Genomic DNA, 57,047 nt, shown 5'->3' on the forward strand with positions numbered 1-57,047 from the left:
AAGTAACCAGATACTGAGCTAATTCAGTATCTTAGTTGCTAAAAGTAGTTTTACAACAATATGTAAAAGCTAATATGCTGGCGTAGCTCAGTTGGTAGAGCAACTGACTTGTAATCAGTAGGTCCCGGGTTCGATTCCTGGTGCCAGCACCATCTAAGTAGAAGTGGTCGTTAACAAAATGTTGACTTTCCTTTGATCTTAAAAGACAATAGCGTTCTTTTTGGAGGGGTTCCCGAGCGGTCAAAGGGATCAGACTGTAAATCTGACGGCTCTGCCTTCGAAGGTTCGAATCCTTCCCCCTCCACCAGTTAAAAGAAAAGATAGAAAGCGGGTGTAGTTCAATGGTAGAACTTCAGCCTTCCAAGCTGATAGCGTGGGTTCGATTCCCATCACCCGCTCCAATAATGTAGTACAAATATTTGCTTGTTCATCGTGTTAGCAAGCTGATATGTTAAGCCCACATAGCTCAGGCGGTAGAGCACTTCCTTGGTAAGGAAGAGGTCGTTGGTTCGAGTCCAGTTGTGGGCACCATGTAAATATCAATTAGCAAACGGGGAGAATTTCCGATGGCGAAGGAAAAGTTTGAACGTAAAAAGCCACACGTTAATGTGGGCACAATTGGTCACGTAGATCATGGTAAAACGACACTAACAGCTGCGATTACAACAATCATGGCGAAGAAGTATGGTGGCACGGCTAAAGCGTATGATCAGATTGACGCTGCACCAGAAGAGCGTGAGCGTGGTATTACTATTTCTACAGCGCACGTTGAATATGAGTCTGCAAACAGACACTACGCGCACGTAGACTGCCCAGGACATGCTGACTATGTTAAGAACATGATCACTGGTGCTGCACAAATGGACGGCGCGATATTAGTAGTATCCGCAGCTGATGGTCCTATGCCACAAACTAGAGAACATATTCTTTTATCACGACAAGTAGGTGTTCCTTATATTGTTGTGTACATGAACAAAGCAGATATGGTTGATGATGCTGAGTTATTAGAATTAGTTGAAATGGAAGTTCGTGACCTGCTAAGCAGTTATGAATTCCCTGGTGATGACATTCCAATTGTTGTTGGTTCTGCTCTGAAAGCGCTGGAAGGCGACACAAGCGAAATCGGTGTTCCATCAATTGAGAAACTGGTTGAGACATTAGACTCTTATATTCCAGAACCAGTACGTAACATTGATAAGTCATTCTTATTACCAATCGAAGACGTATTCTCTATTTCTGGACGTGGAACAGTAGTTACAGGTCGTGTGGAAAGTGGAATCATCAAAGTAGGTGAAGAAGTTGAGATTGTAGGAATACATGACACTCAAAAAACGATTTGCACAGGCGTTGAGATGTTCCGTAAACTGCTTGATGAAGGTCGTGCTGGAGATAACGTTGGTGTGTTATTACGAGGTACTAAACGTGATGAAGTTGAGCGCGGTCAAGTACTTGCTAAGCCAGGCACAATCAAGCCACACACTAAATTTGAAGCAGAAGTGTATGTGTTGTCAAAAGAAGAAGGTGGTCGTCACACTCCATTCTTTAATGGCTATCGTCCACAATTCTACTTCAGAACTACAGACGTAACAGGTACTTGTGACCTACCATCTGGCACAGAAATGGTAATGCCGGGAGATAACGTACAGTTAACTATCAATCTGCATGCACCAATCGCGATGACTGAAGGTTTACGTTTCGCAATTCGGGAAGGTGGCCGTACTGTAGGCGCCGGTGTTGTTGCTAAGATAATCGAGTAAGAGTAAAAGGGTAACTGTGTTGGCATAAAATATAAGTTTTATGCCAATTAATTTAGGCCAGTAGCTCAATTGGCAGAGTGGCGGTCTCCAAAACCGCAGGTTGGGGGTTCGATTCCCTCCTGGCCTGCCAACTACCAAGTAAATATGAATAGTTCAAACGAAAATCAAAGTAAAATAAAAGATATCTTGTCTTGGCTAGCGGTAATATTAATTACTGCAGGGGCCTTTTTTTGTACCTATTATTACACTTTTTCAGGTCCGATTCAGGCTATGATTTGGCTTGGTTGGTTAGTATTAACTTTATTCCTTGGCTACCTAACTACTAAGGGTAAGCAAGTATTTGAATTTGCCCAAGAGGCTAAAGTTGAGTTGTTGAAAGTTGTTTGGCCGACGCGTCAAGAAACGATTCAGACAACAACTATAGTAATGGTAATGGTTACGCTGACTGGATTCATACTCTGGGGAGTTGATTCCATGATGATGTGGGCAATTGCTAAAATAACACATTTAGGGTGAATACGGTGGACGAACTCAAATCTAAACAGTGGTACGTTGTTCATGCCTATTCAGGATATGAGAATTTTGTAATGCGTGAAATAACTTCGCGTGCACTACACCATAATCTACAAGATAAAATTGGTGAAGTAGTCGTACCGTCTGAAGAAGTTGTAGAAATGCGCTCAGGTCAAAAGCGCAAGAGTACTCGAAAGTTTTTCCCAGGTTATGTACTGGTCAATATGGTAATGGATGATCAAACCTGGCATATGGTAAGGGCAATACCCAGAGTGTTAGGCTTTATTGGCGGAACCAGTCAAACGCCTACACCAATTACAGATAAAGAAGCTCGTGCCATTATGCAGCGGGTTGAAGATGGTGTTACCAAACCAAGGCCAAAAGTTCTTTTCGAACCAGGCGAAGTCGTTAGAGTTAAAGAAGGACCATTTGTTGACTTTAATGGCGTGGTTGAAGAAGTTAATTATGAGAAGAATAGATTAAGAGTGGCTGTTCTTATTTTCGGGCGATCAACACCCGTAGAACTTGAATTTAGTCAAGTAGAAAAGACATAGATTAAATTAATCTGTTTGTTGGTCAAAATTACTTGATTAACAATAAAAATAGATAAATAAAGATTTATAAAACCGGGGAGCTAGTACTTTTGATGATGGCTAATCCAGTGTCTCAATAAGCTAGCGCTTGACCCATAAGGAGTAAACATGGCAAAAAAAGTAGAAGCATATATTAAGTTACAAATTCCAGCAGGAAAAGCAAATCCAAGTCCACCAGTTGGTCCAGCATTGGGACAACGCGGTGTAAACATTATGGAGTTTTGTAAAGCATTTAACGCAGCAACACAACAAATGGAACAAGGATTACCTACTCCTGTTGTGATAACTGTATATAGTGACCGTAGTTTCACCTTTGTTACCAAAACCCCACCAGCTTCAGTATTACTGAAAAAAGCTGCTGGCATTCAAAGTGGCAGTGGTACACCTAATACGAAGAAAGTAGCTAAGCTGAACGTCAAACAACTCGAAGAGATTGCAAAGATTAAGGAACCAGACTTAACTGCAGCAGATCTCGCGGCGGCTGTTAGAAGTATTGCAGGTACGGCGCGCAGCATGGGTATTGAAGTTGAAGGTTTAGAATAAGGGGTTACCATGGCAAAGTTAACTAAAAAGCAAAAAAAGATTGTAGAAGCGATTAAAGCAAATCATTTATATAACGTTCACGATGCAGTTGCACTGTTAAAACAATTTGCGTCAACTAAGTTTCGTGAGAGTTTGGATATTAGTGTGAACCTTGGTGTCGATCCACGCAAATCAGACCAAGTAGTGCGCTCTTCAACTAATCTACCTAAAGGTACTGGTAAAGTAGTTCGTGTAGCTGTTTTTGCGCAAGGCGACAATGCGACTAAAGCAAAGAATGCTGGTGCTGATATAGTAGGATTTGAAGATTTAGCCGAGCAAATTAAAAGTGGCTCTATGGATTTCGATGTTGTTATAGCCACTCCTGATGCAATGCGTATTGTGGGTCAGTTGGGTCAAATTTTAGGACCAAGAGGTTTGATGCCTAATCCTAAAGTCGGTACTGTAACTACTAACGTTGAAGCTGCAGTTAATGATGCTAAATCAGGACAGGTTCGATATAGAACAGATAAAAACGGTATTATTCATTGCTCAGTTGGTAAAGCTGATTTCTCGGCCGAAGACGTACTGGAAAACATAACAGCCTTAATCGTTGACCTGAAAAAAGCGAAGCCTGCTTCATCTAAAGGTCAGTATTTGAAGAAAATATCATTATCAACAACTATGGGACCTGGTCTACCTATTGATATTTCATCAATACCTGTGTAAGATACCAACCCATTTCAAGAATTCACGGCATAGATTTGGTTCCATGCCGTCGAAGACCGCAGGTGCTAACGCTTAATTTCCTGCGCAGACGGTGAACCGGCTCCGAACATAATCAGAGGCGGCCACCATAACTGTCAAGTCCTTGTGATTTGTACAAATTAGGAGGTCAGTAACGTGACATTAAATTTAGCTGCAAAAAAAGCCGTTGTTGAAGAAGTGACTGCAGTCGCGTCTAAGGCTATTTCAGCAGTGGTTGCTGATTATCGCGGTTTAACTGTTAATCAAATGACGCAGTTACGTAGTCAAGCAAGAAAATCTGGTGTTTATCTTCGCGTTGTAAGAAATACTTTAACAAGAAGGGCTTTTAAAAATACTGAATTTGAATGCTTAAGTGACTTACTAGTAGGTCCACTATTTATTGCTTTATCACTAGAGGCACCAAGTGATGCGGCAAGACTACTTAAAGAATTCACCAAAACATTTGATAAACTTGAGATTAAAGCCTTATCAGTAGGTGGTAAAGTTTACAGCGCTAATCAAATTGATGCTGTTGCAAGCTTACCAACACGTGATGAAGCAATTGCCAAGTTAATGTATGTGATGAAAGCGCCAGTTGAGAAATTTGTCCGTACTCTTGCAGAGCCACACGCTAAACTAGTGAGAACTCTGGCAGCAGTAAAAGATAAGAAAGCAGGATAATCCGCTTAATCATTAATTTATTTTATAATTAGGAGCTAGTAATGGCTGTGTCAAAAAATGATATTTTAGAAACAATCTCCAATATGTCTGTTATGGAAGTTGTTGAATTAATCGAAGCAATGGAAGAAAAATTTAACGTATCTGCTGCCGCTGCTGCTGTAGCTGTTGCTGCACCAAGTGCTGCTGCTGCCGCTGCTGAAGAGCAAACAGAATTCAACGTTATAATGACAAGCTTCGGCGCTAACAAAGTTGGCGTTATTAAAGTAATTCGTGGCATAACTGGTCTTGGCTTAAAAGAAGCTAAAGACTTAGTAGAAGGTGCTCCTTCAACTGTTAAAGAAGGTGTATCTAAAGACGAAGCTGCTAGCATCAAGAAAGAGCTTGAAGAAGCTGGTGCTACAGTAGAAGTTAAATAATTAAGATATAAAAGTCTATTTGACCCAGTCATGTTTACATGGCTGGGTTTACGTGTTTGAAGTCATCAATAATTTACAGAGGAAACACCATGGCCGTTGCAGAAGCTAAACCTCAATATTCACATGCTGAGAAAAAACGATTTCGCAAAAGCTTTGGTAAGCAGACCGATAAAATGGCAATACCAAATCTGCTTGAAATCCAACTTAAATCCTATAGGGATTTTCTCCAGGCTGATAGTAAGTTAAGTGAACATCTTAACACCGGATTACATGCAGCATTCTCATCTGTGTTTCCAATTGAAAGTTTTTCTGGCAATGCAAGGCTCGAATATGTTGGTTATAAATTAGGTGAACCAGCATTTGATGTACGTGAGTGCAAACTGCGTGGTTTAACTTATTCGGCGCCATTACGGGTTAAAATAAGACTTGTTGTTCTTGATAAGGACGCGAGCGATGAACCCAAGCCAGTTAAAGATATTAGAGAACAAGATGTATTCATGGGTGAAATACCCTTAATGACCGATGTTGGTACATTTGTTGTAAATGGCACTGAGAGAGTAGTTGTGTCACAGCTACACCGTTCTCCAGGCGTTATATTTGAGCACGATAAAGGTAAAACTCACTCATCAGGAAAGCTGCTCTATTCTGCTCGTATTATCCCTTACCGTGGTTCATGGTTAGACTTCGAATTTGATCCTAAAGATTGCGTCTATGTTCGTATTGATAGAAGACGTAAATTACCAGTAAGTATCTTACTAAGAGCTTTAGGTTATGAAGCCGAAGATATTCTGAGTGAATTTTTCGAAACAACCAGTTGCCATCTTAAAAATGGTGAATATCATATTGATTTAATCCCACAAAGATTACGTGGTGAAATTGCCTCTTTTGATATTCTTGTTCCCGAAACAGGCGAACTAATAGTTGAACAAGGTCGAAGAATAACTGCCAGACATATTAAGCAAATGGAAAAATGCCAAATGCAAGATCTGGTTGTGCCACGAGACTATTTAATTGGCAAAACATTAGCTAAAAACGTCATCGATACTTTAACCGGTGAGTTTGTTGCTAAAGCTAACGACGAGATTACTGAAGAGCTATTAGATGTAATGGCTAGTAACGGAATTCTTCAAATAGATATGATCTACACAAACGATTTAGATCATGGTTCGTACATCTCTGATACATTGAAAATAGATCCTACTTCAAGCCAATTAGAGGCATTGGTCGAAATTTATCGAATGATGCGTCCAGGAGAGCCACCAACTAAAGAAGCAGCTGAAGCATTATTCAAAAATCTATTTTTTGTTGATGACCGATATGATTTATCTGCTGTTGGTCGGATGAAATTCAACCGCCGTGTGGGTAGAAAAAATGATGATGGTCCAGGTACTTTAACTAAAGAAGATATCATGGCTGTTATTAAGACTTTAATTGATATCAGAAACGGTATCGGTATGGTTGATGACATTGACCATTTAGGTAACCGTAGAGTTCGAAGCGTCGGCGAGATGGCCGAAAACCAATTTAGAGTTGGTTTAGTCCGTGTAGAGCGTGCTGTTAAAGAGCGACTCAGCCTTGTTGAATCAGAAAACCTGATGCCTCAGGATTTAATCAATGCTAAGCCTGTATCCGCAGCTGTTAAAGAGTTCTTTGGTTCCAGCCAGCTGTCTCAATTTATGGATCAAGTTAACCCATTATCAGGGGTAACCCATAAACGCAGAGTTTCAGCTTTAGGCCCAGGTGGTTTAACTCGTGAACGAGCAGGGTTTGAAGTCCGTGACGTTCATACAACTCACTACGGTCGAGTTTGTCCTATTGAAACTCCTGAAGGTCCAAACATTGGATTAATTAATTCTCTCTCTGTTTATGCCAGAACAAACGACTATGGATTTATTGAAACACCATGTCGGAAGGTTATTGATGGGCGTGTTACTGATGAAATTGAATATTTATCTGCTATTGAAGAAGTAGATCAATATATCGCTCAATCAAGCGTTGCGCTTGATGAACAAGGCAATATTTTGGCTGATCTGGTTCCCTGCAGACATCAAAATGAATTTTCATTAACAACACCAGATAAAATAAATTATATGGACGTGTCACCCAAGCAGATCGTCTCTGTTGCTGCTTCATTAATTCCTTTCCTTGAGCATGATGATGCGAACAGAGCTTTGATGGGATCCAACATGCAGCGTCAGGCCGTTCCTACTTTACGTTCAGAGAAGCCATTAGTTGGTACAGGAATGGAGCGAATTGTTGCTTCGGATTCAGGTGTTTCTGTTGTAGCAAAACGTGGTGGAATAATTGATTTGGTTGATGCTTCGCGTATTGTTGTTCGAGTGAATGATGACGAAACAACAGCAGGTGAAACAGGGGTAGATATTTATAACCTGACAAAATATTTCCGCTCAAATCAGGATACTTGTATTAACCAACGTCCGATTGTTTCTACTGGTGATTACATACAAAGAGGCGATGTGCTCGCCGATGGTCCTTGTACAGATATGGGCGAGTTAGCGTTAGGACAAAATTTACTAGTCGCATTTATGCCTTGGAATGGTTATAACTTCGAGGACTCGATTCTTATATCAGAACGAATAGTTCAAGAGGACCGATTTACTACCATTCATATCGAAGAATTAACCTGTATCGCACGTGATACCAAACTAGGGACTGAAGAAATTACTGCAGATATTCCTAATGTTGGTGAGTCTGCATTATCTAATCTGGATGAGTCAGGTGTGGTGTATATTGGTGCAGAAGTTAATACTGGCGATATATTAGTTGGTAAAGTAACACCTAAGGGCGAAACACAACTGACACCAGAAGAAAAGTTGTTAAGAGCAATATTTGGTGAAAAAGCCTCCGATGTTAAAGACTCTTCGCTGCGTGTTCCATCAGGTATGAACGGCACAGTTATTGATGTACAGGTATTTACACGAGATGGTCTTGATAAAGATGCTCGTGCGAAAAGTATCGAAGAAGAACATTTAACTCGAGTACGTAAAGACTTAATCGATGAGCGACGTATCCGCGAAGAAGATATCTATCATCGTGTATCTAATTTACTTTTAGATAAAGTAGCTAACGGCGGACCTAATAGCCTAAAACCAGGCTCCAAAATCACCGAAGAGTACTTACAAAAAGTTAATAGAGAAAAATGGTTTGATATTCGATTGGATAATGATGAGATTAGCCAACAGCTAGAACAATTATCAAAACAGCTGGAACTTCTATCAAAAGAAATGGAAAAACGTTTTAATGATAGCCGTAAGAAGATTATTCAAGGTGATGATCTTGCTCCTGGCGTGTTAAAAATTGTTAAAGTGTACTTGGCGGTTAAACGACGAATTCAGCCTGGTGATAAAATGGCTGGTCGGCACGGTAACAAAGGGGTTATTTCAATTGTTGTTCCCATTGAAGATATGCCCCATATGGAAGATGGAACTGCAGTTGACATAGTTCTTAACCCACTAGGCGTACCATCACGTATGAATATTGGACAGGTTTTGGAGACTCACCTGGGCTTAGCTGCGAAAGGATTGGGAATTAAACTCTCCCAAATGCTGGATAGTAAAAAATCAGCAGAAGATATTAAGTCATTCCTGCATAAAATTTATAACCATGATGACGTTCAACGAGTTAATCTTGATTGTCTGAATGAAGCAGAGTTGTTCCGATTAGCGGATAATCTGCGTGCGGGAGTTCCAATGGCCACACCAGTATTTGACGGTGCATCCGAGGCTGAGATTAAAAGGATGTTGCAATTGGCAGATTTACCTGCTGATGGAAAAACAACTTTGATCGATGGAAGAACTGGTAACAAATTTGATAATCCAGTAACTGTAGGTTATATGTACATGCTGAAACTGAATCACTTGGTTGATGATAAGATGCATGCTCGTTCAACCGGTTCATATAGTTTGGTAACCCAACAACCACTTGGCGGTAAAGCCCAGTTTGGTGGACAGCGATTCGGGGAAATGGAGGTTTGGGCATTAGAAGCTTATGGTGCAGCATATACCTTACAGGAAATGTTGACTGTGAAATCAGATGACGTTGGAGGTAGGACAAAGATCTACAAAAATATAGTCGATGGAGACCATCGTATGGACCCAGGCATGCCTGAATCTTTCAATGTGTTATTGAAAGAAATTCGAGCACTGGGAATTGATATCGAATTAGATCACGATTAACTGTTCAGCGATACATACTGACTAACCATTTTTTGGAGGCATAGACTTTGGCTAATCTAAGCAACGACCCAATGAGAAAGGCACCTGTAATGAGTGATCTATTGGGCATCCTCAAACAACAAGGGCAAAGTGAAGAGTTTGATGCAATAAAGATCGCATTAGCTTCTCCTGAGTTAATCCGTTCTTGGTCTTATGGTGAAGTAAAGAAACCAGAGACCATTAATTACCGTACTTTTAAACCCGAGCGAGATGGTTTATTTTGCGCCAAAACATTCGGACCAGTTAAAGACTATGAATGTCTATGTGGGAAATACAAGCGACTAAAACACCGCGGTGTTATTTGCGAAAAATGTGGTGTTGAGCTTGCGCTAGCAAAAGTCAGACGTGAGCGTATGGGACATATTGAGCTTGCTAGCCCAGTAGCTCATATATGGTTCCTGAAGTCTCTTCCATCCAGGATAGGCTTGCTTCTCGATATGACTTTAAGGGATATAGAACGAGTTCTTTATTTTGAAGCATTTGTTGTTGTTGATCCTGGAATGACTGAATTAGAGCGCGGTCAATTGCTAAATGATGAAGTTTATCTTGATGCGATGGAACAATACGGTGATGAGTTCGATGCACGTATGGGCGCTGAGGCAATCCGCGATTTACTACGTCAAATTGATTTAGAAGATGAGATTAAAAATTTACGTGAAGAATTACCTACAACTAATTCTGAAACAAAAATTAAGAAAATTACCAAAAGATTAAAACTGCTTGAGGCATTCTACGAGTCAGGAAACAAACCTGAATGGATGATTATGGATGTCTTGCCTGTTCTTCCACCTGATTTAAGACCGTTAGTGCCATTAGACGGTGGACGATTTGCAACTTCAGATCTTAACGATCTGTATCGACGGGTTATTAATCGAAATAATCGCTTAAAACGCCTGCTTGATTTAAATGCTCCAGATATTATTGTGCGTAATGAAAAAAGAATGTTACAAGAGTCTGTTGATGCGTTGCTTGATAATGGAAGACGTGGTCGTGCAATAACCGGAACGAACAAGCGTCCGCTTAAGTCTTTAGCTGACATGATTAAGGGTAAGCAAGGTCGTTTTCGTCAAAACCTGTTGGGTAAACGGGTGGATTATTCTGGGCGTTCGGTGATCGTGGTAGGTCCGACCTTAAGATTACACCAATGTGGTTTACCAAAGAAAATGGCGCTTGAATTATTTAAGCCCTTTATATTTTCTAAATTAGAATTTAGAGGTTTGGCAACTACTATTAAAGCCGCTAAGAAAATGGTAGAACGAGAAGAGTCAGTGGTATGGGATATATTAGATGATGTTATTCGTGAACATCCAATCCTGTTAAACCGCGCACCTACTCTGCACCGTTTAGGTATTCAGGCATTTGAACCGGTTCTGATCGAAGGAAAAGCGATTCAGTTACACCCATTAGTCTGTACTGCTTATAATGCGGACTTCGACGGCGACCAAATGGCTGTTCACGTGCCATTAACTTTAGAAGCACAACTTGAAGCTCGTTCATTAATGATGTCGACAAATAATATTTTGTCTCCAGCTAGTGGTGAACCGATTATTGTTCCTAGCCAGGACGTGGTACTGGGCCTCTATTACCTAACCCGAGAAAAAGTAAATGCTCAGGGTGAAGGTAAAATATATGTTAGTGCTCAGGAAGCGCAGAATTTTTATGAGTCAGGACATCTTGATATTCATGCAAAAATTAAAATTCGTATGCTTAAGGAAGAGGAAGGTTCAACGGAATATCATTTAGTGGAAACCACCGTTGGCCGTGCGATTCTTGCAGAGATATTACCTAAGGGAATGTCATTTGCGCACATTAACCGCACCATGACTAAAAAGGTCATAACCAAGGTTATTGACAGCTGCTACAGAAACTTCGGTTTAAAAGAAACCGTAATTTTCGCTGACCAGCTTATGTATACCGGTTTTAAGTATGCGACGCGCTCAGGTATATCCATCGGTATTGAAGATATGGAAATACCCGAAGATAAAGCGAGTATTATTGAACACGCAGATAATGAAGTTAGAGAAATTGAGTCTCAATTCCGTTCAGGTTTAGTAACCAATGGTGAGCGATATAATAAAGTAATCGATATTTGGTCACGTACTAATGAGTTGGTAGCTAAATCGATGATGACCAAAATTGCTACTGAAGAGGTCGTTAACGCTAAAGGTGACAACGTCAGACAGGAATCATTTAACCCGATTTTCATGATGGCTGATTCCGGTGCGAGGGGTTCTGCCGCGCAGATAAGACAGCTAGCGGGTATGCGGGGTTTGATGGCCGCACCTGACGGCTCGATTATTGAAACACCTATTACCGCTAATTTCCGGGAAGGATTGAACGTATTCCAATACTTTATTTCGACTCACGGAGCGCGTAAAGGTCTAGCCGATACCGCGTTAAAAACAGCGAACTCAGGATATCTGACACGACGTTTGGTTGACGTGGCTCAAGACGTTGTAATTACAGAAGATGATTGTGGCGTAGATACTGGTATATTAATGCAACCTCTGATTGAGGGTGGGGATATTGTTGAACCATTACACGAGCGAGTTTTAGGTCGAGTAGTAGCTGCTGATGTCTATATTCCAAATCAAAGTGAGCCTGTTGTAAAAGCGGGTACTCTATTAGATGAAGAATGGGTTGAGCGATTAGAGAAACAAGGTGTTGACCAGATTATGGTTCGTTCGCCGATTACTTGCCAAACTCGTTTTGGTCTATGCGCAGCCTGTTATGGCCGCGATTTAGCCCGAGGTCATAGGGTTAATACCGGGGAAGCAGTAGGTATTATAGCCGCCCAATCAATCGGTGAGCCAGGAACACAGTTAACGATGCGTACCTTCCATATCGGAGGAGCTGCATCCAGAGCGACAGCTGCTAACAATATTCAAATTAAAACAAAAGGGGTTATTCGTTTACATAACATTAAAACGGTAACTCATGAGAATAAAAATCTGGTAGCCGTATCACGTTCAGGAGAAGTGACTATCGTTGATGAGTTCGGTCGTGAGCGCGAACGGTATAAGTTGCCATACGGTGCGGTAATATCGGTACAGGATAATTCGGCTGTTGAAGCAGGGCAAGTAATTGCTACCTGGGATCCTCATACTCACCCAGTCATTTCAGAAGTGGCCGGTAATCTGAAGTTTGTCGACTTAATTGATGGTATGACCATGAATAGACAAACAGATGAGTTAACTGGATTAAGTAATATTGTAATTATTGATGCTAAGCAACGTGGTACCGCAGGGCGCGATTTAAGACCGATGGTGAAGTTGGTAACTGATGACGGTGAAGATATCTTCCTGGCTGGTACTAATGTCCCTGCACAGTATTATTTGCCCGTTGACGCTATTGTTAATTTTGAAGATGGCGGCTTAGTAGGTATTGGGGACGTTATTGCGCGTATCCCGCAAGAAAGATCCAAGACACGCGATATCACCGGGGGGCTGCCAAGAGTGGCGGATCTGTTTGAAGCGCGTAAACCTAAAGATTCAGCGGTTATGGCTGAAGTTTCAGGATTAGTAAACTTTGGTAAGGAAACTAAAGGTAAGAGAAGATTGATTATTAACGTTTCTGAAGATCAATGTCATGAAGAATTGATTCCAAAATGGCGTCATATATCAGTTTTCGAAGGCGAGCATGTTGAGCGCGGAGAGTTAATTGCTGAAGGTGCACTTAATCCTCATGATATTTTGCGTTTGCTCGGTGTGGGTGCATTAGCCAATTACATTGTAAACGAAGTACAAGACGTATATCGCTTACAAGGTGTAAAAATTAATGACAAGCACATTGAAACAATTGTCAGACAAATGTTACGTAAACGTGTTATTACATTTGCTGGCGATTCAAAGTTCTTGGTTGGAGAGCAAATAGAAGAAAGTGTCATGCTCGAAGAAAATGACAAACTTATTGCTGAAGGAAAACAAGTTGCTAGAGGAACGCCAATTTTATTAGGTATTACCAAAGCATCTTTGGCTACAGAATCATTTATTTCTGCAGCATCTTTCCAAGAAACAACAAGAGTTCTGACTGAAGCTGCCGTAAGTGGTAAAATAGACGATTTACGTGGTTTAAAAGAAAATGTGATGGTTGGACGCTTGATTCCAGCAGGAACAGGTTATACCTATCATCAGAGCCGCAAGGCAAAAAGAGCAAGGGCTGCAGCAGGTGGTGACCATGCAACGCATACAGTTACTGCAAGTGATGTTGAGCACGCGTTAAGTGAAGCATTAAACGCGGATAATCATGATCATTAATCTGGATTCAAATTCGGCAGGTTTAAACTTGACAAATCTGCCGTACCTATATAGAATCCGGCCTCCTTATGCATTCGAAATATTCACAAGAGACAGATCGGAGTTAAGTACAAATGGCTACTATTAATCAGTTAGTAAGAAAGCCTCGTGTGGACGTAAAGAAGAAAAGTAACGTACCAGCACTAGAGTCATGTCCACAAAGACGCGGAGTCTGTACTCGCGTTTATACTACTACACCTAAAAAACCTAACTCAGCTATGCGTAAGGTTGCTCGTGTACGGTTAACTAATGGATTTGAAGTTTCATCATATATTGGTGGCGAAGGCCATAACCTACAGGAGCACTCTGTTGTTCTAATTAGGGGCGGTCGTGTTAAAGACTTACCTGGTGTGCGTTATCACACAGTTAGGGGTAGTTTAGATACATCAGGAGTTAACGATCGAAAACAAGGTCGTTCTAAGTATGGTACAAAAAAACCTAAAGATAAAAAATAACTGATTGTAGGAAATTGAGATGCCAAGAAGAAGAGAAGTTCCCAAACGTGAAATTTTGCCAGATCCTAAGCATCATAGTGAATTGTTAGCAAAATTTATTAACGTATTAATGGTCAGCGGTAAAAAATCAACTGCTGAGAAGATTATTTATGGTGCTTTATCCGTAATGGAAGAGCGCGTAAAGAAAACTAAAAAGTCTGATGAAGAAGGTGAGTCAGGTACTGGAAGTAATTCAGGTTCTGTTCTTCGCTATTTTGAAGATGCCCTAGATAACGTTCGACCCAGTGTAGAAGTACGTTCACGCCGAGTTGGCGGTGCAACATACCAAGTTCCTGTTGAAGTTAGAACTGATCGCAGTATTGCATTAGGCATGCGATGGATTGTTCAAGCAGCGCGTGGTCGCGGTGAGAAAGGTATGATGCTACGTTTGGCAGGAGAACTGATGGACGCATACGAAAGTAAAGGCTCCGCAGTTAAAAAACGGGAAGACACTCATAAAATGGCAAAAGCTAACCAGGCCTTTGCGCACTTTAGATGGAATTAAGAGAGAGCAGCCGTGTCAACTCCATTAAAACTATATAGAAACATAGGCATTGCGGCGCACGTCGATGCTGGAAAAACTACAACAACTGAGCGTGTACTGTATTACACAGGCATGTCTCATAAGATTGGTGAAGTTCATGACGGTGCTGCAACTATGGACTGGATGGTTCAGGAGCAGGAACGCGGTATTACTATTACTTCAGCAGCAACTACTTGCTACTGGTCAGGTATGGACAAACAGTTCGAGTCTCATCGAATTAACATTATCGATACCCCGGGACACGTGGACTTTATGATTGAAGTTGAGCGGTCACTGCGTGTTCTTGATGGTGCCGTTGTTGTATTTGACTCAGTATCAGGAGTGGAGCCACAATCTGAAACAGTATGGCGCCAAGCAAACAAGTATGGCGTGCCACGGATTGTATTTGTTAATAAAATGGATCGCATGGGAGCTAATTTCCACCGTGTTGTGACACAAATTAAGCAACGCTTGGGTTCTAATCCAGTAGTCGTTCAACTGCCTATTGGAGCTGAAGAAGAGTTTAAAGGGGTTATTGATATCATCAAAATGAAAGCGATTCATTGGGATGAAGACAACAAAGGAATGACGTTCAAGTATCTTGAAATTCCGGCGGATTTAAAAGCAGGGTGTGAAGAATATCGCGCTCTAATTATTGAAGCAGCTGCAGAAGCATCAGAAGAGCTGATGGAAAAGTATCTTGAGGGCGAAGAGTTCTCTGAAGAGGAAATCAAGAAAGCTTTACGTCACTTAACTGTAACCAATAAAATTGTTCCAGTATTTTGCGGTTCTGCCTTTAAGAATAAGGGAGTTCAGGCAGTGCTAGATGGTGTTATTGAGTATTTGCCTTCTCCAATAGATATCCCTGATGTCCAAGGAGTTGATGAAGATGGTGAAGAAACGCATCGTGCAACAAGCTATGATGCCCCATTCTCTGCGCTGGCGTTTAAAATTGCTACAGACCCCTTTGTAGGCACCTTAACCTATTTCAGAGCTTACTCTGGTGTCCTAAAATGTGGTGATACCATTTTAAACTCTGTTAAAGGCAAAAAAGAGCGTATTGGCCGTCTGCTTCAAATGCATGCAAATTCGCGTGAAGAAATAAAAGAAGTTAGAGCTGGAGATATCGCTGCAGCAGTAGGTTTGAAAACAGTAATGACAGGAGATACGCTTTCTGATGTAAACAATCCAGTTATATTAGAAAGAATGGATTTCCCTGATCCTGTGATCGCAGTAGCTGTTGAGCCTAGAACCAAAGCAGACCAGGAAAAAATGGGTATTGCTTTAGGAAAATTAGCTCAGGAAGACCCTTCTTTTAGAGTCCATACTGATGAAGAAACGGGTCAAACAATTATTGAAGGGATGGGGGAACTTCATCTTGAGATTATTGTTGACCGTATGAGAAGAGAGTTCAATGTAGAAGCTAACGTAGGTAAACCTCAAGTTGCTTATCGTGAAACATTGAAGCAAGCAGTAGAGCAAGAAGGTAAGTTTGTAAGGCAATCAGGTGGTCGTGGACAATACGGTCACGTATGGTTGAAAATTGAACCGCAAGAACCAGGTCAAGGCTACGAATTTATCAATGCGATTGTTGGTGGCGTGATTCCAAAAGAATACATCCCTGCAGTTGATAAAGGGGTGCAAGAGCAAATGCAAAATGGTGTTATTGCTGGTTACCCGGTGGTTGATGTTAAAGTCACTCTATTTGATGGTTCATTCCATGAGGTGGATTCTAGTGAAATGGCATTCAAAATTGCTGGTTCTCAGTGCTTCAGGCAAGGTGCATTAAAAGCTAAACCCGTCCTGCTTGAGCCTATTATGGCTGTTGAAGTTGTTACTCCCGAAGACTACATGGGGGATGTTATGGGTGACCTTAACAGACGCCGTGGTTTAGTACAGGGTATGGAAGATTCACCAGCTGGAAAAATTGTTAGGGCAGAGGTACCACTTGCAGAGATGTTTGGTTATTCAACCGATTTACGTTCTGCTACTCAAGGAAGAGCTACATATACGATGGAATTTTCTAAGTACGCTGAAGCACCAAACAATATTGCTGAAGCAATTATCAAGAAACAATAAAAGTTAATGAGGTTATTGAAATGGCGAAGGAAAAGTTTGAACGTAAAAAGCCACACGTAAACGTGGGCACTATTGGTCACGTTGACCATGGTAAAACGACACTAACAGCTGCGATTACAACAATCATGGCGAAGAAGTATGGTGGCACGGCTAAAGCGTATGATCAGATTGACGCTGCACCAGAAGAGCGTGAGCGTGGTATTACTATTTCTACAGCGCACGTTGAATATGAGTCTGCAAACAGACACTACGCGCACGTAGACTGCCCAGGACATGCTGACTATGTTAAGAACATGATCACTGGTGCTGCACAAATGGACGGCGCGATATTAGTAGTATCCGCAGCTGATGGTCCTATGCCACAAACTAGAGAACATATTCTTTTATCACGACAAGTAGGTGTTCCTTATATTGTTGTGTACATGAACAAAGCAGATATGGTTGATGATGCTGAGTTATTAGAATTAGTTGAAATGGAAGTTCGTGACCTGCTAAGCAGTTATGAATTCCCTGGTGATGACATTCCAATTGTTGTTGGTTCTGCTCTGAAAGCGCTGGAAGGCGACACAAGCGAAATCGGTGTTCCATCAATTGAGAAACTGGTTGAGACATTAGACTCTTATATTCCAGAACCAGTACGTAACATTGATAAGTCATTCTTATTACCAATCGAAGACGTATTCTCTATTTCTGGACGTGGAACAGTAGTTACAGGTCGTGTGGAAAGTGGAATCATCAAAGTAGGTGAAGAAGTTGAGATTGTAGGAATACATGACACTCAAAAAACGATTTGCACAGGCGTTGAGATGTTCCGTAAACTGCTTGATGAAGGTCGTGCTGGAGATAACGTTGGTGTGTTATTACGAGGTACTAAACGTGATGAAGTTGAGCGCGGTCAAGTACTTGCTAAGCCAGGCACAATCAAGCCACACACTAAATTTGAAGCAGAAGTGTATGTGTTGTCAAAAGAAGAAGGTGGTCGTCACACTCCATTCTTTAATGGCTATCGTCCACAATTCTACTTCAGAACTACAGACGTAACAGGTACTTGTGACCTACCATCTGGCACAGAAATGGTAATGCCGGGAGATAACGTACAGTTAACTATCAATCTGCATGCACCAATCGCGATGACTGAAGGTTTACGTTTCGCAATTCGGGAAGGTGGCCGTACTGTAGGCGCCGGTGTTGTTGCTAAAATAATCGAGTAATTATAATGAGTACCAATCAAAACATTAAAATAAGATTAAAATCCTTTGATCATCGGTTGATAGATATATCAACCGCTGAAATTGTTGAGACAGCAAAGCGTACTGGTGCACAAATCCGTGGACCAATACCATTGCCAATCCGCAAGGAAAAATTTACCGTATTAATTTCGCCACACGTAAACAAAGATGCGCGAGATCAATACGAATTACGTACTCATAAACGCCTGATCGTTATTGTTCATCCAACTGAGAAAACAGTAGATGCATTGATGAAATTGGATCTGGCTGCTGGGGTTGATGTTCAGATAAGCCTTGATGACTAAATGTTAGGGTGAAGGATATTAAAGAGGTGCTATAATGATCGGTTTATTAGGCCGTAAAATCGGTATGACACGTGTCTTCACACCAGAGGGAATTTCAGTTCCTGTATCTGTAGTTGAAGTGCATCCCAATCGTGTTTCTCAGGTTAAAACTGCGGAAGTTGATGGTTATTCTGCTGTTCAATTGACTGGCGGGACCAAAAAAGCAAGTAAAGTAAGTAAGCCTATGGCTGGTCACTTTGCTAAAGCTGAAATCGAAGCTGGTGATATGCAAGTTGAGTTTCATATTGATTCTGAAGATGCATATAAATTAGGACAAGTTATTTCTGTTGCTGATATATTCACTGCAGGACAACATGTTGATGTATCTGGACTCAGTAAAGGTAAAGGGTTTGCTGGTACAGTCAAAAGATATAATTTTAGAACACAGGATGCTACTCACGGGAATTCTAGATCTCACCGAGTTCCTGGTTCTATAGGTCAAAACCAGACCCCTGGTCGCGTGTTCAAAGGTAAAAAAATGGCTGGACACATGGGTAATGCTCGTTGTACGGTTCAAAGCCTTGAACTTGTTCGAGTTGATGCTGAAAGGAACTTACTACTTATTAAAGGTGCAATTCCTGGTGCCCCAGGTACTCGAGTAGAAGTTAAGCCTGCAGTAAAAAAGCAAGCAAGAGGTGAGTGATGGAAATTACTACTATAGATACAAAATCACAATTACAACTTAATAAAGATGTATTTGCTTATGCTTACAACGAAGGTTTGGTTCACCAAGCTGTTGTAACTTATATGAATAATGCGCGTAGTGGAAATAGCGCTCAGAAAACTCGCTCAGAAGTAAGAGGCGGCGGCAAAAAACCTTGGAATCAAAAAGGTACTGGTCGTGCAAGAGCAGGTACTATTCGTAGTCCTCTCTGGAGAAGCGGTGGAGTGACGTTTGCATCTAAAAAACGAGATTATTCACAAAAACTTAATAAAAAAATGTACAAACGTGCATTACGTAGTATAATCTCCGAACTTTGTCGTACCGGGAACTTGGTTGTCGTAAGTGATTTTCAATGTGAAAGCCACAAGACAAAAGATTTTATCAACAAAATGAATCAGCTGAGCATTAAAAACGCGCTGATCATTATGAACGAAGTTGGTGAAAGTGAGTACTTAGGTTCAAGAAACTTAATTGACTATGATATCTGTGATGTTACAACTATAGATCCTGTTTCCTTACTCAGATTTGAAAAAGTTGTTGTTACAGAAGCTGCGATTAAAAAAATTGAGGAACAGTTACAATGAACGCTGAGAGATTGATGATGGTTCTGCGTGAACCACATACTTCTGAAAAGGCTACTGTCATGGCCGATAAGTTTAAACAGTTCACTTTCAAAGTACTGAAAAATGCAACTAAAACTGAAATTAAAATGGCTGTAGAGCATATATTTAACGTTAAAGTTAAAAATGTATCTGTAATTAATGTGAAGGGAAAATCAAAACGTTTCAAGCAAACAGCTGGTAAACGAAGTGATTGGAAAAAAGCATTTGTATCTCTTCATGCTGATCAAGATATAGACTTTACAGTTACCGAATAAGGCAGATTAAGATGGCACTATTAAAATCTAAACCGACATCGCCTGGTAAACGTGGCGAGATTCGCGTTGTACATCACCACATCCATAAGGGAAAGCCACATGCTGCGTTAGTTGAAAAACTAAAAAAAACAGGTGGTCGAAATAACCAAGGCCGAATTACCGTTCGGCATATCGGTGGTGGTCAGCGTCAGAAATACAGACTTGTCGATTTCAAACGCGATAAAGATGGTATTGCAGCAAGAGTAGAGCGTATTGAATACGATCCAAACAGAACGGCTCTTATTGCATTACTGGCTTACAAAGACGGTGAAAAAAGATATATAATTGCACCTGCTAACTTAGAGGTAGGAGCAACTGTACTTAGTGGCGCAGATTCACCTATTAGTGTAGGTAATTGTTTGCCATTAAAAAATATCCCAGTGGGAACAACCATTCACTGCGTTGAAATGAAGCCTGGTAAAGGGGCTCAGATGTTGCGAAGCGCTGGATGTAGTGGACAAATTGTTGCAAAAGAAGGTATTTATGCAACATTGAGATTACGCTCAGGTGAAATGCGTAAAATTCATGTATTATGCCGCGCTGTAATTGGTGAAGTAAGTAATAGTGAACATAGTTTGCGTTCATTAGGAAAAGCAGGAGCCAAACGTTGGAGAGGAATTCGTCCAACTGTTCGTGGTGTTGCAATGAACCCAGTTGATCACCCACATGGTGGTGGTGAGGGTCGTACTTCTGGAGGACGTCATCCTGTTTCACCATGGGGATTGCCAACTAAGGGATATAAAACCAGAAGTAATAAGCGTACTGATAGCTTTATTGTCAGACGGCGTAAGAAGAAATAATTATTGAGAGGATATCAAGTGGCTCGTTCTATAAGAAAAGGTCCATTTATCGACCAACATTTGATCAGCAAAGTTGAAGCTGCTATCGAATCTAAATCAAAAAAACCAATTAAAACTTGGTCTAGACGTTCAACAATCGTTCCTGAAATGATTGATTTAACTATAGCTGTGCATAACGGTAAAGACCATGTTCCTGTGTATATTACAGATAATATGGTTGGTCACAAACTAGGTGAGTTTGCCATGACTCGTACATTCAAAGGCCACTCTGGAGACAGAAAGGCTAAAGGCAAGTAAGAGGATATGATGGAAGTTACAGCTAAGTTAAAAGGTGCTCCTTTATCCGCTCAAAAGGGCAGATTGGTAGCCGATATGATACGAAATAAAAAAGTATCTGGTGCGCTTGATGTCCTCAAGTTTACACCAAAAAAAGGTGCTCAATTGATGCTTAAGTTATTAGAATCAGCTATTGCTAATGCTGAGAATAATAATGGTGCTGACATTGATGATCTGAAAGTAGGTATGGTCTGCGTTGATGAAGCGACAACTTTAAAACGTATTAGTCCCAGAGCTAAAGGTCGTGCAAATAGAATTTGTAAACGTACCTGCCATATCACGATTAAAGTATCTGACGAGGAATAGCAATGGGACAGAAAGTTAATCCAATAGGCATACGCCTTGGAATTATTAAAGATTGGAACTCAAAATGGTTCGCTGGTAAGCGTTATGCTGAATTTTTAATTCAAGACATTAAATTACGCACTGAACTGAAGAAAAAATTAATGGCAGCCGCTGTTAGTAAGATTCTTATAGAGCGTCCAGCCAATAATGCAGTTGTAACTATACTCACCGCACGACCAGGTGTGATTATTGGTAAAAAAGGTGGCGGTATTGAAACTCTGCGCAAAGAGATTTCTGCTAAATTAGGTGTTCCTGTTCATTTAAATATTGAAGAGATAAAAAAACCTGAATTAGATTCTACTCTTGTTGCTGAAGGTATAGCACAACAATTAGAACAGCGCGTGATGTTCAGAAGAGCTATGAAACGTGCAGTAACCTCTGCTCTTAAAGCTGGTGCTAAAGGGATTAAAATTTGTGTTAGTGGACGTCTTGGCGGTGCTGAGATTGCCCGAAGCGAATGGTATAGAGAAGGCCGTGTACCATTACATACTTTTAGAGCTGATATCGATTACGGTACTGCAGAATCTAAAACTACCTACGGAATTATTGGTGTAAAAGTCTGGATCTTCAAGGGTGAAATTCTCCCTCAAAAGAAAAGATTGTCAGACAGCGCCCAGTGAGTGAGGATTAAGAATCATGTTACAACCAAAGCGTACTAAATACCGAAAACAGATGAAGGGCCGAAATAGAGGTTTAGCTTTAAGAGGCAGCAAAATTAGTTTTGGTGAATTTGGTCTGAAGGCACTAGAACGTGGTCGTTTAACTGCTAGGCAAATAGAAGCAGCACGACGAGCTATGACACGTCATATTAAGCGTGGCGGTAAAATTTGGATTAGAGTATTTCCAGATAAACCTATCACACAAAAGCCTTTAGAAGTGAGACAAGGTAAAGGTAAAGGTAGTGTTGAATATTGGGTAGCTCAAATTCAACCAGGTAAGGTTTTATTTGAAATGGAAGGGGTAACTAGAGAGCTGGCCATAGAAGCTTTTGACCTTGCTAAAGCAAAACTTCCTTTCAAAGTAATGTTTGAAGAACGGACGGTAATGTAATGAAAAAAATAGATGAATTGCGCAATTTATCAATTGAAGAATTGCAAACTGAATTGCTTTCATTACGTAAAGAACAATTTAATTTACGAATGAAAAAAGCAAGTGGCTCACTAGATAAAACACATCTCATCACAATGGTGCGTAAGTCAGTGGCAAAAGTAAAAACAATGTTGACCGAAAAGGCAGGTAAGTGACATGTCTACTAATGAATCAAACGCCAGAACAATGGTTGGAAAAGTAGTTAGCGACAAAATGGATAAAACTATAGTTGTGATGATTGAGCGAACTGTGAAGCATCCTAAGTATGGAAAAATCATGAAACGTAGAACTAAAATTCACGCTCATGATGAAAATCAAGTGTGCCAAATTGGTAATACTGTGAAAGTCCGTGAGTCTAGACCACTCTCTAAAACGAAAAGCTGGGTATTAGTCGAAGTAATTTCTTAATCAACTGTGTTGATTTACTTTTAAAACCCTAAAAGGCCTGATATAATCAGCAACCTTTTTCTGGTCGAAATTAGAGCTGGAGAATAAAATGATCCAAATGCAGACAGTGCTCGAAGTGGCTGACAACAGCGGAGCACGAAAGGTAATGTGTATTAAAGTACTTGGTGGCTCACACAGACGGTATGCCCGTGTAGGTGATGTTATAAAAGTAAGTATCAAAGACGCTATACCAAGAAGTAAAGTAAAAAAGGGTGCTGTAATGAAGGCCGTTGTAGTACGTACTGCTCAAGGTGTTAGAAGAGACGATGGTTCCTTAATTCGCTTTGACGGTAATGCAGCAGTACTTTTAAACAACCAAAACGAGCCAATTGGGACTCGTATATTTGGCCCCGTTACTCGCGAGCTACGAGAGAGATTTATGAAAATAATATCTCTGGCTGCAGAAGTTTTGTGAGAAGGATTAAATATGAAACGCATTAGAACGGGCGATGTAGTTATTATCATCGCTGGTAAAAGTAAAGGTCATGTGGGTAAGGTTCTACGAGTACTTGATGATAACGTTGTTGTAGAGGGTGGTAACTTAATTAAGAAACATGTTAAGCCTAATCCTCAAAAACCTGAAAATAAAGGTGGAATAGTCACTCGTGAAGCTCCACTACACGTTTCAAACGTTGCTCATTATAATCCCATAACTAAAAAAGCGGATAAAGTAGGCTTTAAGTATCTTGAGAATGACGGCGTTAGTAAAAAAGTTAGATATTATAAATCTAACGATGAAATAATTGACCGTGTTTAATTAGGTGATTGAAATGGCGAGACTTAAAGAGTTTTACAATAAAGACGTCGTCTCTATGATGATGAAACGGTTCAACTATTCCAGTGTTATGGAAGTCCCCAGAATAGTTAAAATCACTCTGAATATGGGCGTTGGTGAAGCTGTAGGCGATAAAAAAGTAATGAATCATGCTGTTGAAGACATGACTCTTATTTCAGGACAAAAACCAGTTGTTACTAAAGCTAAAAAGTCAATTGCTGGCTTCAAAATTAGAGAAGGTTGGCCCATAGGTTGTAAAGTAACACTTAGACGCGAACGGATGTATGAGTTTTTAGATAGATTAATTTCTGTTACTTTACCTCGCGTAAGGGATTTTCGTGGTTTAAATCCAAAATCTTTTGATGGAACAGGTAACTACAGCATGGGAATACATGAGCAAATCGTATTTCCTGAAATTGATTACGATAAAACAGATGGTATACGAGGTTTAGACATTTGTATTACTACAAGTGCTAAAACAAACGAAGAAGCTAAAGCTTTGTTAGAAGCATTTAATCTTCCATTGAAAGATAGAGATAGAAAATAAAAGGGTGAAATTGTGGCTAAAAAATCAATGCTTGTGCGAGAGTTAAAGCGCGGAAAACTTGTAGAAAAATACAGAAAGCGCAGAAACGAATTAAAACAATTGATTAAATCATCTGATGATTTCCAAGTAATTATGGACTGTCAGGCAAAACTAGCAAAATTACCAGTTAATTCAAATCCTGTTCGTCATAGTACTCGATGCCAGCAATGTGGAAGACCACACGCAGTTTATCGCAAGTTTAGTCTTTGCAGAATTTGTTTAAGACAACAACTTATGGTTGGCAATGTACCCGGCGGTAGAAAGTCGAGCTGGTAAATTATTTTGATTGGAGAACGATTGTGAGTATGCATGATCCAGTTGCTGATATGCTGACCAGAATTAGAAATGGTCAACAAGCTAAACATCAGCAGATAACATTAGTTTCTTCTAAGTTAAAAGAAGAAATTGCTCGTGTTTTAAAAGAAGAAGGATATATTGAGAATTTCTTTGTGGAAACTTTAGATAATAATCTGAGGTCCATTACTGTAAAACTTAAATATTATCATGGAAAGCCAGTTATTGAGCTAATAAAAAGAATTAGCCGTCCTGGTTTAAGAGTATATAAATCATATAAAGATTTATCCTCTATTCCTGGTTTTGGTGTGGCAATATTGTCTACATCAAAAGGTATAATGACTCATATATCTGCAAAATTAAAAGGTGTTGGTGGCGAAGTCATTTGTGAAGTGGCTTAATACTTGCGAGGAATGATATGTCTAGAGTAGCAAAAGCCCCTGTTGTACACTCAGCAAATGTTGAAATAACACTGGCTGATGGTTCAATAACTGTAAAAGGGCCCAAAGGAACGCTAACCCAAAAAATTAATAGGTTAGTTAGTATAACTAAGAGTAAAGAGTCTAACCAGTTAGAGTTTGCTCCTGCAGCAAATGATCCTAAAGCTTGGGCTCAGGCTGGTACTGCCAGAGCATTAGTAAATAATATGGTTCATGGTGTTACTGAAGGTTTTACAGTAACTCTGGAATTGGTTGGTGTAGGTTATAGAGCGCAGTCTAAAGATAAATCTATTACCTTATCTCTAGGTTTTTCGCACCCAATTGAGTACGATTTACCAAACGGTGTTACAGTTGAGACTCCTAGTAATACCACGATAATACTGAAGGGTGTTGATAAGCAAATTTTAGGGCAAGTTGCTTCTGAAATAAGAGCTTTTAGACCGCCTGAGCCTTACAAAGGTAAAGGAGTTAGGTACGCCGGTGAAGTAATTGCTCGTAAAGAAGCGAAAAAGAAATAAGGTATAAGTTATGAATAAGCAAAACTCACGAGATAGACGTGGATTAAAGGCTAAAGCTTTAATTCGAAAATCGGGTAGATCCAGATTAGTTGTTTATAGAAGTGGCGTGCATATCTATTCTCAAATAGTTAAATCTGACAAGCTCGGTGATAAGGTATTAGTAGTTTGTTCAACAAATGATAAAGAATTACGAGCCAGTTTATCTGGAAAATGCAAAGTAGAACAAGCCACTTTAGTTGGCAAGTTACTAGGTAAACGTGCTAAAGAGCAAGGCATTACCCAGGTTGCATTTGATCGTGCTGGTTATAAATATCATGGCCGAGTGAAAGCCCTTGCAGAAGGTGCTCGCGAAGCTGGATTAGATTTTTAAGGAACGATTATGGCATTCGAAGAATCACCTAAGTCAGATGGGTATCAAGAAAAGTTGGTATCAGTAACTCGTACAGCCAAAGTAGTTAAGGGCGGACGTGTTTTTGGCTTTGCTGTTTTGGTCGTTGTTGGTGACGGAAAGGGTAAAGTTGGGTTTGGTAGAGGTAAAGCGCGAGAAGTTCCAATCGCAATTCAAAAGGCGATGGATCAAGCTAAGAAAAATATGGTTTATATTCCACTTTCTGGTACTACTATATTCCATGAAATTACCTGGAATTATGGTGCTTCTAAAGTATTCATGAAGCCTGCTAGTGAAGGTACAGGAATTATTGCCGGTGGCGCGATGCGAGCCGTACTGGAAGTATTGGGTGTACACAATATTTTGGCGAAAAGTATTGGTTCTACTAATCCTAGTAATATTGTACGTGCAACAATAGGTGCATTAACTAACATCGGTACTCCAGATTACGTAGCAGCCAAACGTGGTAAAACTGTTGATGAAGTAATGGCGGGCTAATTATGGAAAAGAAAATAAAGATAACATTGGTTAAAAGTCTAATTGGTAGAAAACCAAAACATGTTACTATAGCGAAGCAATTGGGTTTAGGTAAAACAAACTCAAGCGTATCTCATAATGATACTCCTGCAATTCGTGGACTGGTTAATATGATTAATTATCTATTACTAGTTGAGGAGACTGTATAATGAATTTAAATTCACTGTCACCAGATCCAGGCTCAAGACCATCTAAGAAACGTTTAGGTCGAGGTATCGGATCCGGGCTAGGTAAAACTAGTGGTAAAGGTCATAAAGGACAGAAAGCTAGAGCGGGTGGATATCACAAAATTAACTTTGAAGGCGGTCAAATGCCTATTCAAAGACGTCTTCCTAAAATGGGATTCAAATCCCGAATTGGCAGGACTGTTGATCAAATCTGTTTAAGCGAGCTGGAAAAGCTGAAAGCAGAAGTTATCGACCTTCAAGTTCTACGTGAAGCAGGTTTAATTAACAATTCCATAAAGGATGTTAAAGTTATTCTTTCTGGAGAGTTAACTACTGCGATCAAACTTAAAGGTTTGAGAGTCACTAAAGGAGCTCGTTCAGCCATTGAAGGTTTGGGCGGCAGTATAGAAGAGTGACTATGAAAAACCAAAAACATAATGGAAGCCAATCACGTGGTGGATTGGCAGAGCTAAAATCCAGGTTATTATTTGTGATCATTGGAATTTTAGTCTATCGCTTAGGGGCTCATATACCAGTACCTGGTTTGGATCCTACTAAACTGGCTAATTTTTTTAACGAACAGCAAAATACAATCTTTGGATTGTTTAATATGTTTTCTGGTGGTGCCTTATCGCGTGTAACGGTATTTGCTATTGGTATTATGCCTTATATTTCTGCGTCGATTATAATCCAGCTTTTTTCTGTTGTATCTCCGAAGCTAGAACAACTTAAAAAAGAAGGTGAAGCTGGGCGTAGGAAAATAAACCAATACACTCGATACCTAACCCTTATGTTGTCAATATTTCAATCTTTGGGAATGGCTCGATGGTTGGCTGGGCAACAAATTGCTCTACAGCCGGACTTTTCATTCTATTTCACGGCGGTAGTTACGCTAGTAACAGGCACTATGTTCCTGATGTGGTTAGGCGAGCAAATCACTGAGAAGGGAATAGGGAATGGTATTTCTCTTATTATCTTTTCAGGAATTGTTTCAAGTATGCCTAGTGCTATAGCTTCTGTTCTCCAACAGGTAAAAGAAGGACAGATGCAAGCGTTGACATTGATTATTGTTGCTTTTGTAGTGGTTGTGGTTACTGGTTTTGTGGTATTCATGGAACGAGCACAGCGACGCATACGAGTAAATTATGCACAAAGGACGCAAGGCAGAAAAGTTTATGCAGCACAGACAAGCCATTTACCTTTAAAGATAAATATGTCTGGGGTAATTCCACCCATTTTTGCATCCAGTATTATATTACTGCCTGCAACTCTAGCTCAGTTCTTTTCGCATACAAAAGGAATGGGGTGGTTGTCTGATGTTGGAATGGCTTTATCACCAGGTCAGCCTTTATATTTAATTGTTTATGCGTTAGCTATACTGTTTTTTGCTTTCTTTTACGCGGCATTAGTGTTTAATCCTAAAGATACAGCAGAGAACCTAAAAAAATCAGGAGCGTATATACCAGGAATTAGACCCGGAGAGCAGACAACGAGATATATCGATTCAGTAATGACTCGTTTAACCTTAGTTGGCGCGCTGTACTTGGTTCTAGTTTGCCTGTTACCCCAGATTTTAATGTATACATGGCATGTTCCTTTTTATTTTGGTGGGACATCATTGCTGATTATCGTTGTTGTTGTTATGGATTTTGTTGCTCAAATACAAGCTCATTTAATGACTCAACAATATGATTCTTTAATGAAAAAGGCTAATTTTAAAGGTACCAAATTACCTGGTCTACTATGATTTTTATCGGAGTGTAGTAATGAAAGTAAGAGCATCAGTAAAACGAATTTGTCGCAATTGCAAAATTATTAAAAGAAGTGGCACTATACGAGTAATTTGTAAGGATGCCAGACATAAACAAAAGCAAGGTTAATATCTGCTTGATTTTAATTTATAAAAATAGTATTCTTCTGTCCCTTTCGACAGAACAAAATAACGTTCGGAGAAGCTAATGGCTCGTATTGCGGGAGTGAACATACCTGATCACAAACATGTGGTGATTGCTTTAACAGCTATATATGGTATTGGTAAGACTACATCATTAAAATTATGTGCAACGGTTGATATTGATCCTTCTACCAAAGTTTCACAATTAACAGATGCTCAACTTGAGTCTTTAAGAACTGAAATTGCAAAAATAACTGTGGAAGGTGATTTGCGTCGCGTAATTACAATGAATATTAAGCGACTGATGGACTTAGGCTGTTATCGTGGGCTAAGACATAGAAGAGGATTACCCTTGCGCGGACAACGTACGAAGACTAATGCTCGTACTAGAAAAGGCCGTAGAAAAGGCACAAGTAATTGATTTTTCATGTAGGAAAATAAGATGGCAATAACTAAGTCAAAGCAGCAAAAAGTAAGAAAAAAGGCAAAACGTGTCGTATCTGATGGTATAGTTCATGTTCATGCATCTTTTAATAATACTATTGTTACCTTTACTGACAGACAAGGTAATGCATTATGTTGGGCAACATCAGGTGGATCAGGCTTTAGAGGTTCAAGAAAAAGTACACCTTATGCAGCACAAGTTGCAACTGAGCGCGCTGCGGCTGTTGCGAAAGAATATGGTATGAAATCTGTTGCAGTATTTGTTCATGGTCCTGGTCCTGGTAGAGAGTCCACTATTCGTGAATTAATAAGCCAGGATTTTAAAATTGTTGAAATAACCGATGTTACTGGCATACCCCATAATGGTTGTAAGCCACCTAAAAAACGTCGTGTGTAAGACTCAGGAGTAATTAATGGCTAGATATCTTGGTCCAAAATGTAAATTATCACGTCGTGAAGGTTGTGATCTATTACTTAAAAGTGGCGTTCGTGATCATAAGTCCAAGTGTAAATCTGAAAAATTACCAGGACAACATGGTGATAAGAAACCACGTTTAAATGGCTACGGAATTCAGCTTAGAGAGAAGCAAAAGATTAGAAGATTGTATGGCGTTCTCGAAAAGCAATTCAGAAATTACTATAAAATGGCTGCTCGTCAAAAAGGTTCAACAGGTGAGAATCTGATGGCTCTTTTAGAAAGACGTTTGGATAATGTTGTTTACCGTATGGGTTTTGCAAGTACACGTGCGGAAGCCAGACAATTAGTAACCCACAAGGCAATACTTGTTAATGATAAAATTGTTAACGTTCCTTCTTTTTTAGTTAATCCAGGGGATACTGTATCTGTTCGTCAAAAAGCCAAAAGTCAAGGCCGTGTTGGTGCCGCTTTAGCTTTATCCGAACAAAGAGCTCCATGTGATTGGATTACTGTAGATTCAGCTTCCTTTAAAGGTACTTTCTCTACAGCACCAACGTTAACGGACTTATCTTCAGACTACAACGTGAATCTTGTTGTAGAACTTTACTCTAAGTAAGCTCGGAGAAATAGCTGAATGTATACTGAAATCAATGAAATGCTGACGCCCAAAGTGCTCAAAGTACAGGCTGAGTCACCTTATAAAGCTAGAATCGTTCTAGAGCCTTTGGAGCGGGGTTTTGGTCACACTCTCGGCAATGCTTTGAGACGTATATTATTGTCATCTATGCCCGGAAGTGCGATTACTGAAGCCTCAATAGATGGTGTTCTTCACGAATACAGCACTATTGAAGGGGTTCAGGAAGATGTGGTTGATTTATTGCTTAACCTCAAATTGGTTGCTATTAAACTGAATGTTGGGGAAGAAGCTTGGATTAGCCTAGATAAACAAGGTCCTTGTCAAGTTACAGCCGGAGATATTCAATTAACTCATGGTCAGGAAATTATTAATCCTGAGCTGGTTATTGCCAATTTGAATGAAAAAGGCAAATTGAATATGACTCTTAAAGTTGAAAGAGGAATAGGTTTTCATAATACTGATGCGTTTGTTAAACATCTTGATGATGAAATTGAGAAAAAATCAGTAGGTAAGCTCAAAATTGATAATAGTTTTTCTCCAGTTAAAAAAGTTGCTTATTTTGTTGATAGCGCACGGGTAGAAAACCGAACTGACCTTGATAAATTAACGATAGAATTAGAAACAAATGGAACAATAGATGCTGAAGAAGCAATTCGCATTTCTGCAAGTATTCTTCAAAGACAACTTCATTCGTTTGTCGATATGAAATTTGAAGAGTCTCGTGCTGATAATAAAGAGCGCAATGACTTTGATCCTGTTTTATTACGTTCTGTTGATGATTTAGAGTTAACTGTTCGTTCTGCTAACTGTTTAAAAGCAGAAAACATTCATTATATAGGCGATTTAGTTCAAAGAACTGAAAATGAACTGTTAAAAACACCTAATCTTGGTAAGAAATCTTTAACTGAGATTAAAGACGTTTTAGCATCTCGTTCATTATCGCTGGGAATGAAACTTGAGAATTGGCCGCCGGCAAGTCTTGGCGAGTAATATTTAGGAGTCTTTGTTATGCGTCACCGTAATTCTGGCCGTAGTTTTAGCCGCACAAGTAGTCACCGTAAAGCCATGTTTTCTAACATGTGCTGTTCTTTAATTGAGCATGAGTTAATTAAAACTACTCTGCCAAAAGCTAAAGATCTACGTCGCTACATCGAGCCTTTAATTACTGTTAGTAAAGCTGATTCAGTTGCATCTCGCCGTCATGCTTTTGATATTTTACGTTCAAAATCTGCAGTGGGTAAACTGTTCTCTGAGCTCGGACCACGTTTTGTTGAAAGACCAGGCGGATATGTTCGTATTATCAAATGCGGCTTTAGAGCAGGCGATAATGCTCCTATGGCTATCGTTGAGTTACTCGATAGACCAGCTGCTAATAGTGAAGAAGAATAATAGTAAGTATGTTCTAAAAGCCCGCATTTTGCGGGCTTTTTTTACCCGCAAAAAACCTTAAATTTTTCTTTCGTCGCTTATTTTCGAGCGCTAAACTTCTTGTATCAGCCTTGGTCGGACTGAGCTTAGAGCTATAGCCAATCATAATAGTTGGGCTGGAATCAAATCACTTGCCTGCTTGCCTTCTCATATAAGTTATTGATGGGTCTCAATCGATACTCGGTAAGTAAAGGACCGAGAAAAGGATGTTTATAGTAAATTCACATTTTTATCGCAATTGAAGATATTAGTAAATATACTGTTTCCAAGGGATTTTCATTGTTCATTTAGTTGGTACAGTAGTCCGCGCTAATGAGCGCAAAGTCAAAGATGAAGATGTGTGTGATGTTAAGTTGAAACATTAAGAGAAATAAATGAGAGCAAGGAAAGAAAAGAACTCGTCAGGGTATTTCGGCACTCTACCTCAAGAGCTTTTGCTTGGTATATTTTCAGAGTGTTCCCCCGAAGTGCTTGGCGTTATTGCTTTGGTTTGTAAATTATTCCAACAGAACATTAGGACTAATGGTATCTGGCGATCTAAACTCCTAAAACATTTTCCGCATGCCTACGATGACACCGATTGCTATTCTAAATTTGTATCATGCTATGCAGAAGAATATTATCCTAAGCCCCAAGCTATTTCTCATCAATTAAAATCATTTTTTTTTCCTAATCACATTGACGCCAATATAGGTAAAATATTTTCAGCAGTGAAAGAAAACGATATAGAAGAGTTAATGAGATATGAGTTAGCTGTTAAGGATTTACTAAGAACGGATAGGTGGGGGAAAACACTTTTAGATTGGGCAATGAAATATCAATATCAATCGATTCTGGATTACTTCTTCCATTTAGCAGGGCATGAATACGTAGGCAATGACACAATAATTGCACCTGATAAAGTTGATGAGAGTGGGCGGACCATTCTTCATTGGGCTATTTTATGCCGGCAGCCTCCTCATGTTGTCCAATTATTAATCGTGGCGGGGTGTACCTATCATAATGCTGGCGGTTTGCATTTAGCATGTTCTGTAAATTATTTCGAGCTGGTGAAACTAATCCTTGAGATAGCTCCAAGCTTACTCAATCAAATAGACGCTTGGGGCCAAACTCCTATCTTGTGGGCGGCATCCAGAGGGAATACAGAAATAGTTCGCTATCTTGCTGAACGTGGGGCTGATTTAACTCAGGTCACCAATATCCCGGGTGATCCACATGAGGGGTTTGCTGCATTACACTGGGCAGTAGCCGGTCCATATGAAGATTGTGCGGCAATTCTCATTGAGTATGAATCTTTGCCAAATTTAATCAGACTTACATCCTGGGACATGCAAGTAATTCATATGGTTTGTCGCTTTGGACTTCTCAACAGTGTAAGGCGCTTGCTTGAAAAAGTCCCCAGTTTGTTATGGCAAACAGACTTGATGGGCCGAACCCCCCTCTCTTGGTCAGCATCCATGGGGCATATGGAAATAGTACGTTATCTTACTGAATTTGAGGTTGATTTCAGTTCGGTTACCAATACCGCGGGTGCTCCGTGTAAAGCCCCTTGTTTGGTAAATCACGCAGATTCTTTAGGCCAAACCCCTATCATATGGGCCGCATCCAGGGGGCATGCAGAAATAGTTCGCTATCTTGTTGAACTGGGGGCTGATTTAAGTCCGGCTACCAATAGCGCAGGCAATCCACATGATGGATTTGGTGCGTTACACTGGGCTGTGGCAGGCAAATATGAAGATTGTGTGGCCATCCTTATTCAGCATGAGACTTTGTCCAGTTTAATCCGACGGACATCTTCGGGTAGGCAAGTAATTCATATGGTTTGTTGTGATGGACTTCTCAATAGTGTAAAGCGCTTGCTCGAAAAAGCCCCTGATTTGTTAAACCAGAAAGACTCTATGGGGCAAACTCCCATTTTATGGGCTGCATCCAGAGGGCATACAGAAATAGTTTGCTATCTTGCTGAGCTTGGGGCTGACTTAAGTCAGGTTACCAATAACGCGGGTGATCCACATGATGGCTTTAGTGCCTTGCATTGGGCTGCTGAGGGAGGACATGTCGATACAGTTAAAGTTCTCATTAACAGTAATGCATCTCCCTTTCAACGAGATAGCTGCAATAGAACAGCTGTTGAAGTTTCTAAGAGCGCTCTTATCAAAGGCATATTACAATTGGAGATGTTTATAAAAGAGAGTATAGAGCAAGCCGCAATTAATACATATTTTTTATTCAATAGTAAGTCTAAAAAGAACCGCCCCGCGCTTTTCGCTGCAGCTACTGTATTAAAAGGAGTTGTTTACAATAGAGTAGAAGAATCCGCATTGGAACCTTTTAAGAAGGAACTTTATTCTGATGAGTTAGCCTCCATTTATTCTAATCTATTCAATTATTCTTTAACGGATATTATTCATCACTCATTAACATCTTTTGCTAGTCAGGGGTAGAATTCATTAAACTGAGTGCCTCATGGAAGATTAATCCTGGCACTTTTCTGCTTGAGAAGAGACTATAGCATTTCGGGAGTTTCTGCTTTAGCGATTAATTGGATGTGGGTTGCGAGGAACGTTGTGTGCGATGAAAGAAGCCCCTTAAAGAAAGAGGGGGCCTCTATTTTTTAATAGTCTTGAGATATCCTAAAATGGAATATCATCATCTAATTGATCAAAGGCATCTTGAGCTGCTTGTGATGGTTGTTGCTTGTTTTGATTAGGCCGTTGTGGTGAATAAGCCTGTTGCTGTTGCGCTTGCGGCATTTCATCATAATTAGATGAGCCACCGCCTTTGCTATCAAGCATTTGGATGTCAGCAGCAATAATTTCAGTAGTATATCGGTCTTGACCTTGCTGATCTTGCCATTTGCGTGTTCGCAAGCTGCCTTCAATATAAAGCTTGGAGCCTTTGCGTACGTATTCCCCTGCTATTTCACCCAAGCGATTAAAGCAAACCACGCGGTGCCACTCGGTTCGATCTTGTTTTTCACCAGTTGTTTTATCCTTCCATGATTCACTAGTCGCTATTGACAGTGTGGTTACCGCATTACCGTTTGGTAAATAGCGAACATCAGGGTCCACACCCACGTTACCAACCAATATGACTTTATTGATTCCTCTAGCCACTTAATTATCTCCTGTGCAAAGTTAGAGAGATATTATACCTAATTTATATATTATTGCGTAGCAACTGTACTGAATTAAATAAAACTAACGTGCAGATGTCTCTATTAGAGTTTGTTCTGCGCTGCCTGCTTGGTAGTGTTCTTCATCTACACGCAGGAACATCGTATTTTCTTCCTTTACCAGCGCGACTTCTTTGACGCCAGGAATCTTAAGAAGAGCCTGAATTACGGCCGTATCTTTTGAACTGGAGGTGTAGTTTAGAATTAAAGAAGAAAGATAAACGTTAGGCTTCATAAAACAGGCCACCACGAACCAAATAGTACCAATAATTGCATTCACTATAAAAATACCATAGCTGCTATTCCATTGGTAAATAATGCCGGCAAGTGATCCCCCAGCGAAAATTCCCAAAAACTGTCCCGTGGAATAGATCCCCATAGCAGTACCCTTATTATTAGGGTTGGCCTGTTTTGAAATCAAAGAAGGTAGAGATGCTTCAAGTATATTAAAGGCAACAAAATAAACGAACATGAGCAGGCAAAGACTTACCCAATAGAGATGAATAAATGCCAATAATCCTTGCGCGACAGTGGTGACCAGCACAGAGGCTAGAAATACGGATTTCATCCGTTTTTTCTTTTCCGCTAATATAATAAAGGGAATCATAAAAATAAAAGAACTTACCATTAATGGTAAGTAAAAATGCCACTGTTGGGTTAAATGTCCGTTGTTAACTTGCTGGCTCAAAATCATGGGGATAGCAAAAAAAGTTGCAGTTAAGATAAAGTGTTGACAGAAAATACCAAGATTTAATCGTTGTAAATGCTGATTGTTTATCACCGATTTAAATAAATGGGGATTTGCCTCACTATCTGGATGAAATCGTTCTTTTAGCGGATTAGGGATTACTAATTGGAGTAGGAGTATGCCCAGGATGGCTAAAGCAGTCGTTAAATAAAAAATACCGGCCAGTCCAAAACGATGGGAAAGTGCAGGACTAATAATCATGGCTAAGCTAAAGGATGTACCGATAGTCATACCAATAACCGCCATTGCCTTGGTACGGTGTCTATCAGGGGTCAAATCAGCGAGCAAGGCGATAAGGACAGAGCCTATGGCTCCCGTGCCCTGCAGGGTTCTCGCCAATATCATTCCGTAAATTGAATCAGTGAGCGCCCCAATTAAACTTCCACAAGCAAAAAGTAATAAGCCTAAGGTGATGATAGGTTTTCTGCCGACTTTGTCGGACAGCATTCCAAAAGGTATTTGCAATAGCCCTTGAGTCAAGCCATAACCGCCCAATGCAAGACCTATCAAGGCAGGTGTTGCTCCTTGAAGATGGGCAGCATAAATAGTAAATACGGGGATGAGCAGGAATAATCCCAGCATGCGAAATGAAAAAATTGCGGCAATAGGGAAAACCGTCTTAGACCAGGAATAAGTCATTAATTCTGTATATTTAATATGTGGTGTGCAGATGGTACAAAGTTAGGGCTAGAGAAACAAGTGAATTTACTAATTGACCGCATTACCGGTGCTGAATATTAGTATACTTGCTAAGTAATTAACAGATTTACCCCCGACCTCCCTGGGATTGGATGTTCCTGGGTACCCAATAAAATGTCTTTCTCATGCCGATTCAAGGAACGTTGAGATTACAAATTCTGGCATAGACCGGGCTGGCTTCGGATGGCGATCGCCTTTTTCAGAAACAGGAGTAGTGCTGATTTTGCCATTGACAGGTTAACATAATCACGGTAGTTTGGTGCCTTTTTATACTAGAGGATTACTCTATGAGTTTGGTTTTTTCAGGTAAAGTAGGATTAATTACTGGCGGCGCGCGTGGAATAGGAAAGGCTACCGCGTTGAAATTAGCTCAGGCAGGGAGCGACATCGCAGTTGTTTATTATAATAGTTCTGATGAAGCGCAAACCCTGGTTCAAGAAATTCAGGATATGGGGCGCAAGGCAGTGGCATTACAGGCTAATGTTGCTGACCATCAATCAGTAAAAGACATGTTTGCTCAATTTCGCGAGCATTTTCCTCATCTTAATTTTCTAATTAGTAACGCGGCAAGCGGTGTATTAAAGCCCGCATTAAAAATGTCTACCAAACATTGGCGCTGGTGCCTGGAAACTAATGCTCTGGCATTAAATCACTTGGTGACTGAAGGTCGTGAATTGATGCCGAAAAATAGCCGGGTAGTTGCCTTATCCAGTTTGGGGGCGTCCAGAGCTATCCCTAATTATGCGTTTATCGGAGCTTCAAAAGCGGCTCTGGAATCTTTAGTACGCTCTTTAAGTCTTGAATTAGCCATTGACGGTATTACGGTGAATACAGTTTCTGCAGGAGTAGTTGATACTGATGCATTAAAGCACTTCCCAAACAGAGAGCAATTATTAGATGAATATCAAGCTCATGCCTTAGCGGATAGACCATTGCTTCCTCAAGATGTAGCTAATGCGGTCTATCTGCTTTGTTTGCCTGAGGCGTCAATGATTAACGCGCATACTCTATTTGTCGATGCGGGATATAGCCAAGTTGGATAGGTTAAATATTATCCTTTTTTCCGTTTTAGATGATTAAAGAAATTTTTATGATATAATCCGTAGCTTTGTAATCTAGGTGAGCTCTGAGGACGAATTTATGAATGTGGCTGGCGTTTACCCTAAAGTTAGGGAAATTATTGCTGATGTATTAGTGATTGATGAAGAGGAAGTATCTTTAAATAGTCGTTTAATTACGGATTTAGGTGCAGAATCTATTGATTTTCTTGATTTGGTTTTTCAACTGGAAAAAGAATTTAAAATTAAAATCCCTCGTGGACAATTAGAAAAAAATGCACGCGGTGATTTGGCAGAAGATGAGTTTGAAAAAGGTGGTTCTTTAACTGCAGCAGGCCTTCAGGCATTAAAAAATTATTTAAGTGAAGTTCCTGAAGAGCAATTTAAAGCAAATATGAAAGTTAATGAAATTCCGATGTTGTTTACTGTTGAAACATTTTGCAAATTAGTGGTTGCTGCAGTGAGTCAACAACAAGCCACGGAAACTGTGGCCTAATGCGGTTTTTATTTGTTGACCGAATTGTACAGTTATCTCCTGGGGAGTGGATTCGGGGCGTTAAGCATGTCACTAGAGATGATTTCTATTTAACTGTTGATGCGCAAGGCAAGCCCTGCTTTATTCCCTCCTTAATTGGTGAGACCCTCGGGCAATTGGCCGCCTGGAATGTAATGCAACATAATGAATTTACTTTAAGGCCAGTTGCCGGAGTTGTTAGCGGGGCCAAATTACATCGACCGGCTTATGTAGGGGAAACTTTATTACTTGAATCCTATATAGATACCGTCGATGACAGAGCGGTGCAGTACCATAGTGTGGCCCGGGTTGGTGATGAGCTTATTTTTAGTATTGAAGGGGCTTTAGGCCCTTTACTGCCCATGACTGATTTTATCGGTTCTGACGAGATTCGACGCCAATTTGCCGAAATTTATTATCCAGGTGATTGGTCCGCAATAAGCACTGTGAGTTCAGAACCAATGAATGGTGTGCTTGATAATCGACCCGTGTCAACTGTAGCTCCTATGATGTTTGATAGAATTCTTTCTTGTGAAGCCGGTGTTAATCTTGTGGCTGAAAAGCGAGTGACTAAAGCTGCTCCGTATTTTCCGGATCATTTTCCTAATAAACCAGTTTTGCCCATGACGGTTTTATTGGAGTGTAAATTAAATTTAGCTCAGGAATTTGTTGCACGTGCGGGATATACTGTCAACTATCAAGTCAGTGAGTTCCGTAAAATGAAAATGAATGAATTTGTTTTGCCTGGTGATGTCGTGACTTGCCATGTAAAAGTAAAACAGCAGACTGATGAAGAATTGGTTTTGACTTATCGTAGTGAAGTTGATGGTAAGCGAGTATGTATAGTGGACGTAGTGCTTATCTCTAAAGGTAAATAACATGAAGAAAAGACGAGTAGCAATTACAGGTTTAGGGGCTGTTTCACCAATAGGTCATGATGTTCAATCGACTTGGAGCAATTTAATAGCAGGACAATCGGGAATTGCAGAAATCGCCCATTTTGATGCCAGTGCTTTTCCGACGTTTATTGCGGCTGAAGTGAAAAATTTTAATCCCAGTCCATCGTTAAAAAATAAACATACCCGTTTTGCCATGTCTTTTACTCATTATGCTTTAGAGGCAGCACGACAGGCCTTTGATGACGCGGGAATTTTGCCAACCCAGCAAACCTCATCACGCTGGGGTGTTGTTACCGGTAGTGGTATGATGACTGCTGAGTTTGATTATCTTAATCGATTTCAGCAAGCTTGTGCTCCGGATGGCGAGACCGATTGGGGGCGCTTACACGCCAATACTAGAGATTTTTATAAACTGATTGATTTTGGAAAGACCACCTCCAACTCCGGTTTGTCGTTATTAATTCAACAATTCGGGATCACGGGGTATGCCTCTTCAGTACACACGGCCTGCGCCTCGGGTGGTCAAGCTTTAGGTTTGGCCATGCAAGTCATTCGTCGCGGTGAGGCCGATTTTATGTTGGCAGGAGGATTTGACTCGATGATTAATCCTTTGGGGCTCTCCAGTTTTTGTTTGTTAGGAGCATTATCTACTTATAATGATACGCCCGAAACAGCCAGTCGACCTTTTGATGCAACACGAAATGGTTTTGTGTTGGGTGAGGGGGCTGCATTTTTAATCCTGGAAGAATGGGAAAAGGCAAAAGCCAGAGGAGCTCATATCTATGCTGAATTGGCAGGTGAAGGAAATTCTTTAAGTTCTTATCGAATCACTGACTCCCATCCAAATGGAGATGGGGCCATTCAGGCAATAGAGCGAGCTCTTCAGGATGCAGGGGTAGTAGCCAGCGATGTGGATTATATTAATGCTCATGGCACTTCAACCAAAATGAATGATTTAAGTGAAACCAATGCGATTAAAGCCGTTTTTGGCGATAAAGCTGCCAACTTACCGGCCAGCTCAACCAAAAGTCAAACTGGACATTTAATTGCGGCGGCCGGAGCACTTGAAGCGGTATTATCGGTTAAAGCCATAGAACAGGCGCAAATTCCCAAGACAGCTAATTTAACGACTCCTGATCCTGAGTGCGATTTGGATTATGTAATCGACGGGCCACGTGAAAAATCCCTTGGGGTAGTTTTATCCAATTCTTTTGGATTTGGCGGCTCCAATAGTTGTTTGTTATTTAAGCATCCTGAGTTTGAAGGAGCAAGTAAATGAGCAGTCTCAATAGAGTATTTATTACCGGTCGTAGTGCATTAACCGCTGCCGGAGCTACAGCCGATGAGACCTGGAATGCCGTGCTTGCTGGGGAAAGCGGTATTGATGAGATTAAGCAATGGGATTTGGCACAATGGTCTCATCGTTTGGGTGGTGAATTAAAAGATTTTCAACCGGCTAAAATGCTGCCGGATCGCAAACTGATCAAAGTCATTTCTCGTCAGGACGTAATCGGTTTAAATGCAGCCGTTCAAGCCGTTGAGCACAGCCAGATGATCCCATATAGAGATTCTCTTGACTGTGCCGATTCGTTTAATGAACAAACGGCTATTTATGTAGGGTCACCAGGGAATAAATATTTTCAGCAATATGATTTCTTGCCTTTACTGGCAAAAACGCAAGGCGATATGCAAGGTTTTGCCAATCAGTTATTTGATGAAGTACATCCCATGTGGTTGTTGCGGATTTTACCCAATAATGTTCTTGCCTATACCGGCATTACTTATGGCTTCAAAGGCCCAAATCATAACGTCACCAATCATGCTGTAGGTGGGACTCAGGCTATTTTAGAGGCTTATCATGCAATACGTAGTGGCCAGGCTGATCGTGCTGTAGTGGTTGCTTATGATATGGGGGTTGAACCCCAAGCTTTGTTTTATTACACCCAGTTAGGTGTGGTGAGTGAGGATCATTTAAAACCTTTTGACCTCGAGCACAACGGTACTCTTCTGGCTGATGGCGCCGCTGCCCTTGTTTTGGAAAGTGAGGCCAGTGTTCGGGCCAGATCCGCGATTTGTTATGGTGAACTTATTGGTGGTTTATCTGCCAGCGAAGCAGCTGGATTGTTTTCTATAGAGTCCGACGGTCAGCATTTGACTGATTTAATGGAGCGGACTCTTGATGCTGCCGAGCTAAGTAAAGAAGATATTGGTTTAATTGTGGCTCATGGTAATGGAAATAGTAAATCGGATGACAGCGAGGCCCAAGCAATTAGAACTGTATTTGCTCAAAATAAAGTACCCGTTACCGCATTTAAATGGTCAATGGGACACACCTTATGTGCATCAGGAGTTTTGGATGCAGTAATGACCACGTATGCTCTTGAACAACATTGTGCACCTGGTATTGCCAATTTAAACCAAATTGCCCCTGCTTGTGAGCAGTTGTCGCTGAGTGCAAACCACCAAAAAGTGAATGCTAATTCCGCAGCATTGATGATTAACCGGGGTTTTGCCAGTATGAATGCCTGCTTGGTGATTAAAGCCTGTGACTAATATAGCGCAACAAATTAAAGACTTACCGGTTAGTTTGGCCGGTCGCTTTTTTTATCGTTTTCTGCCTTATCGCCGCCGCCTAATCTTGGCTAACATCAGTCAGGTTTTTGGTAATCAATTGGACGACAGTCAAAAAAAATACCTGGCGAAGTCGTATTATTCTCATTTGGCAAAATCGGCCAAAGAAATGCTACGGTTGCGCTTTATGAGTGAAAAGCAATTACGTGGTTGTGTTGAGGTTAAAGGCCATGAGCAGATGTTATCTGTGGTGGCCCAGCAAAAAGGGGTTTTGGTTGTTACAGGCCATTTTGGTAATTGGGAATTTGCTCCTTTAGGCGGAGTTCTTAATTTCAAAGAGTTTCAAGGACAATTTCATTTTATCCGGCGTACTTTACGATTCAAAGTTTTTGAGCGCATCATGTTTAAAAACTATTATCAAGCGGGTTTAAATGTGATCCCCAAAAAAAATTCTTTGGAGCAAGTTTGCGTCGCTTTAGAAAAAAATCATGCAGTAATTTTTGTATTGGACCAACATGCCTCTTTGGTTAATCGTGATGGTATAGCAGTTGAGTTTTTCGGCAAAAAAGCTGGGACCTATCGGAGCTTAGCTACTTTAGCACGCTATACCGGGGTTCCTGTTGTACCTGCTGCAGGTTACCGATTACCTAATGGCAAGCATGTTTTAGAATTTTATGAGCCAATTCCCTGGAAGGACTATGGTAGTACTCATGAATCGCTTTACCAGAATACTTTAGCATACAATCAAGCATTAGAACGCATTATTTTGGCTCATCCTGAACAATGGAATTGGATGCATAAGCGATGGAAGCTATAAGCGACTTCATAGGAATAATGCTAGAATCGTATTTATTTATTACCATGCCTCTTTAAGTATATTTGGCCACTCAAATTTATTATGCAATGCCTTTAAAATTAAAGAAGTCTCTATTTGCCAGAAATAGGGATCGAGAAAAAGAATTTGGCGAAATTTTTAATAAGACCTCCAGGGGGTTAAGTTATGTTATGCCCCTAGCCCTTACCGTGTTTTTTACTCCCGCTATTATTACTACCAGCCTATTTTCAAAAGAACTTATCGCCATGTTGGCTAATCTTTCGCTGAGCTTGGGCTACTTAACCAATTTTGCCTATAAAATTTATCAAAAAGAAATCAGTAAATCTGAGTTAATGATTTCATCTTTAACCTTGGTTGCATTTTTAATTATTGCTTATACCCTATGTCCTCCAATCGCTGCATTATCTTTTTTCAGTGCACTTAGTTTTTTAAATCAATTGGCGGTGGCAGTTAATCTGTTTTTTTTAATGAAGCACGTTGTCGTTCCTCCCTGTAAAAAGATGATAGAGAATATTGCTCAATACATGGGATTTAATATTGCGGGGCGTTATTATTCCAGACCGCCATTAACCCTGGAGCATGATCGTTTTATTCTTGATCAATTGCTGTTAAAAACCTATGGGCATGATAGTTTTTCCGCCGAGTTCAATGAAACGGAGATTGTTAGTTTTAATAAACTATTGCTTAAACTCAGTGAATATATTGATAAATATGATGAGTCTATTTTCGGTTATATTAATAATAAAGACGCGATTGCTGATTTGGAAAAGCAAATTGCTCAGCTTACAACTCGCGCTACTACTGATTCCAGTTATGCTTTTATTCGAAGAAAAATAGGATTCAAAACAACAAAAATAAATCTGTTGCAGGAGGCAAAAGAAACAGTATCTGCTACGCTTGAAAATCCATTCAGTGATGCAGCGGCTGCCTTACGCTTTTTTAAAGGAGTCGATGCCAATGAATTGGAACAAAATCGCGAGCTGGTGTTAAGTACAGGGTTGCAGTGTTTACAAAATGAAATTCAAAGACAGCAGGAAAAAATAACCTCATTGCAAGTTTGCTTACCCCAGGCTGGCGGATCCATTTAATTAACTCATGCCTGTTCGTGTAATCACTTATTCAGATTGCTTGCTTTGTTCATTCCTTAAATTTTTTAATACTAAAAACAGCCTGTTGATTTCTTCTTCTTTGTTAAAAACAAGGACCATGGTGTATTGTTCGGATCTTAAAACTTCATAACTGATGTTCATTGAGAAATTATGAATATTTAATTCGAGTATTCCATGTTTCGGAACGAGATTATTTTTTTTTATTAAAACGCCAGTAGCTGATATATCAACAATCTCTATAGGATTATTTTCTATCTTGGCTAGTATTCTTCCGGTGTTTTTTATCCTGAAAAACTGCCTGTTTTCATCCATTGACGTAATAACAAAAATAAATTGATGATTCGATTGTAGGTTTATTCTAATACCAACGTCAAGGTTAGTTTTTTTAGTGATTAATCATCAGAATTGATTGAACCACCTTCTCATTGAGATGGTTCAATTACGCTGCCGTGGGCTGCAAGCTAAACGACTAGTCCCTTACTGGGATCTTTCTCGGAAGAACCTGGGGGCGGATGAGGGATGGAGGATTTAAAAAATGCCCCCAGCTCACTCTTTGCCCAATTGAATGCACTGTATGCTAATTCTGAAGTGGTTTCTAACGTGGTCTCTAAAAGATTGGACTCAGTAACTGCGGGAATATTTTGCACTATGGTTTTTTCTTCTAATAGTTCTGGAAATGAACAGGTCAATTCACGGGTGATTTGCTGCAGGTGAGGCGACGCATCATCGATTTTTTTTAATAAAGATAGAGCGTTTGTTGGAGAACCCTGGATTAAAGTTAACTCTAATAAACGGATGCAGTTAGCAATCAAATGAGGTTGATTTTGCATTAGCCAGCCATCCATTTTGTTAGTTTCTTTACCGTCTTCGAAAAGTTTCTGGAATAAATCATGGAGTTTTTGTCTTACCTCTAACTCATTTTTTAATCTTGTTTTTAATGAAAAAACGTTTAGCGCCTCAATGAGCTCATCAAGAGTGTCTTGGGTTAGTGGTGGGGTCATTTCTTTTAATAATGTGGGTAGATCGGGGGCTGATTTATAAGGCAATAATTGAGTACCTTGGCCCGCTTCAATAGAGGTCACTGGATCTTGGCTTATGTTGAAAGAGACGGGTGCAACATAGAACGGCAAATTAGGCAAGAAGAATCCAGTCCATCCAGATACCCAGCAGCGCTTTAAGCGCGTGAATAAACGAGCAAAAAATCCGTTTCCTTGATTGAAACTTAATTCCAGTAGCGCTTCCGAACGCGCAGTCGTTGCGATGGTTATCATTTCCTGATGCGTATCTGGGGCTAATTTGCGTAGAGCCCAGGTACATAAATTTACCACTTGAGTATAGTTTTTTTCCCCTCCTTTTAGGCCAAAATATTGAATGGTTCGTTTAGCATCGAATAGAAACAAGATGAAACTGATTTGTTCGTCATATAAGTCTGGATAACGTAAAAAACAATTAAAGAGCTGTTCTCTGATTGAACGATCCAATTCAGGTCTAATTATTAAATCGGCAAGTGGATATAAATATTTATGTTGATTTACGACCCTGGTTTCTTGTACATAAAAATTTAGGTAATCGTTGACTACTAGGCTGATTTTGGCATCATCGCCTTTAAAGTGTATTAAAAAATAAGCAAGAGCGATTACATGCTTTTTATGCTCAGCAAGTTGCGCAACCAAAGTATTTTCAGGAATCGGTCCCGCTGCTTGTTCTTTGCTCTCTTCAGTCTTTTTAGTGCTTAGAAAATTTGCAAAAAATCCTTTTGCCGGGGAGATTGTTTTGGGGACTGAAGCATTTAGTTGAATCCGTTGTTTCATGCTTTCAATCGTTACCCGGCCGGATTGGTAAAATAAGCCTATTTCTCCAGCTTGGGCATTTGCACGTACATAGTGATTGGTTAAATGGGCTGTTTTTTTGGTTAGTTCAGTAAACTCTTCTTTTTCATGTAGAGAAATTAATAACTGAACGGCTTGTAAGGAAAATTGGTGATTTTGAAGTAATAGTTTGTCAGTCAATCGATTAATATAAGTGACGTACGCTTTATGATGATGGCCATTAAGAAAGAGACGAATTGCCAAAATGAGTCGCATTTCTTCATTATGTTCATATAATATTTTTGTGGCAGGATTAAATAACTCCAAATGCTTAATCATATTAGTAATAATGGCTTCTCTTTTCATTTCATTCATTTTGGTTAATTCAGTGCTGATATGAGTATCAGCCCCTTTCATTAGATGAGCTAAAGTAAAATGGGCATTAGGCATGGAGGAGTAATGATTTAGCCAATAAATAATTACTTGTGGATAAGGGTATTTTTTAAGCAAGCTTTCAATTTGCTCTTCTTTAAACTGGTGAAAATGAGGGACTGAGCAAAGAATACTAACAGCTGTTTCAGGGGGTAATTTATCAATTACTGCTTCAGACAGTATTTTTATGTCTACTTGATGGACTAAGGCATTAAGACGAGAGGGGAGATGCGTTTCAGCGTTGGTTAATCGAGCTAAAATGGATTCCCCCTTCAGGCTCGTCAAGTAATCCTGGTGACTTAACAGATGCATAATCAATAACGAGCGAACCTGTTCATTCTGGGTGAGCGTAACGAGTTCAAGTATTTGCTGATGGGTTAATTTATTCGTTTCCAACATGATTAGAAAGTCTGATTGATTTTCTTCGTTCGCATTGATATTTCTTAAAAAGACGGTGTTTCCCATGGCTGCTTTTAACAACTCAAAATCCTGCAGTGAACTGTTCGTCATATAATTTCTCCAGTCAGCTAAGGTTGATAATTTCGTAATAAGGTTTAGGAGTAGTGATGGTTGTTAATTTTTGTTTTATGGAGATAAGAATTTCTCTGTTTGGGAGATAGTGTTTTAAATCAGTAATAGGGAGTTGGCCGGTAGTTACTTTCTTGTTTGATATAGGGTAAACAAAATCAACCACGTGATCCTCCTTGACCATGAATTCGATGATGTTTTTATGCACTCTTCATTCTAAAGAGGTGTTCAAAACTAAATCTGCAATTGAATTTATTGTATTTAATTCCTAGTGGTTCTTATGATGAAGCAACCGGCAAATTTAGGTTGCAGAATAATAAATGGCTGTAATCAGAATAACGGTTTGAAAAAAAAACTCAATAGTGGTGTTAATTTTGTCAAAAATGCTATGAAAGTAATATTCCTTCATAAACAAAGGTGGCAGGTCCAGTTAGGCGGATTGAACCATTAATCTCAGGCCAATCAATGACTAAATCACCCCCCGGGAGCGTTACGGTAATCTGATTAGCGAGATGGTGGTATAAATGACCAATTGCAGCCGCAGCAACTGCGCCACTACCACATGCCTGTGTTTCACCACAACCTCGTTCATAGACGCGTAGTTTGATTTGATTTTTATTAATTATTTGCATAAACCCAGTATTCGTTTGTTCGGGAAAGCGTGGATGGAGGCTGATTTGTCGACCTAAAACGTCAACCGGAGCTGTGTTTACATCCGACACTAATAATACCGCGTGTGGATTGCCTACACTGATGGCATGAAGAGACACGGTTTTACCCCTATTCAGTTCGAGAGTATATTCTGGTAATTGCTTTTCAGCTACGAGAGGAATATTGGTCGGAGCCAGTTTAGGAATACCCATATCGACACTGACGCTGTTATCTCCATTAATGTATAAATCCATCTGCGTGGTTTTAGTGGCAACAGTTAACTTATTTTTGGTGGTTAAGCCGTAATGCTTGGCAAATAATGCTAAGCAGCGTGCTCCATTCCCGCATTGCCCCACTTCCTGGCCATCTGCATTGAAGATACGGTAAGTAAAATCGACACTGTCTTTCTTGCTGCGCTCAATGAGTAAGCACTGGTCAAAACCGACACCGGTGTTACGCTGAGCCAGAAGAGCTATTCTTTCCGGGGTGAGGCTTATTTCTTGATTAATGCCATCAATAACCATGAAGTCATTACCTAGGCCATGCATTTTTGTAAATCGTATATTCATCATTTGCTCTCTGCTTCCTTAGTGGTCTTTGTCTGGGCAGTTTTTCCAGGTGAAGGAAGATATAAAGGGCCTTTTTGACCGCAGGAGGATAAGAATAAAAAAGTCGCGCAGGCAAGAAAAACGAAGCAAACAGATTTCATTAAGAATAGCCAGTGGTTAAAATTTAATTATATGAAATTTAACTTGGAAAAAGCAATTCAATGCTCTTGTTGGGATTAAATAACATCAGGTTACTCCCTTTTACATTATGCAGTGGAGCGAGCAAGCAAGCAAAAAAAAGGAGAAGCCTGATGGCTAGCGAAACATTATATTGGGGTTGCTATTCTCATCAACCTGCATTTCCTCAGAGGGTAAGTCTGTCTCCCGTGTGTCTCGCAATAAGCCTATAGATTGATGCATGCTTTTAGTAAGGCGGTAATGGGATTGTGGACCAATGTAAAACAATTCTTTGCATTGTATTGTTTCACCTTTCTTATTGGTTTCGCTCCAGTTAAGTTTATAAACCAGTACATCAGGGATTAAACTTTCTCCACTGTAGATTGGTTTTACATAAATATGAATTTTGTCCGTGTCCTTGTTTAAGAGCTTGTGTCTTACAAATAATTCTATTGCTTCAAGGGTATTGTAATTGGCTTCAGCTGTAGACGGTACCACAGGAATGATTTCTTTTTCCGGATCTTCAGGGGTAGCCTCCAGGAAGTCAATTAAACAACTGGTAACAATATGAGCCCAATGTTTCGACCGACTCTCAGCGCTGCTATTAATGGTTGCTCCATGTGCTCTAAATACATTTGCAGCACTTTCTCTCATTAAGGCGAGTAGTGATTCCCTTTTGGTTCCTGAGCGTCCAAGAATAGATTCTCGAGTTGGAGTAAATTGTACTGGTTGAGCTCTGTCAAATACTAATTTAGGAAGCGCGCTAGTAATGCGTGCTTGTGACGCTTTTCGGACATCAATCCGATCTTTTCCGGAGACTTTACCGTAAGGTGTCACAGGCTTAAAGAGCCTATAGGCATTATCTATTTCACAAACAGGTCTCACTTTGGTTTTACCAGGAGTTCGCATGAGATGGGGATAACCTTTTTCGGGAGTCGCTGGAGATAAGGGTACGCCGACTCTGACTCCCGTCGCTTCGAGTTTGGTTTCTAACTCAGGATTCTTAACTGTACTTGCAAAAATGAATGGATTGATGCCATCATCTTCTCTATACTCTTGAGCCACTCTTTTCGTCGTCGATATATCCTTATCTTCCTCTTCTTGATATTTTCTTTTGCCTTTACGTGCGGGTTGCTCCCGACTTAAGGTTGCGGCATCGCTTAAATTATCAAAGCTGACTCTTTTTATAGAGCTTAACGTGGACAGGAAAAAAAACCTGGTTACATGTTCTCTTTGTTGTTGTTCAAATCTGGAAATTAATATGTTCCATTGAGCTCGCGAAATAGATAGACTCTCCAAGTTCATCTTTTTAAAAATACTGCGTTGTTGAAAAGCAGTAATTTTTAATGTGGCGCCCGTTTGGGTCTTTTGAAGTTCAAAGAGTATCCGTTCTTTTGCATCAGTGGATAAAGTCATTTGAGTCAGGGAAGAAAAAGCGGTCTGTATTTGTATGACAGGTACTCCGCTGTGGGTGGAAAGTGCTTTAATAAAGGCAACACGTTTTAATTCATCAGGTTCTTGCGTAAAATCCGTACTTAATCTCAGCCATTCGGTGCTGTTAAGTTCGGTTAAACAATCTAGTAGCGCAAGGTTTTTAATGATTTCTTCTAGCATGGGTAACGACTCACACAACTGTGGGGGGGCATTATACTCTCAAATGCTTAGGCAAATAAACAAGAACTGCCTATTATCAGTGTTAATGTTCTGTTTTAAAACCAAGTAAAGCTGAAAAAAGAGGCAAAGCAGGGTGCTTCCCTTTTATTTAATCATTATGATGATAAAAATTTACTGAATGTTTAGATACTAAACTTGCACTGCTCTCTCGCATTGGCGATAATTTGTTATTTTTGTGGAGACCTAGCTTTGAGCGTTTATATAAAAGAGCCGCAAGAGCAGGCACAAACATGTGTTATTTGGATGCATGGATTAGGTGCTGATGCTTCTGATATGGTCGGTTTAGCCGATCAATTGATGGTTCACGATGTGGCTTTACGACATGTATTTATTGATGCCCCTTCGCGTCCTGTCACCTTGAATGGTGGCATGGTCATGCCCGCATGGTATGACATTCTGGGAATGGAATTAGTAGACCGGGAAGATAAACAGGGAATAGAGCAATCGGAAGCACTGATTCGCGAAGTGATGGAGTCACAATTAAATGATGGCTTTGAACTGGAGCAGATTGTTTTAGCGGGATTTTCGCAAGGAGGAGCTATGGCTATTCATACCGCTCTTCATACGCGGGGACGATTGGGTGGGGTTATTGCTTTATCGGGTTATTTGCCGCTGGCAGCGCACACTAATCCCGTCCTGGATCCACAAACGCCATTTTTTATGGGCGCAGGACAATTTGACCCTCTTGTTTTGCCCAAGTGGACTCAGCAGAGCCGGGATTGGTTGTTAGACAAAGGATACGGCTCGTTATCTTATCACCAGTATCCCATGGAACATTCCATTTGTTTTGAAGAAATCAAGGACCTTAGTCTTTGGCTTAGTACTCAGGTTCAAGGAGTTTTGTAATGACCATAGTAAGAAGATCACGAACAGTTACTTATTCATGTGAGCAAATGTATGGTTTAGTGAATGAGGTAGAACATTATGCAGAATTTTTACCTTATTGCTCTGAAAGTAAGGTTCATCATAGAAATGAAGATGAAGTTCAGGCTACTTTAGTTATTGGAGCTGCTGGAATGTGTAAATCTTTTACTACCCGCAATCTGCTACAGGCGAATAAAATGATCGAAATTCGCCTGGTTGATGGTCCTTTTAGTCATTTAGAAGGATTCTGGCGTTTTGATGAAGTGGAAGGCGGATGTAGGATTTCTTTTGACCTCGAATTTGAGTTTGCCGGGAAAATATTTTCTATGTTGCTGGGGCCTGTATTTGATCAGGTAACAGATAAAATGGTTGATGCCTTTTGCGATAGAGCTATGACAGTATATGGTAAAAATTGAATTAGTCTATGTGCCCAAGGATGGAGCCACGTTACACCTTTCGATGGATTTAAAACAAGGCGCGACAGTTGCTGATGCATTAATTAAATCAGGAGTATACGATTTATATCCTGAAACCAAAGGGCTTTCTGTCGGTATTTACGCAAGGCAAGTATCTTTGGATGCTGTCCTCAAAGAAGGGGATAGAGTGGAGATATACCGACCTCTGGCTTTAGATCCTAAAGAGAAACGACGTCAGAGAGCCCGTTTAAATAAATAATCCTGAAAAAGGCCATTCAAGCAGAGCAATAGGGCTGTTTCTGAGGATAAAGAATCGAACAGTCCCTGAGAAAGGGCCGATCAATTGGCCAAACTTATCAAGCAATTTGGCAATCACTTAAGATTTATTCTCTCATATATTAATTGACTATGATTAACGCTATGATAAAGAATATTCACCACTGGTCATTGAAATAATGGATTTATTTCTGATAGGTTTCGTGTTGGTTTTTTTTGGATTAAGCTTTGGTTTGATTGCTTTTTTTGATTTTTTATTACGGAGTGATAAATGAGCTTCTATCTGATTGGTGGAGTAGTTACTCTATTTTTGGGAATTTATTTGTTACTGGTTTTATTTAAGCCTGAGTGGTTCTGATTGCATAAACAACAAGGACGTTATAATGACTGAAATGGGTATTTTCCAGCTTGTAACATATTTCGTTGTTCTTCTTGCTCTAGTGAAACCATTGGGACGGTACATGGCTTGCGTTTATGAAGGCAAGGACTGTGGAGTGGATTGGCTTTTGGGCCCCATCGAGCGCGTTCTTTACCGCTGTTGCGGCATCCAGACAAATCAAGAGATGGATTGGAAACGCTATTTGTCAGCGATGTTACTTTTTAATGTTGTTGGTTTTCTCGTTGTTTACATCGTACAGCGTTTGCAATTTTATCTCCCCTTAAATCCGCAATCTTTTTCTGGTGTTTCTCCTGAACTTGCTTTTAATACTGCCGTAAGCTTTACGACGAATACCAATTGGCAATCTTATAGTGGCGAAACTACTATGAGTTATTTTACCCAGATGGCAGCGCTGACGGTGCAAAACTTTCTTTCTGCTGCAACGGGCATGTCGTTACTTATCGCTTTGATTCGAGGAATAGTAAAACATGAAAGTACTCATTTAGGTAATTTTTGGGTCGATACAGTACGAGGCATACTCTATATTTTACTTCCACTCTCCCTCCTGTTAGCAATTATTTTAACATCGCAAGGCGTCATTCAAAACTTTAAACCCAACCAAAAGGTAAGCGTGCTGCAGGAGAGTAGTTATCAACAAATAAAACTCGATGCATCAGGCCAGGCTATTAAAGACAGCAATGGGAGCCCAATGGTCGAGTTAAAACAGATAACGGAGCAAACCATCCCTATGGGCCCTGTGGCCTCTCAGGTTGCTATTAAACAATTAGGTACTAATGGGGGTGGTTTTTTTAATAGTAACTCCGCCCATCCCTTTGAAAATCCTAATCCCTTAACCAATTTCCTGGAAATGCTCGCGATACTGCTTATTCCTGCGGCTTTTTGCCACACTTTTGGATTAATGGTTAAAAAAAGGCGTCAGGGATGGGCAATTCTTATTGCTATGTTAATTATTTTAACTCCCTTCTCCTTGCTTACCGTCGCGGCAGAGCTTAAAGGAAATCCTGAATTTAACTCCATGGGGATAGACCAAACGGTAACCTATAATTTGGCGCCTGGTGGGAATATGGAAGGAAAAGAGACTCGTTTTGGTATTATTGATTCAGCGCTTTGGGCCACAATAACTACAGCAGCTTCTAACGGATCGGTCAATGCGATGCATGATTCTTTTACTCCTTTAGGCGGTTTTGTGCCTTTATTTATGATGCATTTAAATGAGGTGATATTTGGAGGAGTCGGCTCTGGTTTATACGGTATGTTGATGTTTGTTATTGTCACGGTCTTTGTTGCTGGACTCATGGTGGGTAGAACCCCTGAATATCTAGGGAAGAAAATTGAGCCTTTTGAAATGAAGATGGCTGCTGTGACCGTTTTAATCATGCCTCTAATGGTTCTTATTTTAACGGCGATCGCCTGCATCACTAATGCTGGCACTGATTCACTTGGCAATCCCGGAGCCCATGGATTTACTGAAATGCTTTATGCATTTACTTCAATGGGAAATAATAACGGCAGTGCTTTTGCAGGATTAAACGCCAATACTCCTTTTTATAATATATCAGGGGGCTTGGCGATGCTTATTTCCCGTTATTGGATTGCCATTCCTGCCCTAGCTGTTGCCGGCTCTCTGGCTCGGAAAAAAAGAATTCCCACCAGTTTGGGGACTTTACAAACCTATACCCCTTTGTTTATTACCCTTTTGGTTAGTGTGATTCTTATTGTGGGGGCTCTTTCATTTATTCCTGCGCTGGCGTTGGGGCCTATCATTGAACATCTGATGCTTTGGGGGAAGAATGGCTACTAAACTCTCATTATGGGATTTGGGCATCATAAAAACGGCTATAGGTGACTCCTTTTTAAAACTATCTCCTCGTCATCAAATTAAAAATCCGGTGATGTTTACAGTATATATAGGTTCTCTCTTAACAACGGCACTCTTCATTCAAGCTTTAACTATGGAGGGAGAAGCTCCGGCAGAATTTATTTTAGCTATTGCTCTTTGGCTCTGGTTTACTTTAATTTTTGCCAATTTTGCTGAAGCAATGGCTGAAGGGCGGGGTAAAGCACAAGCTCAATCCTTGCGTAAAGCGCGACGTGAAATTCAGGCAAAAAAATTGGCGAATCCTGCCAAGCGGGCCAAATTTACCCTCGTCCAATCCGCGTTTTTACGTGTAGGAGATATTGTATTGGTTGAAACAGGGGATTTTATTCCCAGTGATGGGGAGGTAATTGAAGGGATAGCCTCCGTTAATGAAAGCGCCGTTACTGGCGAAAGTGCTCCGGTCATTCGTGAGAGTGGAGGGGACAGAAGTGCGGTAACAGGCGGTACCCAAGTCATTTCAGATTGGCTCATTATTCGAATTACTTCTAATCCTGGTGATACTTTCTTAGATAAAATGATCAGTTTGGTAGAGGGGGCAAAGAGGCAAAAAACACCTAATGAACTTGCTCTTACTATTCTTCTTGCCGCTCTTACCTTGGTCTTTTTACTGGTTTGCGCTACTTTGCTGCCTTTTTCTATTTACAGCGTTGGAGCGATGGGCTCGGGACGTGTCGTAACTATTACTGTATTGGTTGCTTTATTTGTTTGTTTAGCGCCAACCACCATTGGAGGACTCTTATCGGCTATTGGTATTGCTGGTATGGATAGAATGATTCAAGCGAATGTGATTGCTTTATCAGGGCGAGCAGTTGAAGCTGCTGGTGATGTGGATGTTTTATTGCTGGATAAAACAGGAACTATTACGTTAGGGAATCGTCAAGCTACAGAATTTATTCCTGCTGAGGGGATCACTATCAGCGAATTAGCTGATGCAGCTCAACTGGCATCTTTAGCTGACGAAACACCCGAGGGGCGAAGTATTGTCATTTTAGCTAAAGAAAAATATGGACTTCGTGCGCGTGAAATTCACAAATTGGATGCAACGTTTATTCCTTTTTCTGCTGAAACCAGAATGAGTGGCGCCAATTTAGCGGGGCGACAAATACGCAAAGGCTCATGCGATGCAATAGCAGAATATATTAAGGAACGGGGGGGAGTACTTCCTGACTCTGCGCAAAAAAGCGTAGAGCAAATTTCTCGTAAGGGTGGAACGGCTCTGGTTGTTGTAGAAGAAACCAAGGTCTTAGGAGTGATTCATCTCAAAGACATCGTAAAAGGGGGAATACGAGAGCGTTTTGCCCAATTACGGCAAATGGGTATTAAAACCATTATGGTTACTGGAGATAATCCATTGACGGCAGCAGCGATTGCGGCAGAAGCAGGGATTGATGATTTCCTTGCCAATGCCAAACCCGAGGATAAACTTAAGCTCATTCGTACGCTTCAAGAAGAGGGGCATTTGGTCGCAATGACCGGGGATGGCACTAATGATGCACCTGCGCTTGCTCAGGCCGACGTTGCGGTGGCTATGAATACCGGCACTCAAGCGGCTAAAGAAGCGGGTAATTTGGTGGATTTGGACTCTAATCCAACAAAACTTATTGAAGTTGTTGAGATAGGTAAACAATTATTAATAACTCGTGGTGCACTGACCACTTTTAGTATTGCAAATGATATTGCCAAGTATTTTGCTATTTTGCCAGCCGCCTTTGCAACGACCTATCCCTTATTAAACGTATTAAATATTATGCATCTTGCAACCCCTGAAAGCGCTATTTTATCGGCAGTAATTTTTAATGCCTTAATCATTATTTTTCTTATTCCCTTTGCTTTGCACGGCGTTAAATACCGTAGTCTATCTGCTTCGCGCTTATTACGTTCTAATGTTTTAGTTTACGGATTAGGAGGACTTATTATTCCTTTTATCGGAATAAAGGCAATCGATCTGCTGTTAGTGGGGCTGGGTTTATATTCGTAAGGAGAGTAGGGCTTGGACAGGTTTCAGTTGACAAGGAGTGACTTAAAAACAGCATTAAGACTGTTCTTTTGCTTAACGCTGATAACGGGGGTTATTTATCCATTGGCAGTAACCGGCTTTGCTCAGGTTTTTTTTCCAAGTCAGGCGAATGGAAGTCTCCTCAAACAAGGCGATAAAGTCATTGGCTCTCAATTAATTGGCCAATTATTCACTGATGCTGGGTATTTTTGGGGCAGGCCTTCAGCTGCCAGTCTTTTTCCTTATAATGGCGCAAGCTCCTCAGGTTCCAATCTGGGGCCTTCCAATCCAGTTTTGCTTCATTTAATCAAGGAACGGGTTGACGTTTTTCATCAATTTGATTTGGATAAAAAAACACCCATTCCTGTTGATTTAGTGACGGCTTCAGCCAGTGGGTTGGATCCAGAAATCAGCCCTTTGGCTGCCTATTATCAGGTTCCAAGAATTGCAAAAACTCGTCATGTTGCTGAAAAAGATCTTAACCATTTAATAACGCAACACCTTGTCACGCGTACTTTAGGTGTTTGGGGGGAGCCCCGGGTGAATGTTTTGCAGTTAAATTTGGCTCTTGATCAATTAGAGACGCACCATGATTGAATCTCGTCCCGATCCTGAAAAAATTTTACAGCGTGTGCACGATGAAGAGCGCAAAGAGCGCCAAGGTAAGCTCAAAATTTATTTGGGCGCTGCTCCCGGCGTTGGTAAAACTTATGAGATGTTGCGTGATGCTATTGATGAGCGTAATAAAGGTCTGGATGTAATAATCGGGGTGGCAGAGTCGCACGGGCGTGAAGAAATTAAACGGATGATGATGAATTTCGAAGAATTGCCCCGCCAGGTTATTCATTATCATGACAATAAACTGTTTGATTTTGATATAGATGCTGCTTTGAAACGAAATCCCGGTTTAATTCTTCTGGATGAAATGGCCCATACCAATGCTCCGGGACAACGGCATACCAAGCGTTGGCAAGACATTAAAGAATTACTCGATCGCGGTATTAATGTTTATACAACGCTTAATGTGCAGCATATTGAAAGCCTAAATGATGATGTAACCCAAATTATCCAGGCGCCCGTAAAAGAGACAGTCCCTGATTTTATGATTGACCGCGCTGATACTATTGAGTTGGTAGACATTCCTCCAGAAGAGCTTTTGAAACGCTTGCATGAAGGGAAAATTTATATCGCTCAACAAGCCGAACTGGCTGTGGAGCATTTTTTTCGTATTGGGAATTTGATTGCTCTTAGGGCTTTAGCCCTTCGTATCACCGCAGAGCGAGTCGGAGCCCAAGTATTATCTTATCGCCATGATAAGCACATCACTCAAATCTGGCCAACCAAAGAAAAAATATTAGTTTGTGTCGGCCCAGGTGCGGAATCCTTAAAACTGATTCGGGCGGCACGAAGGATGGCCACCAGTTTACATGCTGAATGGGTCGCTATTTATGTTGAGACCTCTCGCTCTAGATCGTCAGAGCAATGTAAAAATAATGCGATTCAAAATTTACGCTTTGCTCAGCAAATGGGGGCTGATACTCATTTTTTATCGGGGCCAGATATTGTTACCGAAGTGATGAGCTTTGCTCGAGAACATAATGTTACCCAAATTATGGTCTGGAAAACGATTCGCACTCGCCCCAGAGATTTATTTTTTCGTCATTTAGCCGATGAAATAGTTCGTTATAGTGGTGAAATAGATGTATACATTATGACCGGAGTTCAGGAAAAGACTAAAGGGATTAAAATTAAAAAAGTCCCGCTAGAAGCAAAAATATCTTGGTCTACCTATGCGGCTGCGACAGGTATAATTGTTGTTGCCACCGCAATAAATTATCTTTTGTATCCCTATTTACCCAAGATTAATTTAATTATGGTGTACTTGTTAAGTATCATCATTGTGGCTCTCTACGGTCAGCCAGGACCTTCTCTTTTAGCTTCTGTATTAAGTGTATTGGGATTTGATTTTTTCTTTGTTTCTCCGCAATACAGTTTTACGGTCAACGATCTTGGTTATCTCTTTACTTTTATATTAATGTTTTTTGTATCTATGGTGGTGAGTAATTTAACCCTTCTTACGCGTCGACAAGCTGATGCAGCACGATTTTCTGGGCAACAAGCGTCTGCTTTGTATAAACTAACTCGTCAATTAGCGAGTACTCGCGGTACGGATAAATTAATGGAAACGGGGCTGAGATTTATTTCCCAACAATTTGAAAGTAAGGCCGTGGCGTTTTTAGCT

Annotated in this window: 65 protein-coding genes and 5 tRNA genes (1 of these 70 running past the window's edge); 62 read left to right on the top strand and 8 right to left on the bottom strand. The window is 40.4% G+C overall.

The window, feature by feature from the left end:
* Positions 1-76: 76 nt before the first annotated feature.
* The 47 genes from LOX96_RS03575 (at position 77) to LOX96_RS03805 (ending at position 33,992) form a co-directional block, all read left to right on the top strand.
* A tRNA-Thr gene (locus tag LOX96_RS03575) sits at positions 77-152 on the top strand.
* Positions 153-222: 70 nt separating this feature from the next.
* Positions 223-307 (top strand) — tRNA-Tyr (locus tag LOX96_RS03580).
* 20 nt (positions 308-327) lie between these two features.
* Positions 328-401 (top strand) — tRNA-Gly (locus tag LOX96_RS03585).
* 54 nt (positions 402-455) lie between these two features.
* Positions 456-531 (top strand) — tRNA-Thr (locus tag LOX96_RS03590).
* Positions 532-566: 35 nt separating this feature from the next.
* Positions 567-1,757, top strand: a complete 1,191-nt coding sequence (gene tuf / locus LOX96_RS03595; protein ID WP_250419731.1) for an elongation factor Tu — start codon at positions 567-569, stop codon at positions 1,755-1,757.
* A gap of 54 nt (positions 1,758-1,811) precedes the next feature.
* Positions 1,812-1,887 (top strand) — tRNA-Trp (locus tag LOX96_RS03600).
* 14 nt (positions 1,888-1,901) lie between these two features.
* Entirely contained in the window at positions 1,902-2,273 is a 372-nt protein-coding gene (gene secE, locus LOX96_RS03605) for a preprotein translocase subunit SecE (RefSeq protein WP_250419759.1), read from the top strand.
* A gap of 5 nt (positions 2,274-2,278) precedes the next feature.
* Positions 2,279-2,824, top strand: a complete 546-nt coding sequence (gene nusG / locus LOX96_RS03610; protein WP_250419756.1) for a transcription termination/antitermination protein NusG — start codon at positions 2,279-2,281, stop codon at positions 2,822-2,824.
* A 147-nt stretch (positions 2,825-2,971) separates the two neighbouring features.
* Complete coding sequence (gene rplK, locus LOX96_RS03615; protein WP_250419754.1) at positions 2,972-3,406, top strand: 50S ribosomal protein L11; 435 nt, start codon at positions 2,972-2,974, stop codon at positions 3,404-3,406.
* Positions 3,407-3,415: 9 nt separating this feature from the next.
* The gene (gene rplA, locus LOX96_RS03620; RefSeq protein WP_250419751.1) at positions 3,416-4,111 is read left to right on the top strand and encodes a 50S ribosomal protein L1; all 696 of its coding nucleotides are present in this window, start codon (positions 3,416-3,418) and stop codon (positions 4,109-4,111) included.
* Between the two features lie 174 nt (positions 4,112-4,285).
* Positions 4,286-4,810: a 50S ribosomal protein L10 gene (gene rplJ / locus LOX96_RS03625; protein ID WP_250419748.1), complete on the top strand. Its 525-nt coding sequence runs from the start codon at positions 4,286-4,288 to the stop codon at positions 4,808-4,810.
* A gap of 41 nt (positions 4,811-4,851) precedes the next feature.
* Complete coding sequence (gene rplL / locus LOX96_RS03630) at positions 4,852-5,226, top strand: 50S ribosomal protein L7/L12 (RefSeq protein ID WP_250419745.1); 375 nt, start codon at positions 4,852-4,854, stop codon at positions 5,224-5,226.
* Positions 5,227-5,315: 89 nt separating this feature from the next.
* Positions 5,316-9,422, top strand: coding sequence for a DNA-directed RNA polymerase subunit beta (rpoB, locus tag LOX96_RS03635; RefSeq protein ID WP_250419742.1), 4,107 nt, complete (start codon positions 5,316-5,318; stop codon positions 9,420-9,422).
* Between the two features lie 89 nt (positions 9,423-9,511).
* Positions 9,512-13,717 carry a DNA-directed RNA polymerase subunit beta' gene (gene rpoC, locus LOX96_RS03640; RefSeq protein ID WP_250419739.1) on the top strand — a complete coding sequence of 1,402 codons (4,206 nt, stop codon included), beginning with the start codon at positions 9,512-9,514 and terminating at the stop codon, positions 13,715-13,717.
* 113 nt (positions 13,718-13,830) lie between these two features.
* Entirely contained in the window at positions 13,831-14,211 is a 381-nt protein-coding gene (gene rpsL / locus LOX96_RS03645; RefSeq protein ID WP_010654837.1) for a 30S ribosomal protein S12, read from the top strand.
* A gap of 19 nt (positions 14,212-14,230) precedes the next feature.
* The gene (gene rpsG, locus LOX96_RS03650) at positions 14,231-14,755 is read left to right on the top strand and encodes a 30S ribosomal protein S7 (RefSeq protein WP_250419736.1); all 525 of its coding nucleotides are present in this window, start codon (positions 14,231-14,233) and stop codon (positions 14,753-14,755) included.
* Between the two features lie 12 nt (positions 14,756-14,767).
* Positions 14,768-16,852 carry an elongation factor G gene (gene fusA / locus LOX96_RS03655; protein WP_250419733.1) on the top strand — a complete coding sequence of 695 codons (2,085 nt, stop codon included), beginning with the start codon at positions 14,768-14,770 and terminating at the stop codon, positions 16,850-16,852.
* A 20-nt stretch (positions 16,853-16,872) separates the two neighbouring features.
* A complete protein-coding gene (gene tuf / locus LOX96_RS03660) occupies positions 16,873-18,063 on the top strand; it encodes an elongation factor Tu (protein ID WP_250419731.1) in 1,191 nt (396 codons plus the stop codon).
* A gap of 5 nt (positions 18,064-18,068) precedes the next feature.
* Complete coding sequence (rpsJ, locus tag LOX96_RS03665; protein WP_250419729.1) at positions 18,069-18,386, top strand: 30S ribosomal protein S10; 318 nt, start codon at positions 18,069-18,071, stop codon at positions 18,384-18,386.
* A gap of 31 nt (positions 18,387-18,417) precedes the next feature.
* The gene (gene rplC, locus LOX96_RS03670) at positions 18,418-19,068 is read left to right on the top strand and encodes a 50S ribosomal protein L3 (protein WP_431606624.1); all 651 of its coding nucleotides are present in this window, start codon (positions 18,418-18,420) and stop codon (positions 19,066-19,068) included.
* Positions 19,068-19,673 carry a 50S ribosomal protein L4 gene (rplD, locus tag LOX96_RS03675; RefSeq protein WP_250419725.1) on the top strand — a complete coding sequence of 202 codons (606 nt, stop codon included), beginning with the start codon at positions 19,068-19,070 and terminating at the stop codon, positions 19,671-19,673. Before rplC ends, rplD begins: the two co-directional genes overlap by 1 nt.
* On the top strand, positions 19,670-19,966 hold the full coding sequence (rplW, locus tag LOX96_RS03680; protein ID WP_250419723.1) for a 50S ribosomal protein L23: 297 nt from the start codon (positions 19,670-19,672) through the stop codon (positions 19,964-19,966). Before rplD ends, rplW begins: the two co-directional genes overlap by 4 nt.
* A gap of 11 nt (positions 19,967-19,977) precedes the next feature.
* Positions 19,978-20,805, top strand: coding sequence for a 50S ribosomal protein L2 (gene rplB, locus LOX96_RS03685; protein WP_250419719.1), 828 nt, complete (start codon positions 19,978-19,980; stop codon positions 20,803-20,805).
* A gap of 18 nt (positions 20,806-20,823) precedes the next feature.
* Positions 20,824-21,102: a 30S ribosomal protein S19 gene (rpsS, locus tag LOX96_RS03690; RefSeq protein ID WP_250419716.1), complete on the top strand. Its 279-nt coding sequence runs from the start codon at positions 20,824-20,826 to the stop codon at positions 21,100-21,102.
* 9 nt (positions 21,103-21,111) lie between these two features.
* Complete coding sequence (gene rplV / locus LOX96_RS03695) at positions 21,112-21,447, top strand: 50S ribosomal protein L22 (protein WP_250419777.1); 336 nt, start codon at positions 21,112-21,114, stop codon at positions 21,445-21,447.
* Between the two features lie 2 nt (positions 21,448-21,449).
* A complete protein-coding gene (gene rpsC, locus LOX96_RS03700) occupies positions 21,450-22,106 on the top strand; it encodes a 30S ribosomal protein S3 (RefSeq protein ID WP_250419712.1) in 657 nt (218 codons plus the stop codon).
* A gap of 16 nt (positions 22,107-22,122) precedes the next feature.
* Complete coding sequence (gene rplP, locus LOX96_RS03705) at positions 22,123-22,536, top strand: 50S ribosomal protein L16 (RefSeq protein ID WP_250419710.1); 414 nt, start codon at positions 22,123-22,125, stop codon at positions 22,534-22,536.
* Positions 22,536-22,730 carry a 50S ribosomal protein L29 gene (gene rpmC / locus LOX96_RS03710; protein WP_250419708.1) on the top strand — a complete coding sequence of 65 codons (195 nt, stop codon included), beginning with the start codon at positions 22,536-22,538 and terminating at the stop codon, positions 22,728-22,730. The genes rplP and rpmC overlap by 1 nt, the downstream gene beginning before the upstream one ends.
* 1 nt (position 22,731) lies before the next feature.
* Positions 22,732-22,983 carry a 30S ribosomal protein S17 gene (gene rpsQ / locus LOX96_RS03715; protein WP_250419705.1) on the top strand — a complete coding sequence of 84 codons (252 nt, stop codon included), beginning with the start codon at positions 22,732-22,734 and terminating at the stop codon, positions 22,981-22,983.
* 88 nt (positions 22,984-23,071) lie between these two features.
* Complete coding sequence (rplN, locus tag LOX96_RS03720) at positions 23,072-23,437, top strand: 50S ribosomal protein L14 (RefSeq protein WP_006872243.1); 366 nt, start codon at positions 23,072-23,074, stop codon at positions 23,435-23,437.
* 12 nt (positions 23,438-23,449) lie between these two features.
* A complete protein-coding gene (rplX, locus tag LOX96_RS03725) occupies positions 23,450-23,779 on the top strand; it encodes a 50S ribosomal protein L24 (protein WP_250419703.1) in 330 nt (109 codons plus the stop codon).
* A 13-nt stretch (positions 23,780-23,792) separates the two neighbouring features.
* Positions 23,793-24,344, top strand: a complete 552-nt coding sequence (rplE, locus tag LOX96_RS03730) for a 50S ribosomal protein L5 (protein WP_250419700.1) — start codon at positions 23,793-23,795, stop codon at positions 24,342-24,344.
* Between the two features lie 12 nt (positions 24,345-24,356).
* Complete coding sequence (gene rpsN, locus LOX96_RS03735; protein WP_250419697.1) at positions 24,357-24,659, top strand: 30S ribosomal protein S14; 303 nt, start codon at positions 24,357-24,359, stop codon at positions 24,657-24,659.
* 29 nt (positions 24,660-24,688) lie between these two features.
* Entirely contained in the window at positions 24,689-25,078 is a 390-nt protein-coding gene (gene rpsH, locus LOX96_RS03740) for a 30S ribosomal protein S8 (protein WP_284498307.1), read from the top strand.
* 17 nt (positions 25,079-25,095) lie between these two features.
* Entirely contained in the window at positions 25,096-25,635 is a 540-nt protein-coding gene (gene rplF / locus LOX96_RS03745; RefSeq protein ID WP_250419691.1) for a 50S ribosomal protein L6, read from the top strand.
* 10 nt (positions 25,636-25,645) lie between these two features.
* Complete coding sequence (gene rplR / locus LOX96_RS03750; RefSeq protein WP_250419688.1) at positions 25,646-26,005, top strand: 50S ribosomal protein L18; 360 nt, start codon at positions 25,646-25,648, stop codon at positions 26,003-26,005.
* A 9-nt stretch (positions 26,006-26,014) separates the two neighbouring features.
* Positions 26,015-26,521, top strand: coding sequence for a 30S ribosomal protein S5 (gene rpsE / locus LOX96_RS03755; protein ID WP_250419686.1), 507 nt, complete (start codon positions 26,015-26,017; stop codon positions 26,519-26,521).
* Positions 26,522-26,523: 2 nt separating this feature from the next.
* On the top strand, positions 26,524-26,709 hold the full coding sequence (gene rpmD, locus LOX96_RS03760; RefSeq protein WP_173236006.1) for a 50S ribosomal protein L30: 186 nt from the start codon (positions 26,524-26,526) through the stop codon (positions 26,707-26,709).
* The gene (rplO, locus tag LOX96_RS03765; protein WP_250419683.1) at positions 26,709-27,143 is read left to right on the top strand and encodes a 50S ribosomal protein L15; all 435 of its coding nucleotides are present in this window, start codon (positions 26,709-26,711) and stop codon (positions 27,141-27,143) included. The genes rpmD and rplO overlap by 1 nt, the downstream gene beginning before the upstream one ends.
* Positions 27,144-27,145: 2 nt before the next feature.
* Complete coding sequence (gene secY, locus LOX96_RS03770) at positions 27,146-28,474, top strand: preprotein translocase subunit SecY (RefSeq protein WP_250419680.1); 1,329 nt, start codon at positions 27,146-27,148, stop codon at positions 28,472-28,474.
* Between the two features lie 19 nt (positions 28,475-28,493).
* Positions 28,494-28,607: a 50S ribosomal protein L36 gene (gene rpmJ / locus LOX96_RS03775; protein ID WP_010946099.1), complete on the top strand. Its 114-nt coding sequence runs from the start codon at positions 28,494-28,496 to the stop codon at positions 28,605-28,607.
* A gap of 78 nt (positions 28,608-28,685) precedes the next feature.
* On the top strand, positions 28,686-29,042 hold the full coding sequence (rpsM, locus tag LOX96_RS03780) for a 30S ribosomal protein S13 (RefSeq protein WP_250419678.1): 357 nt from the start codon (positions 28,686-28,688) through the stop codon (positions 29,040-29,042).
* A 21-nt stretch (positions 29,043-29,063) separates the two neighbouring features.
* Complete coding sequence (gene rpsK / locus LOX96_RS03785) at positions 29,064-29,462, top strand: 30S ribosomal protein S11 (RefSeq protein WP_003633055.1); 399 nt, start codon at positions 29,064-29,066, stop codon at positions 29,460-29,462.
* Positions 29,463-29,478: 16 nt separating this feature from the next.
* Positions 29,479-30,099, top strand: coding sequence for a 30S ribosomal protein S4 (gene rpsD / locus LOX96_RS03790; protein WP_250419675.1), 621 nt, complete (start codon positions 29,479-29,481; stop codon positions 30,097-30,099).
* 18 nt (positions 30,100-30,117) lie between these two features.
* The gene (locus tag LOX96_RS03795; protein WP_250419672.1) at positions 30,118-31,110 is read left to right on the top strand and encodes a DNA-directed RNA polymerase subunit alpha; all 993 of its coding nucleotides are present in this window, start codon (positions 30,118-30,120) and stop codon (positions 31,108-31,110) included.
* Positions 31,111-31,128: 18 nt separating this feature from the next.
* Complete coding sequence (rplQ, locus tag LOX96_RS03800; protein WP_250419669.1) at positions 31,129-31,509, top strand: 50S ribosomal protein L17; 381 nt, start codon at positions 31,129-31,131, stop codon at positions 31,507-31,509.
* A 413-nt stretch (positions 31,510-31,922) separates the two neighbouring features.
* A complete protein-coding gene (locus LOX96_RS03805) occupies positions 31,923-33,992 on the top strand; it encodes an ankyrin repeat domain-containing protein (protein WP_250419666.1) in 2,070 nt (689 codons plus the stop codon).
* Positions 33,993-34,181: 189 nt separating this feature from the next.
* Here the strand turns inward: LOX96_RS03805 and ssb are convergent, their stop codons facing one another.
* Complete coding sequence (gene ssb, locus LOX96_RS03810; RefSeq protein WP_250419663.1) at positions 34,182-34,664, bottom strand: single-stranded DNA-binding protein; 483 nt, start codon at positions 34,662-34,664, stop codon at positions 34,182-34,184.
* Positions 34,665-34,748: 84 nt separating this feature from the next.
* The gene (locus LOX96_RS03815) at positions 34,749-36,110 is read right to left on the bottom strand and encodes an MFS transporter (protein ID WP_250419660.1); all 1,362 of its coding nucleotides are present in this window, start codon (positions 36,108-36,110) and stop codon (positions 34,749-34,751) included.
* Between the two features lie 347 nt (positions 36,111-36,457).
* On the opposite strand from LOX96_RS03815, the gene fabL reads away from it, so the two are divergent.
* The 7 genes from fabL (at position 36,458) to LOX96_RS03850 (ending at position 43,135) form a co-directional block, all read left to right on the top strand.
* Entirely contained in the window at positions 36,458-37,213 is a 756-nt protein-coding gene (gene fabL, locus LOX96_RS03820; RefSeq protein WP_250419658.1) for an enoyl-[acyl-carrier-protein] reductase FabL, read from the top strand.
* Positions 37,214-37,310: 97 nt separating this feature from the next.
* Positions 37,311-37,724, top strand: coding sequence for an acyl carrier protein (locus LOX96_RS03825; RefSeq protein WP_250419655.1), 414 nt, complete (start codon positions 37,311-37,313; stop codon positions 37,722-37,724).
* On the top strand, positions 37,724-38,620 hold the full coding sequence (locus LOX96_RS03830; RefSeq protein ID WP_250419651.1) for a 3-hydroxyacyl-ACP dehydratase FabZ family protein: 897 nt from the start codon (positions 37,724-37,726) through the stop codon (positions 38,618-38,620). Before LOX96_RS03825 ends, LOX96_RS03830 begins: the two co-directional genes overlap by 1 nt.
* Before the next feature lies 1 nt (position 38,621).
* The gene (locus LOX96_RS03835) at positions 38,622-39,920 is read left to right on the top strand and encodes a beta-ketoacyl-[acyl-carrier-protein] synthase family protein (protein ID WP_250419648.1); all 1,299 of its coding nucleotides are present in this window, start codon (positions 38,622-38,624) and stop codon (positions 39,918-39,920) included.
* On the top strand, positions 39,917-41,194 hold the full coding sequence (locus LOX96_RS03840) for a beta-ketoacyl-[acyl-carrier-protein] synthase family protein (RefSeq protein WP_250419645.1): 1,278 nt from the start codon (positions 39,917-39,919) through the stop codon (positions 41,192-41,194). The genes LOX96_RS03835 and LOX96_RS03840 overlap by 4 nt, the downstream gene beginning before the upstream one ends.
* Positions 41,187-42,029 carry a lysophospholipid acyltransferase family protein gene (locus LOX96_RS03845; RefSeq protein ID WP_250419642.1) on the top strand — a complete coding sequence of 281 codons (843 nt, stop codon included), beginning with the start codon at positions 41,187-41,189 and terminating at the stop codon, positions 42,027-42,029. The genes LOX96_RS03840 and LOX96_RS03845 overlap by 8 nt, the downstream gene beginning before the upstream one ends.
* Before the next feature lie 188 nt (positions 42,030-42,217).
* Positions 42,218-43,135 carry a hypothetical protein gene (locus LOX96_RS03850; RefSeq protein WP_250419639.1) on the top strand — a complete coding sequence of 306 codons (918 nt, stop codon included), beginning with the start codon at positions 42,218-42,220 and terminating at the stop codon, positions 43,133-43,135.
* A 27-nt stretch (positions 43,136-43,162) separates the two neighbouring features.
* On the opposite strand, the gene LOX96_RS03855 is transcribed toward LOX96_RS03850, so the two are convergent.
* The 6 genes from LOX96_RS03855 to LOX96_RS03880 form a co-directional block, all read right to left on the bottom strand.
* The gene (locus tag LOX96_RS03855) at positions 43,163-43,468 is read right to left on the bottom strand and encodes a PilZ domain-containing protein (RefSeq protein ID WP_250419637.1); all 306 of its coding nucleotides are present in this window, start codon (positions 43,466-43,468) and stop codon (positions 43,163-43,165) included.
* A gap of 149 nt (positions 43,469-43,617) precedes the next feature.
* Positions 43,618-45,906 carry a hypothetical protein gene (locus tag LOX96_RS03860; protein WP_250419634.1) on the bottom strand — a complete coding sequence of 763 codons (2,289 nt, stop codon included), beginning with the start codon at positions 45,904-45,906 and terminating at the stop codon, positions 43,618-43,620.
* A 13-nt stretch (positions 45,907-45,919) separates the two neighbouring features.
* Positions 45,920-46,090: a hypothetical protein gene (locus LOX96_RS03865; RefSeq protein ID WP_250419631.1), complete on the bottom strand. Its 171-nt coding sequence runs from the start codon at positions 46,088-46,090 to the stop codon at positions 45,920-45,922.
* Between the two features lie 220 nt (positions 46,091-46,310).
* Positions 46,311-47,144, bottom strand: coding sequence for a diaminopimelate epimerase (gene dapF / locus LOX96_RS03870; protein ID WP_250419775.1), 834 nt, complete (start codon positions 47,142-47,144; stop codon positions 46,311-46,313).
* Entirely contained in the window at positions 47,144-47,284 is a 141-nt protein-coding gene (lptM, locus tag LOX96_RS17610) for an LPS translocon maturation chaperone LptM (RefSeq protein WP_348645815.1), read from the bottom strand. Before lptM ends, dapF begins: the two co-directional genes overlap by 1 nt.
* A gap of 154 nt (positions 47,285-47,438) precedes the next feature.
* Positions 47,439-48,914 carry a hypothetical protein gene (locus LOX96_RS03880; protein WP_250419628.1) on the bottom strand — a complete coding sequence of 492 codons (1,476 nt, stop codon included), beginning with the start codon at positions 48,912-48,914 and terminating at the stop codon, positions 47,439-47,441.
* Positions 48,915-49,175: 261 nt separating this feature from the next.
* Between LOX96_RS03880 and LOX96_RS03885 the strand changes: the two genes are divergently transcribed.
* The 8 genes from LOX96_RS03885 to LOX96_RS03915 form a co-directional block, all read left to right on the top strand.
* Entirely contained in the window at positions 49,176-49,820 is a 645-nt protein-coding gene (locus LOX96_RS03885) for an alpha/beta hydrolase (RefSeq protein WP_431606623.1), read from the top strand.
* Positions 49,820-50,254, top strand: a complete 435-nt coding sequence (locus LOX96_RS03890; protein ID WP_250419626.1) for a type II toxin-antitoxin system RatA family toxin — start codon at positions 49,820-49,822, stop codon at positions 50,252-50,254. The genes LOX96_RS03885 and LOX96_RS03890 overlap by 1 nt, the downstream gene beginning before the upstream one ends.
* A complete protein-coding gene (locus LOX96_RS03895; RefSeq protein WP_250419624.1) occupies positions 50,241-50,513 on the top strand; it encodes an RnfH family protein in 273 nt (90 codons plus the stop codon). The genes LOX96_RS03890 and LOX96_RS03895 overlap by 14 nt, the downstream gene beginning before the upstream one ends.
* Positions 50,514-50,801: 288 nt before the next feature.
* Positions 50,802-50,888, top strand: coding sequence for a K(+)-transporting ATPase subunit F (kdpF, locus tag LOX96_RS17680; protein ID WP_431606622.1), 87 nt, complete (start codon positions 50,802-50,804; stop codon positions 50,886-50,888).
* A gap of 25 nt (positions 50,889-50,913) precedes the next feature.
* A complete protein-coding gene (kdpA, locus tag LOX96_RS03900; protein WP_250419621.1) occupies positions 50,914-52,731 on the top strand; it encodes a potassium-transporting ATPase subunit KdpA in 1,818 nt (605 codons plus the stop codon).
* Positions 52,721-54,787 carry a potassium-transporting ATPase subunit KdpB gene (gene kdpB / locus LOX96_RS03905; protein ID WP_250419617.1) on the top strand — a complete coding sequence of 689 codons (2,067 nt, stop codon included), beginning with the start codon at positions 52,721-52,723 and terminating at the stop codon, positions 54,785-54,787. Before kdpA ends, kdpB begins: the two co-directional genes overlap by 11 nt.
* Before the next feature lie 12 nt (positions 54,788-54,799).
* Entirely contained in the window at positions 54,800-55,402 is a 603-nt protein-coding gene (gene kdpC, locus LOX96_RS03910; RefSeq protein ID WP_250419614.1) for a potassium-transporting ATPase subunit KdpC, read from the top strand.
* Positions 55,395-57,047 carry the 5' portion of a sensor histidine kinase gene (locus LOX96_RS03915; protein ID WP_250419611.1) on the top strand. The gene runs 1,008 nt beyond the window's last position, so only the first 1,653 of its 2,661 coding nucleotides appear in the window; its start codon is at positions 55,395-55,397; its stop codon lies beyond the right edge, outside the window. The genes kdpC and LOX96_RS03915 overlap by 8 nt, the downstream gene beginning before the upstream one ends.

This window comes from Legionella maioricensis (assembly GCF_023618015.1).
GTDB classification, from domain to species: Bacteria; Pseudomonadota; Gammaproteobacteria; order Legionellales; family Legionellaceae; genus Legionella; species Legionella maioricensis.

Excerpts from the sequence above, each read along its gene's own strand:
- tuf (WP_250419731.1), top strand. The coding sequence starts at position 567 with ATGGCGAAGGAAAAGTTTGAACGTAAAAAGCCACACGTTAATGTGGGC.
- secE (WP_250419759.1), top strand. The coding sequence starts at position 1,902 with ATGAATAGTTCAAACGAAAATCAAAGTAAAATAAAAGATATCTTGTCT.
- rplK (WP_250419754.1), top strand. The coding sequence starts at position 2,972 with ATGGCAAAAAAAGTAGAAGCATATATTAAGTTACAAATTCCAGCAGGA.
- rplA (WP_250419751.1), top strand. The coding sequence starts at position 3,416 with ATGGCAAAGTTAACTAAAAAGCAAAAAAAGATTGTAGAAGCGATTAAA.
- rplL (WP_250419745.1), top strand. The coding sequence starts at position 4,852 with ATGGCTGTGTCAAAAAATGATATTTTAGAAACAATCTCCAATATGTCT.
- rpoB (WP_250419742.1), top strand. The coding sequence starts at position 5,316 with ATGGCCGTTGCAGAAGCTAAACCTCAATATTCACATGCTGAGAAAAAA.
- rpoC (WP_250419739.1), top strand. The coding sequence starts at position 9,512 with ATGAGTGATCTATTGGGCATCCTCAAACAACAAGGGCAAAGTGAAGAG.
- rpsL (WP_010654837.1), top strand. The coding sequence starts at position 13,831 with ATGGCTACTATTAATCAGTTAGTAAGAAAGCCTCGTGTGGACGTAAAG.
- rpsG (WP_250419736.1), top strand. The coding sequence starts at position 14,231 with ATGCCAAGAAGAAGAGAAGTTCCCAAACGTGAAATTTTGCCAGATCCT.
- tuf (WP_250419731.1), top strand. The coding sequence starts at position 16,873 with ATGGCGAAGGAAAAGTTTGAACGTAAAAAGCCACACGTAAACGTGGGC.
- rpsJ (WP_250419729.1), top strand. The coding sequence starts at position 18,069 with ATGAGTACCAATCAAAACATTAAAATAAGATTAAAATCCTTTGATCAT.
- rplD (WP_250419725.1), top strand. The coding sequence starts at position 19,068 with ATGGAAATTACTACTATAGATACAAAATCACAATTACAACTTAATAAA.
- rplW (WP_250419723.1), top strand. The coding sequence starts at position 19,670 with ATGAACGCTGAGAGATTGATGATGGTTCTGCGTGAACCACATACTTCT.
- rplB (WP_250419719.1), top strand. The coding sequence starts at position 19,978 with ATGGCACTATTAAAATCTAAACCGACATCGCCTGGTAAACGTGGCGAG.
- rplV (WP_250419777.1), top strand. The coding sequence starts at position 21,112 with ATGGAAGTTACAGCTAAGTTAAAAGGTGCTCCTTTATCCGCTCAAAAG.
- rpsC (WP_250419712.1), top strand. The coding sequence starts at position 21,450 with ATGGGACAGAAAGTTAATCCAATAGGCATACGCCTTGGAATTATTAAA.
- rplP (WP_250419710.1), top strand. The coding sequence starts at position 22,123 with ATGTTACAACCAAAGCGTACTAAATACCGAAAACAGATGAAGGGCCGA.
- rpmC (WP_250419708.1), top strand. The coding sequence starts at position 22,536 with ATGAAAAAAATAGATGAATTGCGCAATTTATCAATTGAAGAATTGCAA.
- rpsQ (WP_250419705.1), top strand. The coding sequence starts at position 22,732 with ATGTCTACTAATGAATCAAACGCCAGAACAATGGTTGGAAAAGTAGTT.
- rplN (WP_006872243.1), top strand. The coding sequence starts at position 23,072 with ATGATCCAAATGCAGACAGTGCTCGAAGTGGCTGACAACAGCGGAGCA.
- rplX (WP_250419703.1), top strand. The coding sequence starts at position 23,450 with ATGAAACGCATTAGAACGGGCGATGTAGTTATTATCATCGCTGGTAAA.
- rplE (WP_250419700.1), top strand. The coding sequence starts at position 23,793 with ATGGCGAGACTTAAAGAGTTTTACAATAAAGACGTCGTCTCTATGATG.
- rpsH (WP_284498307.1), top strand. The coding sequence starts at position 24,689 with ATGCATGATCCAGTTGCTGATATGCTGACCAGAATTAGAAATGGTCAA.
- rplF (WP_250419691.1), top strand. The coding sequence starts at position 25,096 with ATGTCTAGAGTAGCAAAAGCCCCTGTTGTACACTCAGCAAATGTTGAA.
- rplR (WP_250419688.1), top strand. The coding sequence starts at position 25,646 with ATGAATAAGCAAAACTCACGAGATAGACGTGGATTAAAGGCTAAAGCT.
- rpsE (WP_250419686.1), top strand. The coding sequence starts at position 26,015 with ATGGCATTCGAAGAATCACCTAAGTCAGATGGGTATCAAGAAAAGTTG.
- rpmD (WP_173236006.1), top strand. The coding sequence starts at position 26,524 with ATGGAAAAGAAAATAAAGATAACATTGGTTAAAAGTCTAATTGGTAGA.
- rplO (WP_250419683.1), top strand. The coding sequence starts at position 26,709 with ATGAATTTAAATTCACTGTCACCAGATCCAGGCTCAAGACCATCTAAG.
- secY (WP_250419680.1), top strand. The coding sequence starts at position 27,146 with ATGAAAAACCAAAAACATAATGGAAGCCAATCACGTGGTGGATTGGCA.
- rpmJ (WP_010946099.1), top strand. The coding sequence starts at position 28,494 with ATGAAAGTAAGAGCATCAGTAAAACGAATTTGTCGCAATTGCAAAATT.
- rpsM (WP_250419678.1), top strand. The coding sequence starts at position 28,686 with ATGGCTCGTATTGCGGGAGTGAACATACCTGATCACAAACATGTGGTG.
- rpsK (WP_003633055.1), top strand. The coding sequence starts at position 29,064 with ATGGCAATAACTAAGTCAAAGCAGCAAAAAGTAAGAAAAAAGGCAAAA.
- rpsD (WP_250419675.1), top strand. The coding sequence starts at position 29,479 with ATGGCTAGATATCTTGGTCCAAAATGTAAATTATCACGTCGTGAAGGT.
- LOX96_RS03795 (WP_250419672.1), top strand. The coding sequence starts at position 30,118 with ATGTATACTGAAATCAATGAAATGCTGACGCCCAAAGTGCTCAAAGTA.
- rplQ (WP_250419669.1), top strand. The coding sequence starts at position 31,129 with ATGCGTCACCGTAATTCTGGCCGTAGTTTTAGCCGCACAAGTAGTCAC.
- LOX96_RS03805 (WP_250419666.1), top strand. The coding sequence starts at position 31,923 with ATGAGAGCAAGGAAAGAAAAGAACTCGTCAGGGTATTTCGGCACTCTA.
- LOX96_RS03815 (WP_250419660.1), bottom strand. The coding sequence starts at position 36,110 with ATGACTTATTCCTGGTCTAAGACGGTTTTCCCTATTGCCGCAATTTTT.
- fabL (WP_250419658.1), top strand. The coding sequence starts at position 36,458 with ATGAGTTTGGTTTTTTCAGGTAAAGTAGGATTAATTACTGGCGGCGCG.
- LOX96_RS03825 (WP_250419655.1), top strand. The coding sequence starts at position 37,311 with ATGAATGTGGCTGGCGTTTACCCTAAAGTTAGGGAAATTATTGCTGAT.
- LOX96_RS03830 (WP_250419651.1), top strand. The coding sequence starts at position 37,724 with ATGCGGTTTTTATTTGTTGACCGAATTGTACAGTTATCTCCTGGGGAG.
- LOX96_RS03835 (WP_250419648.1), top strand. The coding sequence starts at position 38,622 with ATGAAGAAAAGACGAGTAGCAATTACAGGTTTAGGGGCTGTTTCACCA.
- LOX96_RS03840 (WP_250419645.1), top strand. The coding sequence starts at position 39,917 with ATGAGCAGTCTCAATAGAGTATTTATTACCGGTCGTAGTGCATTAACC.
- LOX96_RS03850 (WP_250419639.1), top strand. The coding sequence starts at position 42,218 with ATGCCCCTAGCCCTTACCGTGTTTTTTACTCCCGCTATTATTACTACC.
- LOX96_RS03855 (WP_250419637.1), bottom strand. The coding sequence starts at position 43,468 with ATGGATGAAAACAGGCAGTTTTTCAGGATAAAAAACACCGGAAGAATA.
- LOX96_RS03860 (WP_250419634.1), bottom strand. The coding sequence starts at position 45,906 with ATGACGAACAGTTCACTGCAGGATTTTGAGTTGTTAAAAGCAGCCATG.
- dapF (WP_250419775.1), bottom strand. The coding sequence starts at position 47,144 with ATGAATATACGATTTACAAAAATGCATGGCCTAGGTAATGACTTCATG.
- lptM (WP_348645815.1), bottom strand. The coding sequence starts at position 47,284 with ATGAAATCTGTTTGCTTCGTTTTTCTTGCCTGCGCGACTTTTTTATTC.
- LOX96_RS03880 (WP_250419628.1), bottom strand. The coding sequence starts at position 48,914 with ATGCTAGAAGAAATCATTAAAAACCTTGCGCTACTAGATTGTTTAACC.
- LOX96_RS03890 (WP_250419626.1), top strand. The coding sequence starts at position 49,820 with ATGACCATAGTAAGAAGATCACGAACAGTTACTTATTCATGTGAGCAA.
- LOX96_RS03895 (WP_250419624.1), top strand. The coding sequence starts at position 50,241 with ATGGTAAAAATTGAATTAGTCTATGTGCCCAAGGATGGAGCCACGTTA.
- kdpF (WP_431606622.1), top strand. The coding sequence starts at position 50,802 with ATGAGCTTCTATCTGATTGGTGGAGTAGTTACTCTATTTTTGGGAATT.
- kdpA (WP_250419621.1), top strand. The coding sequence starts at position 50,914 with ATGACTGAAATGGGTATTTTCCAGCTTGTAACATATTTCGTTGTTCTT.
- kdpB (WP_250419617.1), top strand. The coding sequence starts at position 52,721 with ATGGCTACTAAACTCTCATTATGGGATTTGGGCATCATAAAAACGGCT.